This is a genomic window from Pseudomonas sp. PIC25, assembly GCF_002286785.1.
Classification (GTDB): Bacteria; Pseudomonadota; Gammaproteobacteria; order Pseudomonadales; family Pseudomonadaceae; genus Pseudomonas_M.
Window position 1 is genome coordinate 54,651 of sequence record NZ_MUJY01000051.1, and the last position, 55,390, is coordinate 110,040.

Consider the following 55,390-nt stretch of genomic DNA (forward strand, 5'->3'; position numbering starts at 1 on the left):
ATCTCGGTATTGGACCAGGAGGCGCCGCTGGCTTCGGCGACATCGACGTCGCTGAGGTGCAGGTTCACTTGCCAGCCGACTTCGTCCATCACCGTCTGCCAGGTGTGGCCGACGCCGCTGGCGAGCGGCCGCTCCGAGCCGCTCACGGTGTCGATCTCGACCGTGCAGCGGCGGTAGTAGGTGGACAGCCAGCCCATGGTCAGGCGGCCGACGACCGTGTTGGACGCATTCCTGACATCGCCTTCGGCGTAGTCGGCAGGGGACGGGTAGCCCGCCGGACCGCTCATGCGCACCATCTGCGCGGTCAGCGTGGTTTCGTTCACCCAAGTGTTCGGCGCCGTGAAGCGCCACAGCTCGAAGCCGAGGGTGAAGGTATTGCCGAAGTAGAAGTACTCCGGCAGGGCGGTCACCCGCACGTAATAGCGGTAGCGCGAGCGTGCCAGGATCGGGATGCCGTTGGCCGGGTTAGGACCGCCCAGGAGGATGGGCTTCCACGACAGTTCGGGCACTAGCGTCGGCTTGCCCGGTTGGGCGGGCAGGGGCGCGCTGAGGTTGAGCGGCAGGTAGATCACGGGCCGTTGGTAGAGGTCGCCGCTGACGGTACGGCCGCCGCTATGGCTTTCCACCCGCAGGGTACCGTCGTAGGACACCAGCGGCGCACCCGTGGGCTTGTAGTTCAGCAACCAGCAGCCGGCGCGCAGGGAATGGATCGGGGGAAACACGATCGATCCCAGCGACGCGGTCGCGATCGATGGGTCCAGCGCCGCGGTGGGCGCATCGGCGCGGGTCGGCGAGGTCAGCAGATCGGGGAGGGGCGGGAACGTCGTGGTTCGGGAATGGCTGGACATCGTTGAACACTCCTATTCAACAAGAGGGCCTACCTGCCCGTAATGCCAACCACCACGACGCGAGCGAACTGCATGAACCGGTACGGCCCCCCTGGGTTGAGGGATCCCTTTCGGTTGATGTCATGCTCAATGCGCATGGCGTGGAAAAGTATGGAAGCGTCCCGGTGAAAGTCAAAACGCCACGACGGCGAGGCGCCGAACGGTAGGGCAGTGTTCGTGTGCCTTTGCAGAGCCCGACGTCCTCGACGGCTGCCTTTATATGAGGAAGCCCCACCGATGATTGTCGGTGGGGCCTTTTTTCGCCCTCAAGTCTTTCCGGGTGATGCCGATAAGCCATACGAACCCGCCAAGTCCCGCGTCAAACACGGCCTCTGGCGGTAGTTGGAAAAAAATTGAGGGAAGGGCCCTAAAGGAATTTCCGCAAGGGCCGATACAAAGAACGAATGCGAACTCAACGGTTGCCTGAGCATTGCAGGCCAGAGTCGCAAGCCCAGGCAAACGAAGTAAGGTCCTACGGAGGACAACCATCATGGCTTTGACCGTCAACACTAACGTTGCATCGCTGAACACCCAGCGCAACCTGAACACCTCTTCCAAGGCTCTGGATGTGTCCCTGCAGCGCCTGTCCACCGGTTCGCGCATCAACAGCGCCAAGGACGACGCCGCCGGCCTGCAAATCGCCAACCGCCTGACCAGCCAGGTCAACGGCCTGAACATCGCCGTCAAGAACTCCAACGACGGCATCTCCATGGCCCAGACCGCTGAAGGTGCCCTGCAGCAGTCCACCTCCATCCTGCAGCGTATGCGCGATCTGGCCCTGCAATCGGCCAACGGCTCCAACAGCTCCGAAGAACGCAAGGCACTGAACTCCGAAGTGACCGAGCTGAAGAAGGAACTGGACCGTATCGCCAACACCACCTCCTTCGGTGGCAAGAAACTGCTCGACGGTACCTTCGGCACCACCACCTTCCAGGTCGGTAGCGCCGCGAACGAAACCATCAGCGTCAAGATCGACGAGATGAGCACCGAATCGATGGAGGCTACCTTCTCCTCCGGCAGCATCGCCGCGAGCGACGTTGCTGCGGGTGCGGCCAACGCATCGGGTGCCATCGCCATCTCCGTGACCATGGCCAACGGCACTGCCAAGACCTTCAGCGCCACCTTCGCCAGCGGCGCCACCCAGGCCGAGCAGGTCCAGGCCCTGGCCACCGTGATCAACGACGCCAACATCGGCATCGGTGCCTTCGTCAACGACTCCGGCGACATCGATCTGGTGACCGCTCTGGGTTCGGGCAGCTCTGCCGGTGAGATCGAGAGCTTCTCCTTCGGTTCCGGTGCTTCCGTGGCCGATGCCGAGACCGCTGCGACCACCACCGCTGTCAGCCTGGCCGACGTCACCGACGACAACCTGGTTGCCGACGTGGACATCACCGACGTCATCGGTTCGCAGAAGGCGGTGATCATCATCGACCAGGCGATCCAGAAGATCGATGCGCAGCGCGCCGACCTCGGTGCGGTCCAGAACCGCTTCGAGAACACCATCGGCAACCTGCAGAACATCGGTGAGAACGTGTCGGCCGCACGCAGCCGGATTCAGGACACCGACTTCGCTGCCGAAACTGCTAATCTGACCAAGAACCAGATTCTGCAGCAGGCCGGTACCTCGATCCTGGCCCAGGCCAACCAGCTGCCGCAAGCAGTGCTCAGCCTGCTGGGCTAATCGGCAAAACGGCGCCAACCGATGGGAGGAAGGGGGTAACCCTTCCTCCCATTGCCTCGTTGTGAGGGGAAAAAGATGGACATCAGCTCGATAAACGATTGGTCTGTGCCGCGCAGCACCCAGCCCACCGTCTCCAGCAGCGCTCGGGAAGCGGCCTCCAAGCCAGCCGAGCCGACCGCCGCCGCCAGCGCCGAGGCCTCCGAGGCCGAGCGCTCCAGCAACGTCGCCGCCGGTGTGAGCCGCGACCAACTGGAAGAAGCGGTGAGCAGCATCCAGGAGTTCGTGCAGTCGGTCCGACGCGATATCAATTTCTCCCTCGACGATGGCAGCGGCCGTATCGTCGTCAAGGTCACCGACGCCGCATCCGGCGACGTGATCCGACAGATTCCTTCCGAAGAGGCGCTCAAGCTCGCGGAAAGCCTTTCGGAAATGCGCAGCCTGTTGTTCAAGACCCAGGTCTGAATCGGCACGCTTCTTGATTGGTTTGGCCTATTGCGACGGGTAACCGTCGACTCTTTGACGAGGCACAGGATATGGCTGGCATCACGGGTTTGGGTTCTGGAATCGATATCGACTCCATCGTTTCTGCGCTGACGGCGGCCGAGAAGGCGCCGAAGGAAGCGCAGCTCAAGCGTCTCGAATCTCAGACGACCGCCAAGATCTCCGCCCTGGGGACGCTCAAGAGTGCGGTCAGCGACTTCCAGAGCGCCATCAAGGGGCTGAACGATCTCAGCCTGTTCGATACCCGCAAGGCAACCTCTTCCGATACCGCGCGACTCACCGCGACGGTCGGCAAGACCGCCCTTGCCGGTAAATACAGCATCGAAGTCACCCAACTGGCGTCGGCGAGCAAGATCGCATCCGGCGCAGTGAGCGGCGACTCCACCTCTACGTTCGCCGCTGGCGGTACCCTGACCATCGGCCGCGGCAGCTCCAGTTTCGACGTGAACATCGCCGATGGCGCCAGCCTCAAGGACGTTCGCGACGCGATCAACACGCAGCTCAAGGACCAGGGCATCAGCGCCAACATCGTCACCGATCCGGTGGCCAACACCTCCCGGCTGGTGCTGTCGTCGAACAAGACCGGTGCCGGCAACGACCTGACCATGAGCGTTGCCGACGCGGGTAGCGATCTCCAGTCCCTGGTCACCAACATGCCGGCGGCGTTGAGCACCGCAGCCAACGCCAAGTTCAAGATCGACGGCCTGGAGATCGAAAGCGAGAAGAACTCCGTCAGCGGTGTCATCGAGGGCGTGACCCTCGATCTGCTGCAAGCGGAGACCGGCAAGACCGTCACCCTGACCGTCGGCGAAAATACTTCGGCGGTGAAGGAAAACCTGAAGAAATTCGTCGACGCCTACAACAAGCTGATGTCCACCACCAAGACGCTGACCAGCGTGGTGTCGGTGGGCGAAGGCAAGGAGCCGGTCACCGGCAACCTGGTCGGCGACGCCACGGTGCGCAGCCTGGTCAGCGGCGTGCGCAGCGAGTTGACCAATCCCATGGGGAGCGGCGACCTGCGTGTGCTGGCCGATCTCGGCATCACCACGCAGAAGGACGGCACGCTGAAGATCGACGACACCAAGCTCGGCGAAGTGCTGGACAGCAACTATGACGCGGTCGGCAGCTTCCTTACCGGCGACAATGGCCTGATGGCCCGTCTGAACAAAAAGGTCGATGGTTATACCAAGACCGGCGGCGTGCTGGAGCAGCGGGTCAGTGGGCTGCAGCAGACGCTGAATAGCGTCGACGACCAGAAGGCTGACCTGGAGCTCCGCATCGCCAAGATTCAGGAGCGCCTCTACACGCAATACAACGCGATGGATTCCCTGGTCGGCCAGTTGAAGCGGACCAGCGACTGGATGTCCGGTGCGTTCTCCAATCTCCCCGGCGTCGTCAAGAAGAGCAGCTGACCATGAGTTCTATCGATACCTACAAGCAGGTCAAGACCAGCCTCGAAGTGTCTCCTTACCAGGCGGTGCAGATGCTCCTGGCCGGCGCCTTGGAGCGCATCTCCCTGGCACGCCTCGCTCAGGCGCAAGGCAATCGCGAGACGCGCGGCGTGGCGGTCGGTTCCACCATCAGCATCCTCGGCGTGCTCCAGGCGAGCCTGGACAAGCAGCTCGGCGGCCAGATCGCCGAGAACCTCGACGCACTGTACGACTACATGACCCGGCGCCTGGCCGGCGTCGCCCTTGAGGACACGCCACGCAGTCTCGACGAGGTGGAAGCGCTGTTGTTGGAAATCAAGGAGGCATGGGATGCCATCGGCGAGCATGAAGAGGTCAAGGCGACGAATTTGCCTTCGGGGGCATAAAGTTTTTCCGCCGTTCACCGATACCTTAGGTATCAACTGAACAGGTGGATCGACCCATGAATGCAATGGCAGCCCTCAGGCAATACCAGACGGTGAATACCCAGGTCCAGGTGTTGGATGCCAGCCCGCATCGCCTCATCCAGATGCTCTTCGAAGGCGGCCTTGCCCGCCTGGCGCAAGCCAAGGGGGCTCTGGAGCGCGGGCAGACCTCGCTCAAGGGCGAACTGCTCGGCAAGGCCATCGCCATCATCGGCGGCCTGCGGGAAGGTCTGGATCACCAGAAGGGCGGCGAGATCGCGGCCAATCTGGACAGCCTTTACGAATACATGGTCTCCCGACTGGTCGAGGCCAACGTGAACAACGACGTGGCGCTGGTCGACGAAGTGGCGGGCCTGCTGCGGGAAGTCAAGACGGGCTGGGACGGCATTGCGCCCTGAGTACCGGATCGACGACGAGGAGAACACCATGAATCCAGCTTTTCAGCGCCTCGAAACAACCGGTTCGGCTCTGCGCGACGCGCTGTCGCGGCAGGACTGGACAGCCATCGGCGAACTCGATCAGCAGTGCCGCCTGGCCGTGGAAGAGGCGATGGACGCCGAAACCAGCGACGAGAATCTGTTGCGCAGCCGCATGCAGGAGTTGCTGTCGCTCTACCGTGAACTGATCGCCGTATGCAGTCGCGAGCAGCAGCGTCTGGCCGGCGAGCTGATCCAGCTCAACCAGTCGGCCCAGCGCGCCAAGGTCTACCAACTCTTCGGTTGACCCTCCCCCAGAGCCCATCGGCTCCCTCTTCGTGTCTCATGCCTCATGAATTGCACCCCAGCCAGGGGGTGCAATCCGGCAGAAAAACCATTAATTTCACGCCATAAAATTGACACGCTTCAAATTTTTGACTTAAATTAGTGGCTAAATGATGGCGCTTTCGTGCTTTTGACGCGAGTGTAGTCACCCCTCTGCCTCCTCCGGAAAAAGAACCTGACAGATGTGGCGTGAAACCCGAATCCTGCTGGTCGACGATAACAACGAGCGCCGCCGCGATCTGGCGGTCATCCTGAACTTCCTGGGCGAGGAGCATCTGGCCTGCGGCAGCGCCGACTGGCGGGCTGCGGTCGAATCGCTGGATGCCAGCCGCGACGTGCTGAGCGTCCTGCTCGGTTCTGTCGAGTCGAAGGGAGGTGCGCTGGAGCTGATCAAACAACTGGGCAGCTGGGACGAATACCTGCCACTGGTGCTGATCGGCGAATCGGCGTCGCCGGAGTGGCCGGAAGACGTGCGCCGTCGCGTACTCGCCAGCCTGGAAATGCCACCCAGCTACAACAAGCTGCTCGATTCCCTGCACCGGGCCCAGGTTTACCGCGAGATGTACGACCAAGCCCGCGAACGCGGCCGTCAACGCGAACCGAACCTGTTCCGCAGCCTGGTGGGTACCAGCCGCGCTATCCAACACGTGCGGCAGATGATGCAGCAGGTCGCCGATACCGAGGCCAGCGTGCTGATCCTCGGTGAGTCCGGGACCGGCAAGGAAGTGGTGGCGCGCAACCTGCATTACCACTCCAAGCGCCGCGAGGCGCCCTTCGTGCCGGTGAACTGCGGTGCGATTCCGGCCGAGTTGCTGGAAAGCGAACTGTTCGGCCACGAGAAGGGCGCCTTTACCGGTGCTATCACCAGTCGCGCCGGGCGTTTCGAACTGGCCAACGGCGGTACGCTGTTCCTCGACGAGATCGGCGATATGCCGTTGCCGATGCAGGTGAAGCTGCTGCGCGTGCTGCAGGAGCGGACCTTCGAACGGGTCGGCAGCAACAAGACGCAGACGGTGGACGTGCGCATCATCGCGGCCACCCACAAGAACCTGGAGAAGATGATCGAGCAGGGGACCTTCCGCGAAGACCTCTACTACCGTCTCAATGTCTTCCCCATCGAGATGGCGCCGTTGCGCGAGCGGGTGGAGGATATCCCCCTGCTGATGAACGAGCTGATCTCGCGCATGGAGCATGAGAAGCGTGGCTCCATCCGCTTCAACTCGGCCGCCATCATGTCGCTCTGCCGTCACGACTGGCCGGGCAACGTGCGTGAGCTGGCGAACCTGGTGGAGCGCATGGCGATCATGCATCCCTACGGGGTGATCGGCGTGTCCGAGCTGCCGAAGAAATTCCGTCACGTGGATGACGAGGACGAACAATTGGCGGCCAGCCTCCGTGAGGAGCTGGAAGAGCGTGCGGCGATCAACGCCGGCCTGCCGGGCATGTCGTCGCCGGCGATGCTGCCGCCCGAGGGACTGGACCTCAAGGATTACCTCGGCAACCTGGAACAGGGGCTGATCCAGCAGGCCTTGGACGATGCCGGCGGCATCGTCGCCCGTGCCGCCGAACGCTTGCGCATCCGTCGCACCACCCTGGTGGAAAAGATGCGCAAGTACGGCATGAGCCGTCGCGACGACGATGATCAGCCGGAGGATTGACGCGTATTTCCGGCGCGTATGTGTAAGTCTTTGAAAATAAAGCGCTAATTTTTAGGCACGGGTATTGCTAAGTCTCTTTCGACCTGACCGTCCACTGACGGTCCGACGTGCGAGAGAGACTCATGAACCCAGCCGCCCGCCCGCAAAACCCCGCCGCAACGGAACAGGCCATCGCCCTTGAGGATGCTGGCCGTGCCGGCTTGGAACAGACCCTGGCGCTGTTCAATCAGATGTCTTCCCAGCTCAACGAGTCCTACGGTTTGCTGGAGGCGCGCGTCAATGAATTGAAGGGGCAACTGGCATTGGTCAGTGCCCAGCGCATGCAGGAACTGGCGGAAAAAGAACGCCTGGCCATGCGTCTGCAAAGTCTGCTCGATCTGCTGCCCGGCGGGGTCATCGTGATCGACGGCCAGGGCGTGGTCCGCGAGGCCAACCCGGTGGCGCGCAATCTGCTCGGCCAGCCCCTGGTGGGCCTGCTCTGGCGCCACGTCATCGCCCGCTGCTTCGCTCCACGCAAGGACGATGGCCATGAGATTTCCCTGAAGGACGGGCGCCGTCTGTCCATCGCCACCCGCTCGCTGCAGGGCGAGCCGGGGCAATTGGTGCTGCTCACCGACCTGACGGAAACCCGTCGTCTGCAGGACCAACTGGCCCGCCACGAGCGCCTGTCCTCCCTGGGACGCATGGTGGCATCCCTGGCTCATCAGATTCGCACACCGCTGACCGCTGCCCTGCTGTATGCCAGCCACTTGGCCGAGCAGGTGTTGCCGACCGAACAGCAGCAGCGTTTCGCCGGACGCCTGAAGGAGCGTCTGCACGAGCTGGAGCATCAGGTGCGCGACATGCTGATCTTCGCCCGCGGCGACCTGCCGCTGCCGGATCGCCTGGCGCCTACCGAGCTGTTCGCGGCGCTGCGTTCCGCCGCGGAGTCTCACGTGCAGGGCATGCAGGTTCGCTGGCAATGCGACGCCCGCGAGGGCGAGCTGCTGTGCAACCGCGACACCCTGGTCGGCACCGTGGTCAATCTGATCGAAAACGCTATCCAGGCCGGTGGCAGCGACACCGGTTTGAAGGTCCACCTCTACGCCCGGGGCGACACCCTGCGCCTGTGCGTCAGCGACAACGGTCCCGGCATCGACGCCGCAACCCTGGCGCGCCTGGGCGAACCCTTCTTCACCACCAAGACCACCGGCACCGGCCTCGGCCTGGCGGTGGTCAAGGCCGTGGCCCGTGCCCACCAGGGCGAGCTGCGCCTGCTTTCGCGCGTCGGTCGCGGGACCTGCGCCATCCTTCAGTTGCCGCTGATTCCGGCGGCCCAACCGGTCAATCGGGAGTGATCTTGCCCATGACAGCCAAAGTCCTGCTGGTCGAAGACGACCGTGCCCTGCGCGAAGCGCTGGGCGATACCCTGTCGCTCGGCGGACACGCGTTCCGCGCCGTCGAAAGCGCCGAAGAGGCGCTGGCGGTGCTGGCCCAAGAGCCGTTCGGCCTGGTGGTCAGCGACGTGAACATGCCGGGCATGGATGGCCATCAGTTGCTGGCGCTGATCCGCAACCGCTATCCGCAGTTGCCTGTGCTGCTGATGACCGCCTTCGGCGCCGTCGAGCGCGCGGTGGAAGCGATGCGCCAGGGGGCGGCGGATTACCTGGTCAAGCCGTTCGAGCCGAAGACCCTGCTCGAACTGGTCGCTCGCCATGCCTTGGGGCGCCTCGGTGCGTCCGAGAGCGAAGGGCCGGTGGCCGTCGAACCGGCCAGTCAACATTTGCTGCAACTGGCCGCGCGGGTGGCGCGCAGCGACTCCACCGTGCTGATCTCGGGCGAGTCCGGCACCGGTAAGGAAGTGCTGGCACGCTACATCCACCAGCAGTCCCCGCGTGCCGGCAAACCGTTCATCGCGATCAACTGCGCGGCGATCCCGGACAACATGCTGGAGGCCACGCTGTTCGGTCACGAAAAGGGCGCCTTCACCGGTGCTATCGCCGCCCAGCCGGGCAAGTTCGAGCTGGCCGACGGCGGCACCATCCTGCTCGACGAAATCTCCGAAATGCCTCTGGGTCTGCAAGCCAAGCTGCTGCGGGTACTGCAGGAGCGCGAGGTGGAGCGGGTCGGTGCGCGTAGGCCGATCACCTTGGACATTCGCGTGTTGGCCACCACCAACCGCGACCTAGCCGGCGAAGTGGCGGCCGGACGTTTCCGCGAAGACCTCTACTATCGCCTGTCGGTATTCCCGCTGGCCTGGCGCGCCTTACGCGAGCGGCCCGCCGACATTCTGCCGCTGGCCGAGCGCCTGCTGGCCAAGCACGTCAAAAAAATGAACCAGGGCCCGGTGAGCCTGTCCGCCGAAGCGCGGGCCTGCCTAGTCAGTCATGCCTGGCCGGGTAACGTGCGCGAATTGGACAACGCCATCCAGCGCGCCCTGATCCTCCAGCAGGGCGGGGTGATCCAACCCGAGGACCTCTGCCTGACCGCCCCGATCGGCCTTGCCCCGCTGGCTGCCGTGCCGACGGTGGCGCCAATGCCGGTCGCCGCCGTGGCGATGCCGCCGCTGGTGGAGGCCCCGGCCGCTGAGGTGGCCGGTCCGCTCGGTGAAGACCTGCGCCGCCGCGAGTTCCAGATGATCATCGATACCCTGCGCTCCGAGCGCGGCCGCCGCAAGGAAGCCGCCGAACGCCTTGGCATCAGCCCACGTACCCTGCGTTACAAGCTCGCCCAGATGCGCGACGCCGGCATGGACGTCGAAGCCTACCTTTTCGCCAGCTAAAGCTGGCAGCTCTCAGCGGCAAGCAGCAAGCGGCAAGAAGGCTGCAAAAGAAAGCGAGAGCCCACCGGATTCCCGGGCGGGCTCTCGCTTGTAGCTGACCGCTTGCAGCTTGCCGCTCCAACATTGGCACCCTAGTTGCAATCACCCTGTGCAAAGGCTGCGTAGCGTCAAAAAACCGCAGCCGACGGAGGGTACGAAATGAGCCAGGGTGTCGAATTCAATCGCCTGATGTTGGAAATGCGCTCCATGCAGATGGAGGCCATGGCCCGTGCGAAGCCGGTGACGGCGACGCCGGAGCCGGGTGCGCCGAGCTTTTCGGACATGCTCGGTCAGGCGGTGAATAAGGTGAATGACACCCAGCAGGCCGCCAATCAGATGGCGACCGCCTTCGAAATGGGGCAGAGCGGGGTCGACCTCGCCGACGTGATGATCGCCTCGCAGAAGGCCAGCGTTTCCTTCCAGGCCATGACCCAGGTGCGTAACAAGCTGGTTCAGGCGTATCAAGACATCATGCAGATGCCGGTTTAAGGCGAGGTTGAGCAATGGCTGAAGCAGTCGCGAATAACGTGATCGTCAAGGGCGGAGCCGAAGAGCCGAAGAAGCCGTTGTTCGGCCTGGCTTTTCTGGAAAACCTGTCCGATATGTCGATGCTGCGGCAGATTGGCCTGCTGGTCGGCCTGGCCGCTAGCGTGGCGATCGGTTTCGCCGTGGTGCTCTGGTCGCAGCAGCCGGACTACCGTCCGCTGTACGGCAGCCTGAACGGGATGGATGCCAACCAGGTGGTGGAAATCCTCACCGCGTCCGACATCCCCTACAAGATCGAACCCAACTCCGGCGCCCTGCTGGTCAAGTCCGACGACCTCGCCCGTGCCCGCCTGAAGCTGGCCGGCGCCGGTGTGGCGCCCAGCGATAACACCGTCGGCTTCGAGATTCTCGACAAGGAGCAGGGGCTCGGCACCAGCCAGTTCATGGAAGCCACCCGCTACCGTCGCGGCCTGGAAGGCGAACTGGCGCGCACCGTTTCCAGCCTGAACAACGTCAAGGCGGCCCGCGTGCACCTGGCCATTCCGAAAAGCTCGGTGTTCGTCCGCGACGAGCGCAAGCCCAGCGCATCGGTACTGGTTGAGCTGTATCCGGGGCGTACCCTGGAGGCGAGCCAGGTGATGGCGATCATCAACCTGGTCGCCACCAGCGTGCCGGAATTGGATAAATCGCAGATCACCGTGGTCGACCAGAAAGGCAACCTGCTGTCCGACCAGCAGGAAATGTCCGAGCTGACCGTGGCCGGCAAGCAGTTCGACTACAGCCGCCGCATGGAAAGCTTGTTCACCCAGCGCGTGCACAACATTCTGCAACCGGTGCTGGGCATGGGTCGCTACAAGGCCGAGGTGTCCGCCGACGTCGATTTCAGTGCGGTGGAGTCCACCTCGGAGATGTTCAACCCGGACCAGCCGGCGCTGCGCAGCGAGCAGTCGGTCAACGAACAGCGCCAGAGCAGCCTGCCGCCGCAGGGCGTGCCGGGTGCGCTGAGCAACCAGCCGCCGGGCCCGGCCAGTGCCCCGGAGCAGGCCACCCAGGCGGCGGCCCCGGCCGGCCCGGTAGCCCCTGGCCAGCCGTTGCTGGACGCCAATGGCCAGCAGATCATGGACCCGGCGACCGGCCAGCCGATGCTGGCGCCCTATCCGGCGGACAAGCGCGAGCAGGCCACCCGTAACTACGAGCTGGACCGCTCCATCAGCTACACCAAGCAGCAGCAGGGCCGCCTGCGCCGTCTGTCGGTGGCCGTGGTGGTGGACGACCAGGTGAAGATCGACCCGGCCAGCGGCGAGCTTACCCGCGCGCCGTGGTCCGCCGACGATCTGGCGCGCTTCACCCGCCTGGTGCAGGACGCGGTGGGCTACGACGCCACCCGTGGCGACAGCGTCAGCGTGATTAACGCGCCGTTCGCGGCGGAAAGCGGCGAGGAGATCATCGAAGTCCCGTTCTACTCGCAGCCTTGGTTCTGGGATATCGTCAAACAGGTGCTCGGAGTCCTGTTCATTCTGGTGCTGGTCTTCGGCGTGCTGCGCCCGGTGCTGAACAACATCACCGGCGGCGGCAAGGGCAAAGACCTCGCTACCCGCGACGGCGACGTCGAACTGGGTGAGATGGGTGGCCTGGAAGGCGAATTGTCGGAAGACCGGGTCAGCCTGGGGGGGCCGCAAAGCATCCTGCTGCCCAGTCCCACGGAGGGGTATGATGCTCAACTGAACGCCATCAAGAGTCTGGTGGCCGAAGATCCGGGCCGTGTGGCCCAGGTCGTGAAAGAGTGGATCAATGCCGATGAGTGAGAATCGCCTCCCCGCCAAGCTGACCAAAGTCGACAAGGCCGCCATCCTCCTGCTGTCCCTCGGTGAGACCGACGCCGCGCAAGTGCTGCGTCATCTCGGCCCGAAGGAGGTGCAGAAGGTCGGCGTGGCCATGGCGCAGATGCGCAACATCCAGCGTGCGCAGATCGAACAGGTGATGGGCGAGTTCGTCGAGATCGTCGGCGACCAGACCAGCCTGGGCATGGGTTCGGACAGCTACATCCGCAAGATGCTGACCCAGGCGCTCGGCGAAGACAAAGCCGGCAACCTGATCGACCGTATCCTGCTCGGTGGCAGCACCAGCGGCCTGGACAGCCTGAAATGGATGGAGCCGCGCGCCGTGGCCGATGTGATCCGCTACGAGCACCCGCAGATCCAGGCCATCGTGGTCGCCTATCTGGACCCGGACCAGGCTGGCGAAGTGCTCAGCCACTTCGACCACAAGGTGCGCCTGGACATCATCCTGCGCGTGTCTTCGCTGAACACCGTGCAGCCGGCCGCGCTGAAGGAGCTCAACCAGATTCTCGAGAAGCAATTCTCCGGCAGCGCCAACACCACTCGCGCCAACCTGGGCGGCGTGAAGCGCGCGGCGGACATCATGAACTACCTCGACAGCTCGGTCGAAGGCCAGCTGATGGACTCGATCCGCGAAGTGGACGAAGACCTGTCGAGCCAGATCGAAGACCTGATGTTCGTCTTCGACAACCTGGCGGACGTCGACGACCGCGGTATCCAGGCGCTGCTGCGCGAAGTGTCCTCGGACGTGCTGGTGCTGGCCCTGAAAGGCGCCGACGAGGCGATCAAGGAGAAGGTGTTCAAGAACATGTCCAAGCGTGCTGCCGAGCTGCTGCGCGACGACCTCGAAGCCAAGGGGCCGGTCCGTGTCAGCGACGTGGAAGCGGCGCAGAAGGAAATTCTCACCATCGCCCGTCGCATGGCCGAGGCCGGGGAAATCGTGCTCGGCGGCAAGGGCGGCGAAGAGATGATCTAAATGGCGAAAGAAGCCCCCAGCGAACTGATCCGCGCCAAGGACGTCAACGCTTTCGACCGCTGGTCGTTGCCGAGCTTCGACCCGCAGGGCGAGGCGGTGGCCGAAGAGGAGCCCGCCGCCCTGCTGGAATCGCCCATCGAAGAAGCGACGGCGGAGCGGGCAGCGGAAGACGTACCGCCGGAGGCCGTCAAACCGCTGACGTTGGATGAGCTGGAAGCGATTCGCCAGGATGCCTACAACGAAGGCTTCGCCACCGGCGAGAAGGACGGTTTCCGTTCGGGCCAATTGAAGGCCAAGCAGGAAAGCGACGCGGCGCTGGCGACGCGGCTGGCGGCCCTGGAAAAGCTGATGGAGCAGTTGTTCGAGCCCATCGCCGACCAGGACACTCAGGTGGAAAAGGCGCTGGTCACCCTGGTCAATCACATCACCCGTCAGGTCATCCAGCGCGAACTGGCCACCGATTCGAGCCAGATCCGCCAGGTCCTGCGCGAAGCGCTCAAGCTGCTGCCGATGGGCGCCAGCAACGTGCGCATCCACATCAACCCGCAGGATTTCGAGATGGTCAAGGCGCTGCGCGAGCGTCACGAAGAGAGCTGGCGCATCCTCGAAGACGACTCGCTGCTGCCGGGCGGCTGCCGGGTCGAGAGCGAGCACAGCCTGATCGACGCCAGCGTCGAGACTCGCATGGCCCAGGCGCTCAAGCAGCTCTTCGAGCAGCAGCGGGAAAACGCCACCAACCCACCGGAAGCCGATCTGCATCTGGACCTGAACCATGCGCCTTGATCGCATCAGCTTCGCCAGGCGACTGGCGAGCTACAGCGACGCCATCCAGCTTCCCAGTCAGCCGGTGGTCGAAGGCCGCCTGCTGCGCATGGTCGGCCTGACCCTGGAAGCGGAAGGGCTGCGCGCCAGCATCGGCAGCCGCTGCCTGGTGATCAACGACGACAGTTACCACCCGGTGCAGGTCGAGGCCGAGGTAATGGGTTTTTCCAGCGGCAAGATCTACCTGATGCCGGTCGGCAGCCTGGCCGGTATCGCTCCCGGTGCGCGGGTGGTTCCGCTGCCGGACACCGGCCGCCTGCCGATGGGCATGAGCATGCTCGGCCGGGTGCTGGATGGCGCCGGCCGGGCCCTGGACGGCAAGGGCGGGATGAAAGCGGAAGACTGGGTGCCGATGGACGGCCCGGCGATCAACCCGCTCAAGCGCCATCCCATCAGCGAGCCGCTGGATGTCGGCATCCGCTGCATCAATGGCCTGCTCACCGTGGGGCGCGGGCAGCGTCTCGGCCTGTTCGCCGGCACCGGCGTGGGCAAGAGCGTGTTGCTGGGCATGATGACCCGCTTCACCGAGGCGGACATCATCGTGGTCGGCCTGATCGGCGAGCGCGGTCGCGAGGTGAAGGAATTCATCGAAGACATCCTTGGCGAGGAAGGTCTCAAGCGCTCGGTGGTGGTGGCATCGCCAGCCGACGACGCGCCGCTGATGCGCCTGCGCGCGGCCATGTACTGCACACGTATCGCCGAATATTTCCGCGACAAAGGCAAGAACGTCCTGCTGCTGATGGATTCCCTCACCCGTTTCGCCCAAGCCCAGCGCGAGATCGCCCTGGCCATTGGCGAGCCGCCGGCGACCAAGGGCTACCCGCCGTCGGTGTTCGCCAAGCTGCCGAAGCTGGTGGAGCGGGCCGGCAACGCGGAGAAGGGCGGTGGTTCCATCACCGCGTTCTACACCGTGCTCTCCGAAGGCGACGACCAGCAGGACCCAATCGCCGACTCCGCGCGCGGCGTGCTCGACGGCCACTTCGTGCTGTCGCGCCGGCTGGCGGAGGAGGGGCACTACCCGGCCATCGACATCGAGGCGTCCATCAGCCGGGTCATGCCCCAGGTAGTCAGCCCCGAGCACCTGCGCGAGGCCCAGCGCTTCAAGCAGCTCTGGTCGCGCTACCAGCAGAGCCGCGACCTGATCAGCGTCGGTGCCTACGTGCCGGGTGGCGATCCGGAAACCGACCTGGCCATCGCCCGCCAGCCGCAGATGGTCCAGTTCCTCCGCCAGGGGCTGCGCGAAAGCGAAAGCCTGCCGCAGAGCGCCAATCAGTTGGCGGCGATCTTCAACCCGGGCGCGGCGGGGCGCTAAGCCGTGACGAAAAGCCGCGCCGCGCGCCTGGCGCCGGTGGTCGAGATGGCCGAAAAGGCCGAGCGCGAAGCCGCCCGTCAGCTCGGGCACTGCCAGGGCCTGCTGAGCCAGGCGGAGGTGAAGCTGGGTGAGCTGGAGCGTTATCGCGGCGACTACCAGCAGCAATGGATCACCGAGGGCCGCCAGGGTGTCTCCGGGCAGTGGCTGATGAACTACCAGCGCTTCCTTTCCCAACTGGAAACCGCCATCGGCCAGCAAAGCCGCAGCGTGGACTGGCACCGGGCCAACCTGGAAAAGGCCCGCGAGCAATGGCAACAGCGCTACGCCCGCCTGGAGGGGCTGCGCAAGCTGGTGCAGCGCTACATGGACGAGGCGCGCCTGGCCGAAGACAAGCGCGAGCAGCGGCTGCTCGACGAACTGGCCCAGCGCCTGCCGAACGGCGAGCGGCACTGATCGCTGGCGATGCCCGGGTGAATTCCCGCAGGGGCAAATTCATTCGTCCAATGGCCCCACCGTAACCCGGATGCTGGCCTTTTGTAGGAGCGAGCTTGCTCGCGAATGGGGGCACACAAAGGCTTCGCCAGCTGGCTCCTACGAATCAATGCAGGAGGGACGTCGAGCCCGTAGACGAAGCCTCCGGCAATCCCGTGTGGGGTCGGTCGATTTGCCCAATGCCTGAGGCGGTGCTACATCTTCCAGCACGCGCAAACGCTTTCGGATCAAGGAGTGCCAGATGGCCATTACCTCGCAGCCCTCGGCTGACGGGCAAGAACTGACCATTCAAGTCCAGGGACGCTTCGACTTCGGTGCACATCAGGAATTTCGCAATGCCTACGAACGGGTGAACGTCACGCCCAGGCGCTATGTGGTGGACCTCAAGGACGCCACCTACCTGGACAGCTCGGCCCTCGGCATGCTGCTCCTGTTGCGCGACCATGCCGGTGGGGACGACGCGCAGATTCGTCTGGTCAACTGCAACCCCGACGTTCGCAAGATCCTCGCCATTTCCAACTTCGAACAATTGTTCCAGATTGCCTGAGCCGAGGCCGGCCATGCCCCAGCGTCTGTCCATCCTGATCGCAGAGGACAGCGCTGCCGATCGCATGCTGCTGTCCACCATCGTCAGCCGCCAGGGGCACCGGGTGCTGACGGCGGCGAACGGCATGGAAGCGGTGGCCCTGTTCCAGCAGGAGCATCCGCGCATGGTCCTGATGGATGCGCTGATGCCGGTCATGGACGGCTTCGAGGCGGCGCGGCGGATCAAACAGCTCGCCGGCGACGAGCTGGTGCCGATCATTTTCCTCACCTCCCTCAGCGAAAACGACGCCCTGGTCCGCTGCCTGGAGGCGGGCGGAGACGATTTCCTCTCCAAGCCCTACAACGGGGTGATCCTCGATGCCAAGATCAAGGCCATGGATCGCCTGCGCCGCTTGCAGGACACCGTGCTCAAGCAGCGCGACCTGATTGCCCGGCACAACGAGCATCTGATGACCGAGCAGCGGGTGGCCAAGGCGGTGTTCGACAAGGTGGCGCACTCCGGTTGCCTCAGTGCGCCAAATATCCGTTACCTGCAGTCGCCATTCGCCCTGTTCAACGGCGACCTGCTGCTGGCGGCGTTCAAGCCGTCCGGCGGCATGCATATCCTGCTCGGCGATTTCACCGGCCACGGGTTGCCGGCGGCAATCGGCGCCATGCCGCTGGCCGAGGTGTTCTATGGCATGACCGCCAAGGGCTATTCGCTGGTGGACATCCTGCGTGAGATGAACGCCAAGCTGAAACGCATCCTGCCGGTCGGCGTGTTCTGCTGCGCCACACTGCTCAACCTCAGCTTCCAGCGTCGGGTCGTGGAGGTTTGGAACGGCGGCTTGCCCGATGGCTACATCCGCCGTGCCGGCAGCCAGGAGCGTACCGCCCTGGTCTCCCGTCACCTGCCGCTGGGCGTGCTGGACCCGGAAGCCTTCGACGACAAGTACGAAATCTATCCGCTGGAGCTGGGGGACCGGATCTTCCTGCTGTCGGACGGCGTACTGGAAACGCGTAACCGCGCCGATGAGTTGTTCGGCGAGGCGCGGCTGCAGGCCGTGTTCGATGCCAATCGCGAACCGGGACGGCTGTTCGACGAGATTCAGCAGGCGCTGACTGCCTTCCGCGGAGAGGCGCAGGACGACATCAGCCTGGTCGAGGTCAGCCTGGTCGAGGACAGTACTCTTGTCCGTCCGCCACTGGCCTTCGCCAACAGCGCCCAGGGCAGTCCGCTGGACTGGTCGGCCAGTTTCGAGTTCCGTGCCGAGACCCTCAAGCACTTCAACCCCTTGCCGTTCCTGCTGCAACTGCTGCTGGAGGTCCGCGGGCTGCGCCTGCAGGCCGGCGCGCTCTACACCGTCCTGGCCGAGTTGTACTCCAACGCTCTCGAGCATGGCGTGCTTGGCCTGGATTCGTCGCTCAAGCGCGATGCCGAGGGTTTCGCGCAGTACTACCGCGAGCGCACGAAGCGGCTGGCCGGGTTGCAGGACGGCTATGTGCGCTTCCACTTGGATCTGATCCAGGAGATCGGCGGCGGCCGCCTGATCGTGCGGGTCGAGGATAGCGGCGAGGGGTTCGACGTCAGCCGCGTGCTCAACCAGCAGCAGGTCGCCGGCTGCTTGTCGGGGCGCGGTCTGGCACTGGTTCGCCGGTTGGCCGAGCGGTGTACCTGGCTTTCCGACGGGCGGGGCGTGAGCGTGGAGTTTTCCTGGGCGGCTCAGGCATAATCGCGCCCTCGGGTTCAGGGAGTGACAGGTGTCCGATCTACATATCGACAGCGCGGTTCTGGCTGCCTTGCAAGGTGTCATGGAAGACGAGTACCCCGTGCTGCTCGAGACTTTCCTGACCGATTCCGAAGAACGCCTGCGCCTCATCCAGCAGGCCCAGCTGGCCGCCGACGCGCAAGGCGTGCGTCTCGCCGCACACAGTTTCAAGGGCAGTTGCAGCAATATGGGTGCGCCGCTCTTGGCCGCCTTGTGCAAGGACCTGGAAGAAACCGCGCGGCGCGAGCAACTCGACGAGACGCCGGCCCTGATCGAACAGATCGAGCGCGAGTTCGCCATCGTCCGCATCCTCTTTCGGGCCGAGCGCCAGCGCTACCTGACGCGCTGATTCCTCCTCCTTCGTTCGAAGTTGGCCCAGGCCTTGCTATTTCCCTGGCACGACCAACCCCGAACGGAGACTGTTCCATGTCCGTCGCCCCCGATCTGTTGCTCAAGGCCGCGCCCGAGGTGAAGCCCAAGGCGGCGCCTGCGAAAGCGCCGGAGCCCCGCAAGAATGAGGCTTCCAGCTTTGCCCAGGTGTACGCCAAGGAGCGCCAGGCCAAGTCCGCCGAACGCAGCGAGAAGCCGGAAAAGCCGGAAAGACCGGCTGCGGCCAAGCCCGCCGACGCCGGCGAAGCGGAGAAAACCGACGAGGCCTCTGCCGCCGAGTCGACAGTGGTTGCCGATAGCGGCAATTCCTTGCCGACCGATCCCGCGCAGGAAGACCCGACCCTCGACCCCATGCTGTTGATGGCAATGGCCGGCCAGGTGCCGCCCGAAGAGGGCGAACTGACCGTCGGCCTGGACAGCGAAGGCGAGGAGGGCGACGAGACCGGCGAAGACCTGACACTGATGCTGCCCGCGCTGAACAGCGCCGCTCCGGCGAGTATGACCCCGGCCAGTCACGATCCGCAGCTCGATGCGCTGAACAGCGCGAAGGGTGTGAATCTGGCCCTGGACATGCACGGCAAGGGACAGGCCGCCAAGCCGGACAGCACGCCGACGCTTGCCCTCGATTCCGCGGGCAAGGGTGAGCCGAACCTTGCCGACGCCATGGCCGCCTTCGCCGAGCAGCAGGCGCAGGGTGGCGAGGGCGAAGGCGAGGGGGATGCCGCGCTGCTGTTGCCCGAGCCGACGCTCGAGCGGACGGAGAGCCCGGCCGAGGCGCGTGCCGACAGCTTTGCCAGCAAGCTCAGCGCCCTGAGCCAGGCGATTTCCCAGCAGACCGGCCAGGCGCAACGCGTACCGCTGGTGCCGGGGCAACCGGTGGCCATGCAGCAGGGCGGCTGGAGCGAGGCCGTGGTGGACCGGGTGATGTGGCTGTCCAGCCAGAACCTCAAGTCCGCCGAGATCCAGCTCGATCCGGCCGAACTGGGCCGCATGGAAGTACGCATCGAGATGAACCGGGACCAGACCCAGGTCACCTTCGCCAGCCCCAACGCCGGCGTTCGCGAGGCGCTGGAAAGTCAGGTGCATCGCTTGCGCGAGCTGTTCTCCCAGCAGGGCATGAACCAGCTCGATGTGAATGTCTCCGATCAGTCGCTGGCGCGTGGCTGGCAGGGGCAGGGCGACGGTGGCCAGGGCCGTGGCGGCAGCCGCAGCCATGGCAACGCGCTGGGAGACCTCGATGACGAGCGTCCGCTGGCGGTCGGCGAGATGCGCAGCAATATCGCCAGTCAGGGACGGGGCCTGGTGGACTATTACGCCTGACCCGCCGCTCGCGCGACGCGATCCGCTAGACTGAAGCATGACTTCGCCCGACCGGCACCAGGCGGTCGGGCGAAGTCGTTATGGGTGACATCAGCTTGCCACCCTGGTATATCCGCTGCGCGCCGGTTGCCGCTTCGTCCGGCGCTGGCATAACACTTGCCTCATACCCCTCGAAAGCGGATCGGATTCGAAAACGTGACGGATTTTTGGCATGGCTAAGAAAGAAGCCCCGCAAACCCCGCCGCCCGCCGGCGACGCACCGGCTGGCAAAGGCAAGCTCAAGCTCATCATCATCGTGGTCGTGGCCTTGCTACTGGCCGTGGGAGCATCCGTGGGCGGGACCTGGTTCTTTCTCAGCCGCGGCGACAAACCGAAGGAAGAAGCCCATGCCGCTGCCGAAAGCGCCGCGCCCGTCAAGCAGCCGGCGATCTACGAGCAACTGGCCCCGGCTTTCGTGGTCAATTTCAACCATAAGGGTCGCCAGCGCTACATGCAGGTGAGCGTGGCCCTGATGGCGCGCGACCAGGCGGCGCTCGATGCGCTCAAGGTCCACATGCCGGTGCTGCGCAATCGCCTGGTGATGCTGTTTTCCAGCCAGGACTTCGAGGCGATGTTGACCCCGGTCGGCAAGGAAATGCTCCGCCAGCAGGCCACGGCGAGCGTCCAGGAGCTGGCGGAGAAAGAGACGGGTAAACTGACCGTCGAGCAAGTGCTGTTCACCAACTTCGTTCTCCAGTAGGAACCGCGATGGCCGTACAAGACCTGCTGTCCCAGGATGAAATCGACGCCCTGCTGCACGGCGTCGACGATGGCCTGGTCGAGACCGAGAGCGCTGCCGAACCGGGCAGCGTCAAGAGCTATGACCTGACCAGCCAGGATCGGATCGTGCGTGGACGCATGCCGACCCTGGAGATGATCAACGAGCGTTTCGCCCGCTATACCCGCATCAGCATGTTCAACCTGCTGCGCCGCTCGGCCGACGTGGCGGTGGGCGGGGTGCAGGTGATGAAGTTCGGCGAGTACGTGCATTCCCTCTACGTACCGACCAGCCTGAACCTGGTGAAGATGAAGCCGCTGCGTGGCACCGCGCTATTCATCCTCGACGCCAAGCTGGTATTCAAGCTGGTGGACAACTTCTTCGGCGGCGACGGCCGCCACGCCAAGATCGAGGGGCGCGAATTCACCCCCACCGAGCTACGGGTGGTGCGCATGGTGCTCGACCAGGCCTTCGTCGACCTCAAGGAAGCCTGGCACGCGGTGCTCGACGTCAACTTCGAGTACATCAACTCCGAGGTGAACCCCGCGCTGGCGAACATCGTCAGCCCCAGCGAAGTGGTGGTGGTTTCCACCTTCCACATCGAGCTGGATGGCGGCGGCGGCGACCTGCACATCACCATGCCCTATTCGATGATCGAGCCGATCCGCGAGATGCTCGATGCCGGTTTCCAGTCCGACGTCGACGATCAGGACGAGCGCTGGATCAAGGCCCTGCGCGAAGACATCCTCGACGTCAGCGTACCGCTGGGCGCCACGGTGGTTCGCCGCCAGTTGCGCCTGCGCGACATCCTGCACATGCAGCCGGGCGACGTGATCCCGGTGGAAATGCCGGAAAACATCATCATGCGCGCCAATGGCGTACCGGCTTTCAAGGTCAAACTGGGTGCGCACAAGGGCAACCTGGCGTTGCAGATTCTCGATCCGGTCGAGCGGCAGCGCTGAGCCCACCCTTCATCCACTTTTCCGAGCCAGCCGAGGACAACGATGGCAGACGACAACGAACACACTTCCCCGGAAGAACAGGCGCTCGCCGACGAGTGGGCGGCAGCGCTGGCCGAGGCCGGCGACGCCAGCCAGGACGACATCGACGCCATGCTGTCGCAGGGCGGCGTCAGCGCGCCGGTGCCTTCGCCGCGTGCGCCGATGGAGGAATTCGGCAGCGCACCCAAGGCGAATGGCCCGGTGAGCCTCGAAGGGCCGAACCTGGACGTGATCCTGGACATCCCGGTCTCGATCTCCATGGAGGTCGGCAACACCGACATCACCATCCGCAACCTGCTGCAACTGAACCAGGGCTCGGTGATCGAGCTGGACCGCCTGGCCGGCGAGCCGCTGGACGTGCTAGTCAACGGCACCCTCATCGCCCATGGCGAGGTGGTGGTGGTCAACGAGAAGTTCGGTATCCGGCTGACCGACGTCATCAGCCCCAGCGAACGCATCAAGAAGCTGCGCTGATCATGTTCAGACTCCTTTTCCTGTTCCTCGTACTGCCGTTGGGCGCACTGGCCGCCGAGCCGGCGGCGCAGGCCGCGGCTCCGGTCGCCGCCAATGGCGGCGTCGGTGGGCAACTGGCACAACTGCTGCTCGGCCTGTTGCTAGTGGTCGGCCTGATCTTCCTGCTCGGCTGGCTGCTGCGCCGGGTACAGCGGATCGGCCCGCGCGGCGGCCAGGTCATCAAGCTGCTGGCCAGCCAGCCGCTGGGCGCGCGTGAGCGTCTGCTGCTGGTCCAGGTGGGCAGCGAGCAGATTCTCCTGGGCCTGACGCCCGGGCGCATCAGCACCCTGCATGTCTTGAGCGAGCCGGTGCACCTGCCGGACGCGGAGCCGGCCACGCCGGAGTTCGCCCAGCGCCTGATGGAACTGCTGGGCAAGGATCAGAAGGACAAGACCTGATGCTGCGCATCCTCCTGGCCCTACTCTTTGTGGTAGCGGCCCCGCTGGCCTTCGGCCAGGAAGGCGGGCCGCTGTTCGGCCAGGGCGACAACCCGCTCTCGGTGCCGGCTATCACCCTGTCGACCAACCCGGAAGGGCAGCAGGAATACTCGGTCAGCCTGCAAATCCTGCTGATCATGACGGCGCTGAGCTTTATCCCGGCGTTCGTCATGCTGATGACCAGCTTCACCCGTATCATCATCGTCTTTTCCATCCTGCGTCAGGCCCTGGGGCTACAGCAGACGCCGTCCAACCAGATCCTGATCGGCCTGGCCCTGTTCCTCACCCTGTTCGTCATGGCGCCGGTGTTCGAGCGGATCAACCGCGAGGCCCTGCAGCCGTACCTGAACCAGCAATTGCCGGCCCAGCAGGCGATCGCCCGGGCCGAGGTACCGCTGAAGGAATTCATGCTGGCGCAGACCCGTTCCTCCGACCTGGAGTTGTTCGTGCGCCTGTCTAAGCGCACCGACATCATCAGTGCCGACCAGGCGCCTCTGACCATCCTGGTCCCGGCGTTCGTCACCTCGGAGCTGAAAACCGCGTTCCAGATCGGCTTCATGATCTTCATCCCGTTCCTGATCATCGACCTGGTGGTGTCCAGCGTGCTGATGGCGATGGGTATGATGATGCTGTCGCCGCTGATCATTTCCCTGCCGTTCAAGATCATGCTGTTCGTCCTGGTGGACGGCTGGGCGCTGATTATCGGTACCCTGGCCGGCAGCTTCGGCACCCTTTAGGACACGAAGCGGGAGGTGTAGGCGTATGACCCCGGAAGTGGCGATAGACCTGTTTCGCGAGGCGCTCTGGCTGACTGCCCTGATCGTCGGCGTGCTGGTGGTGCCGAGCCTGCTGGTGGGCCTGCTGGTAGCGATGTTCCAGGCGGCGACGCAGATCAACGAGCAGACCCTGAGCTTCCTGCCGCGCCTGCTGGTGATCATGCTCACCCTGATCTGGGCCGGTCCCTGGCTGACCCGTCAGTTGATCGAGTACACCCAGACCCTGATCCAGAACATTCCCCAGTTGATCGGTTGACCGGCATGCGCGCGTTCCTGCCAATCGATACCCGCCTGCCCATCCCGTCGGGGCGGTCATGTTCGAACTGAGCGCGGAGCAGATTGGCGGTTGGGTCAGCGCGTTCCTGCTGCCACTGTTTCGCATTGGCGCGTTGCTGATGACCATGCCGGTGGTGGGGACGCAACTGGTGCCCATGCGTATCCGCCTGTACCTGACCCTGGCCATCTGCGTGGTGCTGGTCCCGAACCTGCCGCCCATGCCCGAGGTGGATGCGCTCAGCCTGCGCGCGCTGCTGTTGATCGGCCATGAAATCCTCGTCGGTGCCATGTTCGGCTTCGTCCTGCAACTGTTCTTCCACGCCTTCATTGTCGCCGGGCAGATCCTGGCGATGCAGATGGGCCTGGGCTTCGCCTCCATGGTCGACCCCACCAACGGCATCTCGGTACCGGTGATCGGCCAGTTCTTCACCATGCTGGTAACCCTGCTGTTCCTCGCCATGAACGGCCATCTGGTGGTGTTCGAGGTATTGTCGGAAAGCTTCGTGACGCTGCCGCCGGGGGGCGGATTGCTGACCGACCAGCACTGGCTGATCGCCGGCAAGCTCGGCTGGGTGATCGGTGCCGGGTTGCTGCTGGTGCTGCCGGGCATCACCGCGCTGCTGGTGGTCAACCTGGCGTTCGGTGTGATGACCCGCGCTGCGCCGCAGCTGAACATCTTCTCCATCGGTTTTCCCATGACCCTGGTGCTCGGCATGGTCATCGTTTGGATCGGCATGGCCGATATCCTGGCGCAGTACCAGACCCTCGCCAGCGAAGCCCTGCAACTGCTGCGCGACGTGGCGCAGGCGAGGTGAACCATGGCTGAGAGCGACAGCGGCCAGGACCGCAGCGAAGAACCCACAGCGAAACGCCTGCGCGAGTCCCGGGAAAAAGGCCAGATCGCCCGTTCGCGGGAACTCAACACGCTGGCCGTCCTGCTCGGGGGGACGGGCGGTCTGCTCGCCACGGGCGGCAGCCTGGCCGATACCCTGATGCGGGTGATGAGCGCCAATTTCTCGTTGTCCCGTGACATTCTCATGGACGAGCGCAGCATGGCACTCTGGTTCCTCGCCTCGGGGGAGGCCGCCCTGCACGCACTGCTGCCGCTATTCATGACGTTGCTGATCGCGGCGATCGCCGGGCCGATCGCGCTGGGCGGCTGGCTGTTCTCCACCAAGGCCCTGGCACCGAAGTTCAGCCGGATGAATCCTTGGGAAGGGATCAAACGCATGTTTTCCGTCCGCGCCCTGGTCGAGCTGCTCAAGGCCCTGGCCAAGTTCGCGGTGGTTCTGATCGTGGCGCTGCTGGTGCTGTCGGCGGACCGCGACGATCTCCTGGCGATCGCCCACGAGCCGCTGGAACCGGCGATCCTGCACAGCGTCCAGGTGGTGGGCTGGAGCGCACTGTGGATGGCCTGCGGCTTGATTTTGATCGCTGCGGTGGATGTGCCGTTCCAGCTCTGGGACAACAAGCAGAAGCTGATGATGACCAAGCAGGAAGTCCGCGACGAGTACAAGGACGCAGAGGGCAAGCCCGAGGTCAAGGCGAAGATCCGCCAGTTGCAGCGCCAGGCCGCCGAGCGTCGCATGATGCAAGCGGTGCCGGAGGCAGACGTAGTGATCACCAACCCCACGCACTTCGCTGTCGCGTTGAAATACGACCCGGCCAAGGGGAACGCGCCGGTGCTGCTGGCCAAGGGCGGCGACTTCCTCGCCCTGAAAATTCGCGAAATCGCCCAGGAACACAAGGTGACGGTACTGGAATCGCCGGCCTTGGCGCGGGCGGTGTACTACTCCACCGAGCTGGACCAGGAAATCCCCGCGGGACTCTACCTGGCCGTGGCCCAGGTGCTGGCCTACGTCTACCAGATCAAGCAATACCGCGCCGGCAAGGGCAAACGCCCCGGCCCGCTGCCGGACTTGCCGATTCCGCCGGATTTACGGCGGGATGAGTGAGGTGGCGGGCCTGTGTGACGTACTTGCCGACGTTCCGCCCCCTCACCCTATGCCGGGCGCCCTCAACCCTCTCCCCAAAGGGGCGAGGGGCAGTCTGTGCGGGCTCCGAAGGTTCGGAAGTTGCTCTTCAGTCCCTCTCCCTCTGGGGAAAGGGTTAGGGTGAGGGGACGGAGGTCCGGGCTACACAGCAACTATCGGCCAGAATAAAACTGTAGTGGTCTAATCTGGCTTGCAGCTTTCCGCCGCTACTTGATGACTCCGCAGGCCACTCGAGCCCCACCGCCACCCAGGGGCATCGGGTGGTCGGCGTGGTTGTCGCCGCCAGCGTGCAGCATCAGGGCATGGCCCTTGATTTCGTCGAGGTTCTTCAGGCGCGGGGCGAGGACCGGCTGTTCGGCCTTGCCGTCGTTGGTAACGTAGAGCGCCGGCAGATCGCCCAAGTGGCCGTCGCCCCAGGGTTCGCCGTGCTTGCCGGTGTTGTTCGGGTCCCAGTGGCCGCCGGCGGCTTCCGCGGCGGACGGCTTGCCTTCCTTCGGCGCGGCGTCGCAGCTGGGGTTGGTGTGGATATGAAAGCCATGAATGCCGGGTTGCAGGCCTTGCAGGGACGGGCGGAATACCAGGCCATAGGGGGTCTGCTCGACGCTGACCGTACCGACCTTGTCGCCAACGCCATCGGCGCTCACCTGATTGACGGTGATGGACAGGGTCTCGGCATGCAGGCTCATGGCGGAGCAGGCGGCGAGCGCTGCGATCATCCATTGTTTCATGAGGTTTGAACTCCTTCGTCTGGGAAAGGGCGGGTCATGCGCGCCCGGTAAGTAAAGACTGCCGTTCTCGCGCGGGGTTCTCGGCCTCCACTGGGAACTGGGCTTCATACCTTCGGTCAGCCATGAAATAGCCCTCGGTTCAAAAACTTAAGCAAAGTGGAAAGCTTCTTGCACAAGGGGTGACGTGACGCATTCAGTGTCAAAAGTTTGAACGGGCAGGTGGGAGAAACGGGTGGATCGCACGCAACTGTTGACCAACATGCGCAGCAACCTCACAGGGCTGGGGCGCGGCAACCTGGGAGTGCCGATCCTGTTGCTGGTCATCCTCGGCATGATGACCCTGCCGGTGCCGCCGTTCCTGCTGGACGTGCTGTTCACCTTCAACATCGCCCTGTCCATCGTGGTTCTGCTGGTCTGCGTGTACGCCATGCGCCCGCTGGACTTCGCCGTGTTCCCCACCATCCTGCTGGTCGCCACCCTGCTGCGCCTGGCGCTGAACGTCGCCTCCACCCGCGTCGTACTGCTCCACGGCCATGACGGCGGCGATGCCGCGGGCAAGGTGATCCAGGCCTTCGGCGAAGTGGTGATCGGCGGTAACTACGTGGTCGGCGTGGTGGTGTTCGCCATCCTGATGATCATTAACTTCGTGGTGGTCACCAAGGGCGCCGGACGTATCTCCGAGGTGAGCGCGCGTTTCACCCTGGACGCCATGCCGGGCAAGCAGATGGCCATCGACGCCGACCTCAACGCCGGCCTGATCGATCAGGTCGAGGCCAAGAAGCGTCGGTCCGAAGTGGCCCAGGAAGCCGATTTCTACGGTTCCATGGACGGTGCCAGCAAATTCGTCCGCGGCGACGCCGTCGCCGGCCTGCTGATTCTCTTCATCAACCTGCTCGGCGGTATTGCCATCGGCATGGCCCAGCATTCCATGGGCTTCGCCGATGCCGGCCAGGTCTATGCTCTGCTGACCATCGGTGACGGCCTGGTGGCGCAGATTCCCTCGCTGTTGCTGTCCACCGCCGCCGCCATCATGGTGACCCGTGTTTCCACCTCGGAAGACATGGGCCAGCAGGTCAACCGGCAGATGTTCGCCTCGCCCAAGGCGCTGGCGGTGTCCGCCGCGATCCTGATTGCCATGGGCCTGGTACCCGGCATGCCGCACGTGTCCTTCATCGGCCTCGGCCTGATGGCTGCCGGCGGCGCCTACTGGATCTGGCATCGCCAGAAGCAGGTGAAGGAGGAAGCGGCCAAGGAAGTCCAGCGCCAGCAGGAGCTGCTGCCGGCGCAGAAGGCCCAGGAGGTCAAGGAACTGGGCTGGGATGACGTGACCCCGGTGGACATGGTCGGCCTGGAGGTCGGTTACCGCCTGATTCCCCTGGTGGACCGCAACCAGGGCGGCCAATTGCTGGCGCGGATCAAGGGCGTTCGCAAGAAGCTCTCCCAGGAGATGGGCTTCCTGATGCCGTCGGTGCACATCCGCGACAATCTCGACCTGCTACCCAACGCCTACCGCCTGACCCTGATGGGCGTCAGCGTGGCCGAGGCGGAGGTCTATCCGGACCGCGAGCTGGCGATCAACCCCGGCCAGGTGTTCGGCACCCTCAGCGGCGTGGCCGCCAAGGACCCGGCGTTCGGCCTGGACGCCGTGTGGATCGACCCGAACCAGCGCGACCAGGCGCAATCGCTCGGCTACACCGTGGTCGATGCCAGCACCGTGGTAGCCACCCACCTCAACCAGATCCTGCACAAGCATGCCCACGAGCTGCTCGGCCACGAGGAAGTCCAGCAACTGATGCAACTGCTGGCCAAGAGTTCGCCGAAGCTGGCCGAGGAGCTGGTGCCGGGGATGGTCTCGCTGTCCACGCTGCTCAAGGTGCTGCAGACGCTGCTGCAGGAACAGGTGCCGGTGCGCGACATGCGCAGCATCGCCGAAGCCCTCGCGAACGTGGCGCCGAAGAGTCAAGATCCCGCCGCCATGGTGGCGGCGGTACGGGTCGCGCTGTCCCGCTCGATCGTGCAAAGCATTGTGGGACTAGAGCCGCAGCTGCCTGTGATCACCCTCGAGCCCAGGTTGGAACAGATATTGCTCAATAGTCTGCAGAAGGCCGGTCAGGGCTCCGAGGATGGCATCCTCCTCGAACCCGGCATGGCCGAGAAGCTGCAGCGTTCTCTGGTGGAAGCCGCGCAGCGCCAGGAAATGCTCGGCAAGCCAGCGATCCTGCTGGTGGCCGGTCCGATCCGGGCGATGCTCTCGCGGTTCGCTCGAATGGCAGTGCCCAACATGCATGTGTTGGCCTACCAGGAAATCCCGGATAACAAGCAGGTCACTATCGTCGCCACCGTGGGTCAGAACGGTTGAGGTCCCAAACCATGCAAGTCAAACGCTTTTTCGCCGCCGATATGCGCCAAGCCATGAAGCTGGTTCGCGATGAACTCGGTGCGGACGCGGCCATCATCGGCAATCGCCGGGTTGCTGGCGGCGTCGAGCTGACCGCTGCGCTGGACTACCAACTGCCGCCCGAGCCGGCCCGCCAGCCGAATCCGGCGCTGGAGGCCGAGCTGCGCAAGACCCAGGCGAAGATCGCTTCGGCGCATGCCGAACTGACCACCCGCGCGCAGAGCGATGCCGGCAAGGACCGTCAATTGCTCGGCGTCCAGCCGGAGGCTAAGGCCGACCCGTTGGCTGCCGCGCTGCGCCAGAAACCCGTCGCACCGGCGCCGGCGGCCGCTCCGGCCGACAACCGCGCCCTGGAAGCCATGCGCTCCGAGCTGAACGGCCTGCGCGAACTGATCGAAGTGCAGCTCGGCTCCATCGCCTGGGGGCAGTTGCAGAACCGCCGTCCGCAACAGGCCAGCCTGTGGCGCCGCCTGCAGCGCATGGGCCTGCCGGCCGAGCTGTCCCGCGTCCTGCTGGAGAAAGTGTCCTCGGTACAGGAGCCGCGCCAGGCCTGGCGCATGTTGCTGGCGCACCTGTCGCATGCGATTAAGACCCCGCAGGTCGAGCCGCTGGAAGAGGGCGGCGTGATCGCCCTGGTCGGTCCGGCCGGCATGGGCAAGACCACCACCCTGGCCAAGATGGCGGCGCGCTATGTGCTGAAGTACGGCGCGCAGAATATCGCCCTGGTCAGCATGGACAGCTACCGCATCGGCGCCCAGGAGCAACTGAAGACCCTCGGCCGCATCCTCAATGTGTCGGTGACCATGGTCGATCCCGGCCAGTCGTTGACCCAAGCCCTGGCGCCGCTGGCACGCAAGCGCGTGGTGCTGATCGATACTGCTGGTCTGCCGGCCAGCGACCCGGCCCTGCGCATGCAACTGGAAAGCCTGGCCGGACGCGGTGTCAAAGCCCGTAACTATCTGGTGCTGGCGGCAACCAGCCAGAGCCAGGTGCTGAAGTCGGCCTACCATAGCTATAAGCGCTGTGGTCTGGCGGGCTGCATTCTGACCAAGCTGGACGAGGCGGGCAGCCTCGGCGAAGTTTTGGGGCTGGCTATAGGCCAGTATCTCCCGGTAGCCTATCTGGCGGACGGGCCGCGTATCCCGGATGATCTGCACGTGCCGCGCAGTCATCAGCTGGTCAGCCGCGCCGTCAGCCTGCAAGCACCGGAAGACCCGAGCGAAGAGGCCATGGCCGACATGTTCGCCGGCCTCTATCAGAATCCGGCGCGCCGTGCCGGGTAGGAATCGTCCAGGATCGCCGCTGGAACCGCGGCGGTCCGGCACAAGGATCGGCCATGAACCGCTCAGGACGAGCCGAGCGGAGCCATTCGTGGCCCCGGAAGCAAGGGCCTGTCGCGACACGGGCCGCGTCGGAAAGCCGTCAGGAGACGGGTGACAGCGTCACGCAGCGACGCGTGCAACAGAGCAGCCAGCGCAACGCCACGGGCAGCGCGCAGTGGATCGTAGACAGGCTCCAAGACAAGGTATGTGAAGAACATGGGTAGTATGCATCCCGTACAGGTGATCGCGGTGACCGGCGGCAAGGGCGGCGTCGGCAAGACCAATGTGTCGGTGAATCTGTCCCTGGCCCTGGCCGACCTCGGTCGCCGGGTGATGCTGCTGGACGCCGACCTCGGGCTGGCCAACGTCGACGTGCTGCTTGGCCTCACCGCCAAGCGCACCCTGGCTGACGTCATCAATGGCGAATGCGACTTGCGCGACGTGCTGATCCAGGGGCCCGGCGGCATCCGCATCGTGCCCGCGTCGTCCGGCACCCAGGCCATGGTCCAGCTCTCGCCCATGCAGCATGCCGGCTTGATCCAGGCATTCAGCGACATCAGCGACAACCTCGACGTGCTGGTCATCGACACCGCAGCCGGCATCGGCGACGGCGTGGTGAGCTTCGTGCGCGCGGCGCAGGAGGTGATCGTGGTGGTCTGCGACGAGCCGACCTCCATCACCGACGCCTACGCGCTGATCAAACTGCTCAACCGCGATTACGGCATGAGCCGTTTCCGGGTGCTCGCCAATATGGCCCACAGCCCCCAGGAAGGCCGCAATCTCTTTGCTAAGCTCACCAAGGTGACTGACCGGTTCCTCGATGTAGCCCTGCAGTATGTGGGAGCGGTGCCTTACGACGAGTGCGTTCGCAAGGCCGTGCAGAAACAGCGAGCGGTCTATGAGGCATTCCCCCGCTCGAAGTGCGCACTGGCGTTCAAGGCGATAGCCCAGAAGGTCGACACCTGGCCGCTGCCGGCCAACCCGCGCGGCCATCTGGAGTTCTTCGTCGAACGCTTGGTGCAGCCAGCTGCAGACTCAACCGTATGACACCAGCCAGTGGACTTCGTATGTACAACAAGGCACAGGCGAAGGACTCGCAACATCAGTTGATCGAACGCTATGCGCCTCTGGTCAAGCGGATCGCCTACCACCTCCTGGCCCGCCTGCCGGCCAGCGTGCAGGTGGAGGACCTGATGCAGGCCGGGATGATCGGCCTGCTCGAGGCGGCGAAGAAATACGACTCCGGCAAGGGCGCGAGTTTCGAGACCTACGCCGGTATCCGCATCCGTGGCGCGATGCTCGACGAGGTACGCAAGGGCGACTGGGCACCGCGCTCGGTGCACCGCAATAGCCGCATGGTCAGCGACGCGATCCGGAAAATCGAAGCGAGAACCGGGCGCGACGCTAAAGATCACGAGGTTGCGGCCGAACTCCAATTGAGTCTCGAAGATTACTACGGCATCCTGAGCGACACTTTGGGCAGCCGTCTGTTCAGCTTCGACGATCTGTTGGAGGAAGGGGAGCACGGCGAGCTGCGCGAAGACAGCGACAGTACCCATCCCGAGCCCTCACGCGATCTGGAAGACGAACGTTTCCAGGCGGCGCTGGCCGACGCCATCGCCCACCTGCCGGAGCGCGAGCGTCTGGTATTGGCGTTGTATTACGACGAAGAATTGAATCTCAAGGAAATCGGCGAGGTGCTGGGGGTCAGCGAATCGCGGGTCAGCCAGCTGCACAGCCAGTGCGCCGCACGCCTGCGCGCGCGACTGGGCGAATGGCGGGCGCGCTGAACGGCGCCGATTTCACGATTGCACGCGGGGCCGGGTGCCGGGCCCGTTCAGGACTGTGGAGGTCGACTTGGACAAGAACATGAAAATCCTCATCGTGGATGACTTTTCGACGATGAGACGGATCATCAAGAACCTCCTGCGCGATCTGGGGTTCACCAACACCGCCGAGGCGGACGACGGCACCACCGCGCTGCCGATGCTGCAGAGCGGCAACTTCGACTTCCTGGTCACCGACTGGAACATGCCCGGCATGACCGGCATCGACCTGCTGCGCGCGGTGCGCGCCGACGAGCGCCTGAAGCACCTGCCGGTGCTGATGGTCACCGCCGAGGCCAAGCGCGATCAGATCATCGAGGCCGCGCAAGCCGGCGTAAACGGGTATGTGGTCAAGCCGTTCACGGCCCAGGTGCTGAAAGAGAAGATCGAAAAGATCTTCGAGCGTGTTAACGGCTGACGACAGCCGCGAGGGCCCTATGGATCACAAAGACTCCACACCGGGTGACTTCGAGTCGACCCTGAAAAATCATGCACGCGAATTGGTCGATAACCTGGAGCAGGGGCAGTTCGGCAAGGCTGTCCAGATCATCCAGGAACTGAGCCAGGCGCGCGACCACGGGCTCTATCAGGAAGTCGGCAAACTCACCCGCGAATTGCACAATGCCATCGTCAACTTCCAGATCGACCCCCGCGTACCGCACGCCACGGAGGTCTCGCAGATCGCCGATGCCACCGAGCGCCTCTCCTACGTGGTGCAGATGACCGAGCGCGCGGCCAACCGCACCATGGACCTGGTGGAAGAGTGCGCGCCGCTGGTCAATGACCTCAACGACGAAGCCAGGAGCCTCAGTGCCGATTGGGGGCGCTTCATGCGCCGGGAAATCGGCGCCGACGGATTCCGCGAGCTGGCCAAGCGCATCGAACTGTTCCTCGCCCGTAGCGAGCGCGACAGCGACAAGCTGTCCGGCCATCTCAACGACATCCTGCTGGCGCAGGACTACCAGGACCTCACCGGCCAAGTCATCAAGCGCGTCACCCAACTGGTCACCGAGGTGGAAAGCAACCTCGTCAAACTGGTGCTGATGGCCAGCCAGGTCGACCGTTTCGCCGGTATCCAGCACGATCACGAAACGCTGCGCGCCGAGCAGGCAAAACAAAAAGAACCTTCCAGGGGTGAAGGTCCGCAGATTCATGCCGATAAGCGTGATGACGTCGTATCCGGTCAGGACGATGTCGACGATCTGCTATCCAGCTTGGGATTCTAAGGACGCATCGCAGCGTCCACGCGGGTCGTCATCCACTGTGAACACGCCCTAGGGGAACACAACATGAGCTTCGACGCCGATGAAGAAATCCTCCAGGACTTCCTGGTAGAGGCCGGCGAGATTCTCGAGCAATTGTCCGAGCAGTTGGTTGAGCTGGAAAGCCGCCCCGACGACATGGCGCTGCTCAATGCCATTTTCCGTGGCTTCCATACGGTCAAGGGCGGCGCGGGCTTCCTCCAGCTGAACGAGCTGGTGGAGTGCTGCCACATTGCCGAGAACGTATTCGACATCTTGCGCAAGGGTGAGCGCCGCGTCGATGCGGAGCTGATGGACGTCGTCCTGCAAGCGCTGGATGCTGTCAACGAGATGTTCAGCCAGGTGCGCGACCGCACCGAACCGACGCCTGCATCGCCCGAGCTGCTGGCGGCCCTGGCCCGACTGGCCGAACCGGCCGGCGACGAGCCGGCCGCCGAAGCGCCCGCCGCGGCAGCCGAGCCCGAGCCGGAAGCATCCTCCGCCGATATCACCGACAGCGAATTCGAGCAATTGCTCGACGCCCTGGGCGAGCCGCAGGCCGAAGCCGCGCCCGCTGCCGCGGCGAGCGATGAAATCACCGACGACGAATTCGAGGCGCTGCTCGACCAGTTGCATGGCAAGGGCCAGTTCAATGCCGAGCCGCCCAAGGCGGAGGCCCCGGCGCCTGCCGCACCGGCGGCAGGCGGTGACGAGATCACCGACGACGAGTTCGAAGCGCTGCTCGACCAGCTTCACGGCAAGGGCAAGTTCGTTCCGCCGGCTGTTGAAGCCGAGCTGGAAAAACCGGCCGTCGCACCGTCTTCCAACGCCGCGCCGGCCGCAGGCGGCGACGAGATCAGCGACGACGAATTCGAAGCGCTGCTCGACCAGCTTCACGGTAAGGGCAAGTTCGTTCCGCCGGCCGCCGAGGCCGCGCCGGAGAAACCGGCTGCCGCAGCTAAGCCCGCTGCCCAGCCGGCTGCCGCGCCGAAACCGGCTGCCGCCAGCAAACCCGCGCCGGCCAAGCCGGCCGCCAAGCCCGCCGAGGCGGCCAAACCGGCGTCCGCCGCGCCGGCGCCTGCCGCTGGCGAGAAGGCCGCGGCCAGCGAAGCGGAAACCACGGTGCGGGTCGATACCGCGCGCCTGGACGAGATCATGAACATGGTCGGCGAGCTGGTGCTGGTGCGTAACCGCCTGGTGCGCCTGGGCCTGAACAGCGGCGACGAGGCCATGGCCAAGGCCGTGTCCAACCTCGACGTGGTCACCGCCGACCTGCAGACCGCGGTGATGAAGACCCGCATGCAGCCGATCAAGAAGGTCTTCGGCCGCTTCCCGCGCCTGGTTCGCGACCTGGCGCGCAACCTGAAGAAAGAAATCAACCTGGAGCTGGTGGGCGAAGAGACCGATCTCGACAAGAACCTGGTCGAGGCCCTGGCCGATCCCCTGGTGCACCTGGTGCGCAACGCCGTCGACCACGGCATCGAGTCGCCGGAAGAGCGCGAGGCCGCCGGCAAGCCGCGTACTGGCCGGGTCGTCTTGTCCGCCGAGCAGGAAGGCGATCACATCCTGCTGATGATCAGCGACGACGGCAAAGGGATGGACGCCAACATCCTGCGCGCCAAGGCCGTGGAAAAAGGCCTGCTGGACAAGGACGCGGCCGATCGCCTGACCGAGCTGGAGTGCTACAACCTGATCTTCGCCCCGGGCTTCTCGACCAAGACCGAGATTTCCGACGTATCCGGCCGCGGTGTCGGCATGGACGTGGTGAAGACCAAGATTTCCCAGCTCAACGGCACGGTGAACGTGTTCTCGCAGAAGGGGCAGGGCTCGCGGATCGTCATCAAGGTGCCGCTGACCCTGGCGATCATGCCGACCCTGATGGTGATGCTGGGCAACCAGGCGTTCGCCTTCCCGCTGGTCAACGTCAACGAAATCTTCCACCTCGACCTGTCGCGCACCAATGTGGTGGACGGCCAGGAAGTGGTGATCGTGCGCGACAAGGCGCTGCCGCTGTTCTACCTCAAGCGCTGGCTGGTGCGCGACGCCGCCCATGAAGAGCAGCGCGAGGGGCACGTGGTGATCCTCTCGGTAGGTACCCAGCGCATCGGCTTTGTCGTCGATCAACTGGTCGGCCAGGAAGAAGTGGTAATCAAGCCGCTGGGCAAGATGCTCCAGGGCACCCCTGGCATGTCCGGCGCCACCATTACCGGCGACGGCCGCATTGCCCTGATTCTCGACGTGCCGAGCATGCTCAAGCGCTACGCTCGCCGTATCTGATTGACTTGGTGGTCTGGTTCTGTCCAGCGCCTGTGAGGAGTGTTTATGCCAGTCAAGGTTCTGGTGGTGGACGATTCCGGCTTCTTCCGTCGCCGCGTCTCGGAAATCCTTTCCGCCGACCCGAATATCCAGGTGGTCGGCACGGCTACCAACGGCCGCGAGGCGATCGATCAGGCGCTGGCGCTGAAGCCGGACGTCATCACCATGGACTATGAGATGCCGATGATGGACGGCATCACTGCGGTTCGGCACATCATGCAGCGCTGCCCGACGCCGGTCCTGATGTTCTCCTCGCTGACCCACGAAGGTGCCCGCGTCACCCTGGATGCCCTGGACGCCGGCGCGGTGGACTACCTGCCGAAGAACTTCGAGGACATCTCGCGCAACCCGGAGAAGGTCAAGCAACTGCTCTGCGAGAAGGTCCACACCATCGCGCGCAGCAACCGCCGCTACAGCAGCTTCAGCCCGAGCCCGGCCGCCGCCAGCCCGACCAGCAGCGCTCCGGCGCGCCCGGCACCCGCCGCGCCGGCCCCGGCAGCGCCGACGGGAGGCTCGCCCGCCCCAAAGCGTAAGGCCTACAAGCTGGTGGCCATCGGTACCTCCACCGGCGGGCCGGTCGCCCTGCAGCGCGTGCTGACCCAGCTTCCGGGCAACTTCCCGGCACCCATCGTGCTGATCCAGCATATGCCGGCAGCTTTCACCAAGGCCTTCGCCGAGCGCCTGGACAAGCTCTGCCGGATCAGCGTCAAGGAGGCCGAGGACGGCGACATGCTGCGTCCTGGCCTGGCCCTGCTGGCGCCCGGCGGCAAGCAGATGATGGTCGACCCGCGCGGGGTGGTGAAAATCCTCCCCGGCGATGAGCGCCTCAACTACAAGCCCTGCGTCGACATCACCTTCGGTTCGGCGGCCAAGTCGTTCAACGACAAGGTTCTTGCCGTGGTGCTCACCGGGATGGGGGCCGACGGCCGCGAAGGCGCGCGCATGCTCAAGCAGAGCGGCAGCCAGGTATGGGCCCAGGACGAGGCGAGCTGCGTGATCTACGGCATGCCCATGGCCGTGGCCAAGGCCAACCTGGCCGACGCCATCTACGGCCTGGACGACATCGGCCGGCACCTGACCGAGGCCTGCCTGTGATGAGGGATAGCCGCTGATGGATATCCTCAGCCTCATCGGGGTCATCCTCGCCTTCGTCGCCATCATCGGCGGCAACTACCTGGAAGGCGGGCACGCCGCGGCCCTGCTCAACGGGCCGGCGGCGCTGATCGTGGTAGGCGGGACCCTGGGCGCGGCATTCCTGCAGACGCCCGTGAGCGTGTTCAAGCGGGCGTTGACGGTGCTGCGCTGGATCGTCTTCCCGCCGCGGATCGATCTGGCTGGCGGCATCGACCGGGTGGTTGGCTGGAGCATGACGGCGCGCAAGGAAGGGCTGCTCGGCCTGGAGCCGATCGCCGACGCCGAACCCGACCCCTACGCACGCAAGGGCCTGCAACTGCTGGTGGACGGCGCGGAGCCCGAGGCCATCCGCAGCATTCTCGAAGTCGATCTCTACACCCAGGAGGGCCGCGACATCCAGGCCGCCAAGGTGTTCGAGAGCATGGGCGGCTACGCCCCGACCATCGGTATCATCGGTGCGGTCATGGGCCTGATCCACGTGATGGGCAACCTGGCCGACCCCAGCCAGCTCGGCAACGGCATCGCCGTGGCCTTCGTCGCCACCATCTACGGCGTGGGCTTCGCCAACCTGCTGCTGCTGCCGGCCGGCAACAAGCTCAAGGCCGTGGCCCAGCGTCAGTCGCGCTACCGCGAAATGCTCCTGGAAGGCATCCTGTCGATCGCCGAAGGCGAGAACCCGCGCTCCATCGAACTGAAGCTGCAGGGCTTCATGGACTGAGGCTCGCACGAGCCTGGGGAGTGAAGCATGCCGCGCCGGCGCAACCACGAGGAGCACGAGAACCACGAACGTTGGCTGGTCTCCTATGCCGACTTCATCACCCTGCTGTTCGCCTTCTTCGTGGTGATGTATTCGATTTCCTCGATCAACGAGGGCAAGTACAAGATTCTTTCGGAGACCCTGGTCGGCGTGTTCAACCAGCCGGACCGCTCGATCAAGCCGATTCCGGTGGGCGAAGAGCGGCCGCGCACTACCGAGCCGGCACGCTCAGAGGTGGAAGAGAACGACCGTAGCGACATCGCCGTCGACGACCCCGGCGCCGATCCGTTGCAGGACATCGCCCAGAGCATGCGCGAGGCATTCGGCGACCTGATCCAGTCGGACCAGTTGACGGTGCGTGGCAACGAGCTGTGGGTGGAAATCGAGATGAACTCGGCGCTGCTGTTCCCCAGTGGCGATGCGATCCCGCACGATGCGGCCTTCGCCATCATCGAGAAGGTCGCCAAGATTCTGGCGCCCTACCAGAACCCGGTACACGTGGAAGGCTTCACGGATAACCAGCCGATTCGCACGCGCGAATATCCGACCAACTGGGAGCTGTCGGCGGCACGGGCAGCGAGTATCGTGCGGATGATGGCGAACGAAGGGGTCAACCCCGGACGAATGGCGGCGGTCGGCTATGGCGAATTCCAGCCGGTGGCGGACAACGCCACGCCGGAGGGGCGGGCGCGCAACCGGCGCGTGGTCCTGGTGATTTCGCGCAACCTGGACGTGCGCCGCAGCGTGAGCGGCGTGGGCAGCGCCAATGCCCGGCCGGACGATGCGCTGCGGCGGGCTGGCACGCAACCTGCACCGGCGCCAGCAGCGCAGGCACCCGAAGGCGGTGCCGTCAATTCCCCGTCGTCGGCCCCCTGAGGGGCGGGCGCACAGTTTCGGCGACAACGTCGGCCGGAAGGACGAGAAGCATGAGAGTCTGGGCAGTAGCCAATCAAAAAGGTGGCGTCGGCAAAACCACCACTTCCATCGCACTGGCGGGCCTGCTGGCCGACGCCGGCAAGCGCGTGGTGGTCGTCGACCTCGATCCGCACGGGTCCATGACCAGCTATTTCGGGCATGATCCCGACACCCTGGAGCACAGCGTCTTCGACCTGTTCCAGCATCAGGGCAACGTGCCCCAGGGCCTGCCGCGGGAACTGCTGCTGCCCACCAGCCATGAGCGCATCGCCCTGCTGCCGTCGAGCACCGCGCTGGCGACTCTGGAGCGCCAGTCGCCCGGACAGGCGGGCCTGGGCCTGGTGATTTCGAAGAGCCTGGCGCAGCTCTGGCAGGATTTCGACCACGCCATCATCGACAGCCCGCCGCTGCTCGGCGTGTTGATGGTCAACGCCCTGGCTGCCAGCCAGCAACTGGTGATCCCGGTGCAGACCGAGTTCCTCGCCGTGAAGGGACTGGAGCGGATGGTCAGTACCCTGGCGATGATCAACCGCTCGCGCAAGCAGGCGTTGCCCTACACCATCGTGCCGACCCTGTTCGACCGCCGCACCCAGGCGTCCCTGGGGACCTTGCGGGTGCTGCGCGACACCTACCCCGAGCACCTCTGGCCGGCCTACATTCCGATCGATACGCGCCTGCGCGATGCCAGCCGGGCCGGAGTCACGCCATCGCAGCACGACGACAAGAGCCGGGGCGTGCTGGCCTACCGCGCCTTGCTCAAGCACCTGCTCGGCCAGCAGACATCGGCACAGGTGGCCTGAGATGCTGGCCTATGCTGACAAGTGTCACTCAAGTCTGAGCCCTGTCCGGCCGATAGGCTGTTCAGGTCATATTCGCGGATTCGCCCCATGAGCCGTTCTGTCGCTACCGTTACCCGCCCCCAGCAGGCCTTGCAGTCCTATCTGGATGCCTTGCTGCAGGAGGCTTCCGTCGAACTGGCGGAAAGCGTCGACCTCGACGAGTTCGAGGCGGCCGTGCTCGAAGAGCAGGTGCGTGACGCCCGGCTGGTGCCTGCCGCCGCGCCTGTCGCTCCCGTCGCCCAGGCCGAGCCGGTGGCCCGGCCGGTGCTGGCCGAAGTGCGTCCGGCGGTGCTGCCTACCGTGCGCATGCCGGAGCCCGTCGTGGAGGCGCCGGTACCCACGCCGGCCGTGGTCGAGCCGCTGGCCGATGTCCATGTGCCGCCGAAGAGCGAACCGGCACCGTTGCGCCTCGACGAGCGTCCGGCCTGGGCCGACGAGCCGTTCGAATGCCTGCTGTTCGACGTCGCCGGGCTGACCCTCGCGGTGCCGCTGGTCTGCCTGGGATCGATCTATCCGCTGGCGGGCCAGGAGCTGACGCCGTTGTTCGGACAGCCGGACTGGTTCCTCGGCATACTGCCGTGCCAGGCGGGCAACCTGAAGGTGCTGGATACCGCACGCTGGGTGATGCCCGACCGCTACCGCGACGATTTCCGCGAAGGACTGCAATATGTGATTTCCGTGCAGGGCTACGAGTGGGGATTGGCTGTGCATCAGGTGAGCCGTTCGATCCGCCTCGACCCGAGCGAGATCAAATGGCGTACCCAGCGCAGCCAGCGGCCCTGGCTCGCCGGTACGGTGATCGAACACATGTGCGCGTTGCTCGATGTATCCGCGCTGGCGGAGCTGATCGCCAGTGGCGCGGTCAAGCGCATGAACGGCGGCAAGCCGCATTGACTTTCCAGGGGCACCGCCTGCGCGGTGCCCGAACACCGGACATGCCGCGGCGAGCGGCTCAAACGAGGTTGGCGATATGAAGAAAACGTCCGCACAAGGTTCCGAAGATCCGATTCTGCAATGGGTGACCTTCCGCCTGGACAACGAAACCTATGGCATCAACGTGATGCAGGTCCAGGAAGTGCTGCGCTACACCGAAATCGCGCCGGTGCCGGGTGCGCCGAGCTACGTGCTGGGGATCATCAACCTGCGCGGTAACGTGGTCACCGTGATCGATACCCGCCAGCGCTTCGGCCTGGCTCCGGCGCCGGTCACCGACAACACCCGCATCGTCATCATCGAGGCCGACAAGCAGGTGGTGGGCATCCTCGTCGACAGCGTCGCCGAAGTGGTTTACCTGCGTCAGTCGGAGATCGAAACCGCGCCGAACGTCGGCAACGAGGAATCGGCCAAGTTCATCCAGGGCGTCTGCAACAAGAACGGCGAGTTGCTGATCCTGGTCGAGCTGGACAAGATGATGAGCGAAGAGGAATGGTCCGAACTGGAGAGTATCTGAGTTGATCGAGATCGCGCTGGGGGCCCTGATCACCCTCTGCCTGCTGCTGACCGGCACCTGCCTGTGGCTGCTGACGAACCAGCGCGAGCATGCGCGCTGGCAGGTGGAGCGTGACGCCCGCGATGCCCTGCGCGACCAGCGCATCAAGGAACTGAGCAAGCGCCTGGATGCCTACCTCACCGGCAGCGTGCGCATGGGGGAAGAGCTGCAGGAGCTGCGCCGCATCGTCGCGCCGCTGCCGGACAAGCTGAACCAGATGGAACAGCGCGATCCTTCCAGCCTGTCCTTTACCCAGGCCGCTCGCCTGGTGGGGATGGGCGCCAGTGTCGAAGACTTGACCCAATCCTGTGGGCTGACCCAGGCGGAAGCCGAGCTGGTCAGTAAGCTGCATCAGGCGCAACGCCGCAAAAGCTGAGCCCGTTTGTCCCCGCGCCGGAACCCCCGGCCGTATACCCCCTCCAAGACTTTACTGCGGGATTCCGGCGCGTCCGCGTGCCTGCCCGCTGGTTTCCGTTGATTTCCGGGCCCTCCGTCCGGGAGGAGGGCTGTCATGCTGAGGACACTGCTGGTGTTGCTGGTCGCCTTGCCGCTCTACGGCCAGGCGCAAGAGGCCCCGCTGGAAGTGCAAGGCGCGGTCACGGTGAACGTGGAGCAGGCCAAGCGGCTTTATGACCTGGGAGCGGTCTTCATCGACGTGCGCCCGTCGCGGGAGTGGAGCTGGGGCCATGTGCATGGCGCGGTCCATCTGGATCTGGCCGAACGCTTTTCCGGTCTGGCGATGCCGCATTGGCCACGCGGGATACCGCTGGTGATCTACTGCGACAGCGAAGTCTGCCCCCGCGGCGCCCTGGCTGCCGCCCTGGCGGTGGAGTGGGGCTACGAGCAGGTGTTCTACTTCCGCGAGGGGTACTTCGCCTGGCAGCTCTACGACCTGCCGCAAGGCAAGGGGTTGGCCGGGGAAGTGGTGGCGTTCAGGCCGTAGGCGGAGTTCGCGATCTACTTCGCGGTATCCGGACCTTCCAGCAGAAGCGTGGACGGGGTGACATCCCGATCCTCGCCAAACCCCGCCGGCGCCTTGCCCTTGAGGTACCAGGCGAAGGCGATGATCTCGGCGATACAGCGGTAGAGCGCTTCGGGAATGGCCTCGCCCAGTTCCAGGCGAGCCAGCAGGCGCACCAGATCGGCGTTCTCGTAGATCGGCACTTCATGCTCGCGGGCGATGGCGAGGATGGCTTCGGCCAGTTCGTCGTCGCCCTTGGCGCTGAGCGTCGGGGCGTTCTGCCCGTCGTAGTTGAGGGCGATGGCCTGGCGGGGAGCTTGGCGTTTTTTCATGCGGTTTCGTCCACCCAGCGCTGTTCCAGTTGGGTGCGCGGTCCCTGGGGTGGGACGCCCTGGCGGCAGGCCAGCTCGCCGACCGTCAGCCCGGCCGCCACCAGCCGTTCGCGCAGGGTCTCCAATTCTTCGCCGATCAATTGCGCGGTGCCGACACGCTCCGCCCAGAGCTGGCTGGACAGGCTGCCACGCAGCAGTTGCGCCTGGACCTGCAACGGGCCGAGCGGGGCCAGGTCGAAGGCCAGCTCCACCTTCCACAGGGTTTCTTTTTGTTCCTTCTTCTCCGCCTTGGGTGAGTCCTCGCGTTGCAGCTTCACCTGCAGCGGCACCAGCTCCTGCTGGTTGCGCATTGGCAGCTCCAGTTGCCAAGTGGTCACCAGGGTGCCGTCCGGCATGGTCTGGGTCTGCGCCAGGCTGGACAATTGGTGTGTCTGTAGCCGGGAGATGGCAGCGGCTGCCAAGCGCAGCAGGGTTTCCAGGTCCGCTTCGCCTTCCATGGATTGCAGCAGTTTGGAGGGCAGCGGAAAACTCAGTGCCTGCTGGCGTGCATTGGGTTGGCCAAGCGCGCCCAGGGCATTGCGGACGAAGGCGGGTAGCGCCTGGGCCAGGGCACCGCTGGCATTGCTCACGGCCAGCGGCGAGCTGGCCGGCAGGTTCGGCAGCATCTGCGCCACCAGACGCAGCAGGTTGGCCTTGAGGTCCTGGGGCAGATTGCCCGTCTGGCCGTGCAGCAGCTTGGTCTCGAGGAACAGGCCGCTGTTCTCCATGGATTGGGCCAGTCCCTTGGGGTCGGTGAGTTGCCGGGCCTCGGGAAAGGCGGCAAGCAGCTTGTCGATACCGGCCTGCAATCCTTCGGGAAGTCCGGCCTTGCCGCTCATCCCCTGCAATCCCTTGAACAGCCCCTCCAGCGAACCCTGGCGATTCTGCTGGGCTGCCAGTTGCTGGCCCAGTTCCAGTTGGTCCAGGCGCCCGCTCAGCGGCAGGAAGTTCAGCGCCTGGCTGCCTTGCACCTGGGCGGTGAGCAGGCTGCCGACCGGCAGCGCCAGCGGCGTCTCCAGCGATAGCTTGCTGCCGGCCAGGGAGGTGTTGAGCAGGTTGACCACCACCCGGTAAACCGCCTGCTCGGCCTTGGCCTGGGCGATCTGCTGGCTGGCTACCACCTTGCCTTGCAGCAGGGTACCGACCGGCAGTTGCTCCAGGTCCAGCTGGGTGAGCGGTTTGTCGCCGCCGCCCTGCAGGGCGAGCAGCAGACGGGTATCGGAAAGGGCGGTGACGGCCAGGGCGGTGCCCTGGGCCAGCGGGCGGGGGCTACTGGCCTCCAGGGTGGTCTGGCGGCCGTTGTCCAGGGTCAGGCGGAGCAGTAGCTGGAAGCTCTGCGCCGACTCCTTCAGCGCCACCACCTCGGCCTTGGCGGTTTCCCCGGCGGCCAGCAGTCCTTCCAGCGGCTGCAACAGCTTCACCGCCATGTCGGCGGCACTGGCAGCCGCCCGCACGCTGGGCGTTGCGGAGGGGAGGGGGCGGGCGCCGCTGATCTCGTTCATCTGAGCCGTTTACAACCTGTCGAAAATGGCCGCTTCGGGCGTGAAGCATGCCATGTATAATGCCGCCCCGTCCGGGCCGGCCGTGCATTGCGCTTGCGTCAGTATAGCGGCCGGCCCTCCGCCTTCTTGAACGCCCGATGGGTAACCATGCCGTGACCAGCCCTCTTCTCGAAGCCGTGGCGCTCGCCTGCGAGCGGGACTGGCGCATGCTCTTCGAGCGACTGGAGTTTCGCCTTTCCGCGGGTGAGATGTTGCAGGTCTCCGGCCCCAATGGCAGCGGCAAGACCAGCCTGCTGCGCCTGCTTTCCGGCCTGATGCAGCCAACCGCCGGCGAAGTGCGCCTGAACGGCCGCCCCCTAGGCGACCAACGCGGCGAGCTGGCGCGCAACCTGCTGTGGATCGGCCATGCCGCGGGCATCAAGGGCCTGCTCACCGCCGAGGAAAACCTCACCTGGCTCTGCGCGCTGCACCAGCCGGCCGGTCGCGAGGCGATCTGGCAGGCGCTGGAGGCCGTTGGCCTGCGCGGTTTCGAGGACGTCCCCTGCCATACCCTGTCCGCCGGCCAGCAGCGCCGCGTCGCCCTGGCCCGGCTGTATCTCGATCCGCCGCCGCTGTGGATTCTCGACGAACCCTTCACCGCCCTCGACAAGCAGGGCGTGGCGCAATTGGAAAGCCACCTGGCCCGGCACTGCGAGCAGGGTGGGCTGGTGGTACTGACCACCCACCACACGCTGACGGAAAAGCCCGCCGGCTATCGCGACCTTGACCTGGGACAGCACCGCGCATGAGTAATGTCTTCACACTCTTGCTCGCCCGCGAGGCTCGGCTGCTCTGTCGCCGTCCGGCGGAGCTGGCCAATCCCCTGGTGTTTTTCGCTATCGTGATCGCATTGTTCCCCCTGGCGGTGGGGCCCGAGACGCAACTGTTGCAGACCCTCTCGCCGGGGCTGGTCTGGGTCGCCGCGCTGCTCGCCGTGCTGCTCTCGCTGGACGGCCTGTTCCGCAGCGATTTCGAGGATGGCTCCCTCGAACAGTGGGTCGTTTCGCCGCACCCCCTGCCGCTTCTGGTGCTGGCCAAGGTTTTGGCACACTGGCTGTTTTCCGGGCTGGCGCTGGTCCTGCTGGCCCCGTTGCTGGCACTGATGCTCGGGCTGCCGGCCCGCTGCCTGCCGGTGCTGCTGCTTTCGCTGCTGCTCGGCACGCCGGTGCTGAGCCTGCTCGGCGCGGTCGGCGCGGCGCTGACCGTCGGTCTCAAGCGCGGCGGCCTGCTGCTGGCGCTGCTGATTCTGCCGCTGTACATCCCGGTGCTGATCCTCGGCAGCGGGGCGCTACAGGCGGCCCTGCAAGGATTGCCGGCGGCCGGCCACCTGTTGTGGCTGGCCAGCCTGACCGCCCTGGCGGTCACCCTGACTCCGTTCGCGATCGCCGCCGGGCTGACCATCAGCGTGGGCGAGTGAGCGGGAGCGAGCCGAAGAGGCCGATGGGCTTCGCCATCCGGGCTCGCGGGCGGCACGAACACCTACAAGACTGTGCGGAGGTTTCACCGTGCCTCAGCCAACGAAGAGTTAGTCGATGAACTGGACGTGGTTTCATAAGCTGGGTTCGCCCAAATGGTTCTACGAGATCAGCGGCCGCTGGCTGCCCTGGTTCGCCGTGGCGGCAGTGCTGCTGATCGGTGTCGGGCTGGTCTGGGGCCTGGCCTTCGCGCCGCCGGACTACCAGCAGGGCAACAGCTTCCGCATCATCTACATCCACGTTCCGGCGGCGTTCCTCGCCCAGTCCTGCTACGTCATGCTGGCGGTGGCCGGGTTGGTCGGGCTGGTCTGGAAGATGAAGCTGGCCGACGTCGCCCTGCAGCAGGCCGCGCCCATCGGTGCCTGGATGACCTTCATCGCGCTGCTTACCGGCGCCATCTGGGGCAAGCCGACCTGGGGCACCTGGTGGGTCTGGGATGCCCGATTGACGTCGATGCTCATCCTCCTGTTCCTGTACTTCGGTGTGATTGCGCTCGGCCAGGCGATCAGCAATCGTGACAGTGCGGCGAAAGCCTGCGCGGTGCTGTCGATCGTCGGTGTGGTGAACATCCCGATCATCAAGTACTCGGTGGACTGGTGGAATTCCCTGCACCAGCCGGCCACCTTCAAGATCACCGAAAAGCCGGCGATGCCGGCGGAAATGTGGGTGCCGCTGTTGATCATGGTGCTCGGCTTTTACTGCTTCTTCGCCGCCGTGCTGCTGATGCGCATGCGCCTGGAAGTGCTCAAGCGGGAGTCGCGCAGCAGTTGGGTGAAAGCCGAGGTGCGCGCCCAGGTGGAGAAGCTGTCATGAGTTTCGACTCGTTCGCCGATTTCATCGCCATGGGCTCCCATGGTCCCTACGTCTGGTCCGCCTACGGCATCAGCCTGGCGGTGCTGGTCATCAACGTCGCTGTGCCGCTGCTGGCACGCCGGCGTTATCTGCTGGACGAGGCGCGTCGTTTGCGCCGGGAGGAATCGAAGTGAATCCGCAGCGTAAGAAGCGTCTGTTCATCGTGCTGGCCATCCTGGCCGGTGTCGGCATCGCCGTGGCCCTGGCGTTGAGTGCGCTGCAGCAGAACATCAACCTGTTCTACACGCCGAGCCAGATCGCCGGCGGCGAGGCGCCGAAGGATACCCGCATCCGCGCCGGCGGTCTGGTGAAGGAAGGCTCGGTGAAGCGTTCGTCGGACTCGCTGGAGGTGGATTTCGTGGTCACCGACGGCGCCGCCGACGTGACCATCCGCTACCAGGGCATTCTCCCCGACCTGTTCCGCGAGGGGCAGGGCATCGTCGCCCTTGGCCGGATCAACCAGGACGGCCTGCTGGTGGCCGACGAAGTGCTGGCCAAGCACGACGAGAACTACATGCCGCCCGAGGTCACCCAGGCCTTGGAGAAGAGCGGCATGATGAAACACTACGAAGGCGGCAAGCAGCAGGGGTATGCGCAATGATTCCCGAACTGGGCCACCTGGCGATGATCCTCGCCCTGTGCCTCGCCCTGGTACAGGCGACCCTGCCGCTGATCGGCGCCTGGCGCGGCGACCGCCAGTGGATGAGCCTGGCTCAGCCGGCGGCCTGGGGACAGTTCTCCTTCCTGCTGTTCGCCTTTCTCTGTCTGACCTATGCCTTCCTGACCGACGACTTCTCGGTCGCCTACGTCGCCAGCAACTCCAACAGCGCGTTGCCCTGGTACTACAAATTCAGCGCCGTGTGGGGCGCCCATGAAGGCTCGCTGCTGCTCTGGGCGCTGATTCTGGGCGGCTGGACCTTCGCCGTGTCGGTATTCTCCCGGCAGTTGCCGGAGGTGATGCTGGCACGCGTGCTGGCGATCATGGGCATGATCAGCGTTGGCTTCCTGCTGTTCCTGATCATCACTTCCAACCCCTTCGACCGTCTGCTGCCGCAATCGCCGGCGGACGGCCGCGACCTCAATCCGCTGCTGCAGGACTTCGGCCTGATCGTCCATCCGCCGATGCTCTACATGGGCTACGTGGGTTTCTCGGTCGCCTTCGCCTTCGCCATCGCCGCGTTGCTTGGCGGCCGACTCGATGCCGCCTGGGCGCGTTGGTCGCGCCCCTGGACCATCGTCGCCTGGGCGTTCCTCGGCATCGGCATCGTGCTCGGCTCCTGGTGGGCCTACTACGAGCTGGGCTGGGGCGGCTGGTGGTTCTGGGACCCGGTGGAAAACGCTTCCTTCATGCCCTGGCTGGTGGGCACTGCGCTGATTCACTCCCTGGCGGTCACCGAAAAGCGCGGCGTGTTCAAGAGCTGGACCGTCCTGCTGGCCATCGCCGCGTTCTCCCTTAGCCTGCTGGGTACCTTCCTGGTCCGTTCCGGCGTGCTCACCTCGGTGCATGCCTTTGCCTCCGACCCGGAGCGCGGCGTGTTCATCCTCGCCTTCCTGCTGGTGGTGGTCGGCGGCTCGCTGACCCTGTTCGCGATCCGCGCGCCGGTGGTGAAGAGCCAGGTCGGCTTCGCCCTCTGGTCGCGCGAGACCCTGCTGCTGGCCAACAACCTGGTGCTGGTAGTGGTGGCCTCGATGATCCTGCTCGGCACCCTCTACCCGCTGGTGCTGGACGCCACCACCGGCGCCAAGCTGTCGGTCGGTCCGCCGTATTTCAACGCGTTGTTCCTGCCGCTGATGAGCCTGCTCATGCTGGCCCTGGCGGTTGGCGTGCTGGTGCGCTGGAAGGACACCCCGCTGCAATGGCTGCTGCGCATGCTCGCCCCGGTGCTGTTGCTCAGCGTGGCGGTCGGTGTGCTTGGCAGCCTGCTCTCCGGCGATTTCCACTGGGCCGTGCTGGCCGCCTGGCTGCTGGCGGCCTGGGTGGTGCTCGCCGGCGTCCGCGACCTGCTCGACAAGACCCGCCACAAGGGCCTGCTGAACGGCATGCGCAGCCTGTCGCGCAGCTACTGGGGCATGCAACTGGCCCACGCCGGTATCGCCGTCTGCGCGCTGGGCGTCGTACTGTCCAGCCAGGGCAGCGCCGAACGCGACCTGCGCATGGCGCCGGGGGACTCGGTCGAACTGGCCGGCTATCGCTTCGTATTCGAAGGTGCACGGCATGCCGAAGGGCCGAACTTCACCTCCGACCGCGGCACCATCCGCGTGCTGGATGACGGCGAGGAAATCGCCACGCTGCATCCCGAGAAGCGTCTCTATCGCGTGCAGAATTCGGTGATGACCGAGGCCGGGATCGACGCCGGCTTCACCCGCGACCTTTACGTCGCCCTCGGCGAGCCGCTGGATAACGGCGCCTGGGCGGTGCGTGTGCACGTCAAACCCTTCGTCCGCTGGATCTGGCTGGGCGGACTGTTGATGGCCCTGGGCGGCATCCTCGCCGCTGCCGACCGTCGCTACCGGGTCAAGGTGAAGACCCGTGTGCGCGAAGCCCTGGGCCTGGCTGGACAAGGAGCCTGAGTGTGAAACGAGCGATCCTCCTGCTGCCGCTGGCGATCTTTCTGATCGTCGCGGTGTTTCTCTACCGGGGCCTGTTCCTCGATCCGTCCGAGCTGCCTTCGGCGCTGATCGGCAAGCCGTTCCCGGCCTTCTCGCTGCCCACCGTGGCTGGCGACGCCACCCTGACCGAGGCCGACCTCAAGGGCAGGCCGGCGCTGGTCAACGTCTGGGCGACCTGGTGCGTGTCCTGCCGCGTCGAGCACCCGGTGCTGAACGAGCTGGCGAAGCGGGGCGTGGTCATCCATGGCGTCAACTACAAGGACGTCAATGCCGATGCGCAGAAATGGCTGGCCGAATTCCACAACCCCTACCAACTGAACATCGAGGATGCCAAGGGCACCCTGGGCCTCGACCTGGGTGTCTACGGCGCGCCGGAAACCTTCCTGATCGACAAGGACGGCATCATCCGCCACAAGTTCGTCGGCGTGATCGACGAGCGCGCCTGGCGCGAGCAACTGGCGCCGCTCTATCAGGAACTGGTGGACGAGGCCGCCCGATGACCCGCCGTCTGCTCGCTGCCCTGTGCCTGGGCCTGGCTCTGAGCGGTGCCGCTCATGCGGCCATCGACACCTACGAATTCGGCAGCGAGGCCGAGCGCGAGCGCTTTCGCGTGCTGACCGAAGAGCTGCGCTGCCCGAAGTGCCAGAACCAGAACATCGCCGATTCCAACGCGCCCATCGCCACCGACCTGCGTCGCGAAATCCATCGCATGCTGGAAGAGGGCAAGAGCGATGACGAGATCGTCGACTACCTGGTGGACCGCTACGGCGATTTCGTCCGCTACAAACCGCCGGTGAATGCCCGCACCTTCTTCCTCTGGTTCGGTCCGGCGCTGCTGCTGGTCGGCGGGCTGGGCATCCTCGGGGTGATCGTGGCGCGTCGGCGCAAGGTGGAGAACGCGCCGCGCGAGGCGTTGCTCTCCGCCGAAGAAAACGCGCGCCTCGCCGCGCTTCTGGAACGTGAATCGCAGGACAAGAAAGACCAATGACTGATTTCTGGCTTGCCGCCGGCCTGCTGCTGCTGGTCGCCTTGGGCTTTCTCCTGCTGCCAGTGGTACGTGGCCGGCGTGCCCAGGCCGAGGAAGATCGCACCGCCCTCAACGTTGCGCTGTACCAGGAACGCCTGGACGAACTGGAGGCCCAGTTCGCTGCCTGCACCCTGAGCGCCGAACAGAAGGAAGCCGGCCGCGCCGAGGCCGCCCGTGAGTTGCTGGCCGACACCGAAGGCACCGAACCGACCGGTCGTGCCCGCCTGGGCAAGGCCGTGCCGCTGGTTGCCGCGCTGCTGGTGCCGCTGCTGGGCTATGGGCTGTACCTGCACTGGGGCGCCAGCGACAAGCTGGAGCTGGCCCGCGAATTCGCCCAGCAGCCGAAGACCATCGAGGAAATGACCGCGCGCCTGGAGCAGGCGGTGAAGGCCCAGCCGGATTCGGCGGAGGGCTGGTTCTTCCTCGGCCGGACCTACATGGCGCAGAACCGTCCCGCCGAGGCCGCCCAGGCCTTCGAGCGCGCGGTGAACATCGCCGGGCGCCAGCCCGAACTGCTCGGCCAGTGGGCCCAGGCCCTGTACTTCGCTGGCGATAAGCAGTGGACCGGGCAGATGCAGGCGCTCACCGACGAAGCGCTGAAGGGCGACCCGGAAGAGCTGACCAGCCTCGGCCTGCTGGGCATCGCCGCCTTCGAGGGTGGCCGCTTCAAGGAGGCCATTGGCTATTGGGAGCGCCTGGTCGCCTCGCTGCCGCCGGAAGACCCGTCGCGCGCTGCGATCCAGAGCGGCATCACCCGTGCCCGCCAGCAGATGGGCGAGGCAGGGGGCAGTGCCGAGGCGGAAGCACCCGCGCCGGCTGCCGTGGCGAGTGTCGAGCTCAAGGTGAAAGTCGACCTGGACCCGGCGCTCAAGGCCAAGGTGCAGCCGGACGACAGCGTATTCGTCTTCGCCCGCGCCGTATCCGGTCCGCCGATGCCCCTGGCGGTGAAGCGCCTGACCGTGGCCGAGCTGCCCGCCGAGGTCGCCTTGGGCGACGCCGACGCCATGATGCCGCAGCTCAAACTTTCCAACTTCCCCGAAGTGCAACTGGTGGCACGGGTTTCCCGGGCCGGCAATGCCACGGCGGGCGAGTGGATTGGCCGCAGCGAGGCGGTGAAGACGTCGGAGGCCGCGCCGCAGTCGGTGGTCATCGACCGGCCGGATCAGCGTTGATCGGCTAGATTACAAGGGCATCCAGCCGGAAAAACCGAGGCGAAGATGAGCGTATCCAACCCGTCACCCTCCGCTACACGCCCTTTGGGGCGCCGCGTGCGGTTGCTCGGCGTGCTCGGGCCGATCCTGTTGAGCAGCGCCTGTGCCGTCCATGTCGGCCAGCCGTCCCGCCAACCGCCGCAACCCCAGCCGCCGGTACAGCAGCCTCCCATGCAGCAGGCCCCCATCGTGCGCCCGCCGCCGGTCCAGGCACCGCCGCCCTCGAGGGCGCCGAAGCCGCAAATCAGCAAGACCCACCCACGCTATGCGCCGCCGCCGCACGTCGCTTCCCATTGGGACAACCGCCTGGGTGTCTACGTGGTGGAGGGGCGCGATCTCTACTACCGCGAGCGTCTGTTTTATCGCAAGGAGAGGGGCAATTGGGTCTGCTCCGGCCGCCCCGATGGCCCTTGGGAGCCGGTTGACCTACCCAGCGTGCCGCCAGGCCTGCGCAATCGCTGAGGTCGCTTCGCGGGGCTTTCGCGAATGATTCGCCCCTGCGCACGTAGCCCGGATAAGCCTTGGCGCAATCCGGGAATGGCGGTTCCAAGTATGGCCTGGGTCAGCTTTTGTAGGAGCGAGCTCTGCTCGCGAATGGGCCACGCAGAAGCTTCGCCAGCAGAGCTGGCTCCTACGAAAAGCGGGCCTATCGGCCTTGGGCGAATGAATTCGTCCCTACGCACGTAGCCCGGATAAGCCTTGGCGCAATCCGAGGGGGCGGCCCCGGATTGCGCTGACGCTTATCCGGGCTACGATCCTCTCACCTCTCACCTCTCACCTCTCACCTCTCACCTCTCACCTCTCACCTCTCACCTCTCACCTCTCACGCCTGTAGGTGAGCAGAACGATACCGAGTACCACCACGGCGCCGCCCACCAACTGGATGGGGCTGAGCATCTGTCCCAGTACCAGCCAGCCGAGCAACAGGGTGGCGACCGGTTCGATGTTCATCACCGGGGCGTTTTTTGGCATGTTCAGCCGCGGCACGCTGACGAACAGCACGGAGAATCCCACGCCGTACAGCAGCGCCAGGGTGGCCAGCGCCAGCCAGCCGGAGGTATGCGCGGGTGCTTGCAGGCCGCCCGGCAACGCGCCGCCGGCGCCGGCCAATGAAGTGACGCTGAACACCACCAACATGCTCAGCAGGCTGCGCAGCGAGCCGCGCACCGCGGCCAGCTTGTGGTCGGTTATCCACAGCGCAGCGGCGAAGACGCTGGCGGCGCAGAAGGCCAGGCCCACGCCGAGCCACCAGTGCGGTCCGGCCGCCTCGCTGGACTCCAGGCGGGATGGGACGTCCAGGGCGAGGAACAGGCCGATCAGGATCAGCCCCATCAGGCTGGCGGTGCGCCGTGTCGGCGCCGGGCCGCCGAGCAGCCAGGTGAGCAGCGCCAGCAATATCGGGAAGACGTTGGCCACCAGCAGCGCCAGTGCCACCGGGATGCGCGCCACCGCCGAGTACAGGCAGAGGCTCTGCACAGCAATCAGCAGGCCGAGCAGCAGTTGCCAGTGTCCGCTGCCGGCGGGCAGGCGGAAGCCCTGGCGCTGCCAGAGGACGATGGCGAACAGGGCCAGGGTGGTGGCCCCGGAGCGGCAAAGGATGGCCAGCAGCACGCCAGTACCGTCGTCGAAGGCGACGCGGGCGGCGACGTGGTTGCCGGCGAAGGCGCAGGCGAGGCTGGCAAGGATCAGAACGGCAAGGGGGCGGGGAAACGGCGGGGCAAAACTCGACATCATGTCCTTCACTTAGAAGCCGATGCCCGCGCAAGGCAGCATCGGCTTCGGAAAAAGGCGCTCATGGCGCCGGTACGGCAGGTTACAACAGGACGCTGGGCAGCCAGAGGGAGATCGCCGGGATGTAGGTGACCGCCATCAGCACGAGGAACAGCGCCACGTAGAACGGCAACAGGGCTTTCACCGTGGTCTCGATGCTGACTTTGCCGATCGCCGCGCCGACGAACAGCACCGCGCCCACCGGCGGGGTGATCAGGCCGATGCCCAGGTTGACCAGCATGATCATGCCGAAGTGCACCGGATCGATGCCCAGGCCGGTGATCACCGGCAGCAGGATCGGCGTGAGGATCAGGATCAACGGCGCCATATCCATCAAGGTGCCCAGGGCTAGCAGCATGAAGTTGATGCACATGAGGATCACGTAGCGGTTGTCCGACAGGGTCAGGAACAGCGTGGTGATCTTCGACGGGATCTGCATCAGCGTCATGATGTAGCCGAAGCTGCCGGCGAAGGCGATGAGGATCATCACGATAGACAGGGTGCGCACGGTACGGTGCATCAGCTTGGGCAGCTCGCGCCACTTGTAGTCGCGGTAGATGAACATGGTGACGAAGAAGGCCCAGACCACCGCTACGGAGGCTGACTCGGTGGCGGTGAACACGCCGGACAGGATGCCGCCGAGGATGATCACCATGGTCATCAGGCCCCAGAGCGCTTCGACGCAAATCTTCAGCGCCTGACGCAGCGGGATGACGTCGCCCTTGGGGTAGCTGCGCTTTTTCGCGAAGAACAGGCACATGCCCATCATCACCGCGCTGAGCAGCAGGCCCGGGCCGATGCCGGCGATGAACAGCGAGGCGATGGACACGGTGCCGCCGGCGGCGAGGGAGTAGAGCACCGAGTTGTGGCTGGGCGGGGTGAGCAGGGCTTGCACCGAGCCGCTGACCGTGACCGCGGTGGAGAACTCGCGCGGATAGCCCTTCTTTTCCATTTCCGGGATCAGCACCGAGCCGACCGAGGCGGTGTCCGCCAGGGAGGAGCCGGAGATCGCGCCGAAGAAGGTCGAGGCCATGATGTTGACCAGCGACAAGCCGCCGCGCACGAAGCCTACCAATACTCCGGCGAAGGCCACCAGCCGGCGCGACATGCCGCCTTCGGCCATGATGGCGCCGGCCAGGACGAAGAACGGGATGGCCAGCAGGGAGAATTTGTTGACCCCGCCGGCGACCTGGATCATCACCGCGTGCAGGGGAATGTCGATCCACCAGGCGCCGATCAGCGCCGACAGGCCCAGGGCATAGGCGACGGGCATGCGCAGGAGGATCAGAAGGATGAAGCTGCCCAGGAGAATGAAGGCGTCCATGGACTACAGGGCCTCTTTACTGTCGTCGACCAGCTCGTAATTGACCGCGCGCCGATGGCTCTGGTCGCCGAGGAAAAGTCTTTCGAGGATGAAAATCAGGGTCAGGAAACCGCCGACGGGGATGGGCGCATAGGTGATGCCGACCCGCAGGCTGGGCAGGGCGCTGACGAACTGGTTCCAAGTGGCGATGCACAGCTTCACGCCCCAGATGGTCATGAACAGGGCGATGGCAGCCATCAGCAACTGCACCAAGAGTTCGTTGTAGCGCTGCAGGGCGGGCGGAAGGCGGTCGCTCAGCACGGCGACCGCCATGTGCGCACCGGCGCGATAGCTGGCGGCGGCGCCGACGAAAGTGAACAGCACCATCAGCAGGATCGCCACCGGCTCGGGCCAACTGGCGCCGGAACCGAGCATGTAGCGGGTGAAGATGCCCCAGGGGATGATCAGCGACATGGCCAGTACCGCCAGCCCGGCGACCCAGATGCAGGTCGTGTAGAGGGCGTCGTTGAAGCGCAGCAGGGTGTTTTTCATGGACGTTCACCGAACCGCGACGCTGGGGTGGCCGGCGTCGCGGTGTTCTTCAGGAGGAGACGGTCACTGGACCGCTTCGATGCGCTTGATCAGCTCGGCGAACGGCGCGCCGTACTTTTCGCGAACCGGGGCGGTGGCGTCGTAGAACGGTTTCTTGTCGACCTCGATGAACTCGACGCCGGCCGCCTTGAGCTTCGCTTCGCTGCTGGCGGACTTCTCGTCCCACAGCGTGCGCTCTTCCATCTGGGCTTCCTTGGCGTACTTCTTCACCAGCTCCTGCTGCTCGGGGGTGAGCTTTTCCCAGGTGGTCTTGGAGATCACCAGCGGCTCCGGAAGGATCAGGTGCCCGGTCAGGGAGTAGTACTTGGCGTTCTGGTAGTGGTTGTGTTCGAGCATGGTCGGCGGGTTGTTCTCGGCGCCGTCGATCACGCCGGTCTGCAACGCGCTGAAGATCTCCCCGGTGTTCATCGGCACGCCATTGGCACCCATGGCGTTGAGCGTGTCGACGAACAGCGGGTTGCCCATCACGCGGATTTTCATGCCCTTGAGGTCTTCGATCCTGCGCACTGGCTTCTTGGTGTAGAGGTTGCGCACACCGCCGTCCATCCAGGCCAGGGCGACCATGTTGAATTCGGAGTTGGTGATCTTGTCGAGGATTTCCTGGCCGATCTCGCCGTCGATCACTTTGCGCATGTGCTGGTTGTCGCGAAAGATGAACGGCATGTTGAAGGCGTTGACGTCCGGTACCACTGGGCCGATGGTGCCGAGGCTGACGCGGGTCATCTGCACGGCGCCGATCTGCACCTGCTCGACCACTTCCTTCTCGGAACCGAGCACGCCGCCGGCGAACATCTGGAACTTGAGTTCGCCGTTGGTGGCTTCCTCGATTTTTTTCGCCATGTGCTCCTGGGCGACCACCGTGGGA

Annotated in this window: 60 protein-coding genes (2 of these 60 only partly in view); 52 read left to right on the forward strand and 8 right to left on the reverse strand. The window is 65.1% G+C overall.

Annotated elements, in window-relative coordinates; all coding sequences use genetic code 11:
* A protein-coding gene (locus BZL41_RS05540; RefSeq protein WP_174706133.1) for a hypothetical protein crosses the window boundary here: on the reverse strand, positions 1–848 show its 5' portion. 1,336 nt of this gene lie to the left of the window's left edge; only the first 848 of its 2,184 coding nucleotides appear in the window; it begins with the start codon at positions 846–848; its stop codon lies off the left edge, out of view.
* A 529-nt stretch (positions 849–1,377) separates the two neighbouring features.
* Between BZL41_RS05540 and BZL41_RS05545 the strand changes: the two genes are divergently transcribed.
* The 27 genes from BZL41_RS05545 (at position 1,378) to flhB (ending at position 25,788) form a co-directional block, all read left to right on the forward strand.
* The gene (locus BZL41_RS05545) at positions 1,378–2,568 is read left to right on the forward strand and encodes a flagellin (protein WP_095598370.1); all 1,191 of its coding nucleotides are present in this window, start codon (positions 1,378–1,380) and stop codon (positions 2,566–2,568) included.
* A gap of 75 nt (positions 2,569–2,643) precedes the next feature.
* On the forward strand, positions 2,644–3,030 hold the full coding sequence (locus BZL41_RS05550) for a flagellar protein FlaG (protein WP_095598371.1): 387 nt from the start codon (positions 2,644–2,646) through the stop codon (positions 3,028–3,030).
* A gap of 71 nt (positions 3,031–3,101) precedes the next feature.
* Positions 3,102–4,481, forward strand: coding sequence for a flagellar filament capping protein FliD (gene fliD, locus BZL41_RS05555; RefSeq protein WP_095598372.1), 1,380 nt, complete (start codon positions 3,102–3,104; stop codon positions 4,479–4,481).
* Positions 4,482–4,483: 2 nt separating this feature from the next.
* On the forward strand, positions 4,484–4,885 hold the full coding sequence (gene fliS / locus BZL41_RS05560; RefSeq protein ID WP_095598373.1) for a flagellar export chaperone FliS: 402 nt from the start codon (positions 4,484–4,486) through the stop codon (positions 4,883–4,885).
* Positions 4,886–4,941: 56 nt separating this feature from the next.
* On the forward strand, positions 4,942–5,322 hold the full coding sequence (gene fliS, locus BZL41_RS05565; protein ID WP_095598374.1) for a flagellar export chaperone FliS: 381 nt from the start codon (positions 4,942–4,944) through the stop codon (positions 5,320–5,322).
* A gap of 28 nt (positions 5,323–5,350) precedes the next feature.
* The gene (locus BZL41_RS05570) at positions 5,351–5,647 is read left to right on the forward strand and encodes a flagellar protein FliT (protein ID WP_084336211.1); all 297 of its coding nucleotides are present in this window, start codon (positions 5,351–5,353) and stop codon (positions 5,645–5,647) included.
* 220 nt (positions 5,648–5,867) lie between these two features.
* Entirely contained in the window at positions 5,868–7,343 is a 1,476-nt protein-coding gene (locus tag BZL41_RS05575) for a sigma-54 dependent transcriptional regulator (RefSeq protein WP_095598375.1), read from the forward strand.
* Positions 7,344–7,465: 122 nt separating this feature from the next.
* Entirely contained in the window at positions 7,466–8,680 is a 1,215-nt protein-coding gene (locus BZL41_RS05580) for a PAS domain-containing sensor histidine kinase (protein ID WP_095598376.1), read from the forward strand.
* A gap of 8 nt (positions 8,681–8,688) precedes the next feature.
* Entirely contained in the window at positions 8,689–10,104 is a 1,416-nt protein-coding gene (gene fleR / locus BZL41_RS05585; RefSeq protein WP_095598377.1) for a sigma-54-dependent response regulator transcription factor FleR, read from the forward strand.
* 198 nt (positions 10,105–10,302) lie between these two features.
* Positions 10,303–10,632 (forward strand): flagellar hook-basal body complex protein FliE, encoded by a 330-nt coding sequence (gene fliE, locus BZL41_RS05590; protein WP_095598378.1) that lies wholly within the window; start codon positions 10,303–10,305, stop codon positions 10,630–10,632.
* Between the two features lie 14 nt (positions 10,633–10,646).
* Positions 10,647–12,434 (forward strand): flagellar basal-body MS-ring/collar protein FliF, encoded by a 1,788-nt coding sequence (gene fliF / locus BZL41_RS05595; protein ID WP_095598379.1) that lies wholly within the window; start codon positions 10,647–10,649, stop codon positions 12,432–12,434.
* On the forward strand, positions 12,427–13,443 hold the full coding sequence (gene fliG, locus BZL41_RS05600) for a flagellar motor switch protein FliG (protein ID WP_095598433.1): 1,017 nt from the start codon (positions 12,427–12,429) through the stop codon (positions 13,441–13,443). Before fliF ends, fliG begins: the two co-directional genes overlap by 8 nt.
* On the forward strand, positions 13,444–14,226 hold the full coding sequence (fliH, locus tag BZL41_RS05605) for a flagellar assembly protein FliH (protein ID WP_095598380.1): 783 nt from the start codon (positions 13,444–13,446) through the stop codon (positions 14,224–14,226).
* Positions 14,216–15,577, forward strand: a complete 1,362-nt coding sequence (gene fliI / locus BZL41_RS05610; RefSeq protein WP_095598381.1) for a flagellar protein export ATPase FliI — start codon at positions 14,216–14,218, stop codon at positions 15,575–15,577. Before fliH ends, fliI begins: the two co-directional genes overlap by 11 nt.
* Before the next feature lie 3 nt (positions 15,578–15,580).
* Positions 15,581–16,030: a flagellar export protein FliJ gene (fliJ, locus tag BZL41_RS05615; RefSeq protein WP_095598382.1), complete on the forward strand. Its 450-nt coding sequence runs from the start codon at positions 15,581–15,583 to the stop codon at positions 16,028–16,030.
* A 280-nt stretch (positions 16,031–16,310) separates the two neighbouring features.
* Complete coding sequence (locus BZL41_RS05620) at positions 16,311–16,616, forward strand: STAS domain-containing protein (protein ID WP_095598383.1); 306 nt, start codon at positions 16,311–16,313, stop codon at positions 16,614–16,616.
* Between the two features lie 13 nt (positions 16,617–16,629).
* Positions 16,630–18,327 carry a fused response regulator/phosphatase gene (locus tag BZL41_RS05625; RefSeq protein ID WP_095598384.1) on the forward strand — a complete coding sequence of 566 codons (1,698 nt, stop codon included), beginning with the start codon at positions 16,630–16,632 and terminating at the stop codon, positions 18,325–18,327.
* Positions 18,328–18,355: 28 nt separating this feature from the next.
* The gene (locus BZL41_RS05630) at positions 18,356–18,712 is read left to right on the forward strand and encodes an Hpt domain-containing protein (protein WP_095598385.1); all 357 of its coding nucleotides are present in this window, start codon (positions 18,356–18,358) and stop codon (positions 18,710–18,712) included.
* Between the two features lie 77 nt (positions 18,713–18,789).
* The gene (locus tag BZL41_RS05635; protein WP_095598386.1) at positions 18,790–20,073 is read left to right on the forward strand and encodes a flagellar hook-length control protein FliK; all 1,284 of its coding nucleotides are present in this window, start codon (positions 18,790–18,792) and stop codon (positions 20,071–20,073) included.
* A 211-nt stretch (positions 20,074–20,284) separates the two neighbouring features.
* Positions 20,285–20,812, forward strand: a complete 528-nt coding sequence (gene fliL / locus BZL41_RS05640; RefSeq protein WP_095598387.1) for a flagellar basal body-associated protein FliL — start codon at positions 20,285–20,287, stop codon at positions 20,810–20,812.
* Positions 20,813–20,820: 8 nt separating this feature from the next.
* Positions 20,821–21,792 (forward strand): flagellar motor switch protein FliM, encoded by a 972-nt coding sequence (gene fliM / locus BZL41_RS05645; RefSeq protein WP_095598388.1) that lies wholly within the window; start codon positions 20,821–20,823, stop codon positions 21,790–21,792.
* A gap of 42 nt (positions 21,793–21,834) precedes the next feature.
* Positions 21,835–22,305 carry a flagellar motor switch protein FliN gene (fliN, locus tag BZL41_RS05650; RefSeq protein ID WP_084336196.1) on the forward strand — a complete coding sequence of 157 codons (471 nt, stop codon included), beginning with the start codon at positions 21,835–21,837 and terminating at the stop codon, positions 22,303–22,305.
* Positions 22,306–22,307: 2 nt separating this feature from the next.
* Positions 22,308–22,742 carry a flagellar biosynthetic protein FliO gene (gene fliO / locus BZL41_RS05655; protein WP_095598389.1) on the forward strand — a complete coding sequence of 145 codons (435 nt, stop codon included), beginning with the start codon at positions 22,308–22,310 and terminating at the stop codon, positions 22,740–22,742.
* Positions 22,742–23,518 carry a flagellar type III secretion system pore protein FliP gene (gene fliP / locus BZL41_RS05660; protein WP_095598390.1) on the forward strand — a complete coding sequence of 259 codons (777 nt, stop codon included), beginning with the start codon at positions 22,742–22,744 and terminating at the stop codon, positions 23,516–23,518. Before fliO ends, fliP begins: the two co-directional genes overlap by 1 nt.
* Before the next feature lie 25 nt (positions 23,519–23,543).
* Positions 23,544–23,813 (forward strand): flagellar biosynthesis protein FliQ, encoded by a 270-nt coding sequence (fliQ, locus tag BZL41_RS05665; RefSeq protein WP_084336193.1) that lies wholly within the window; start codon positions 23,544–23,546, stop codon positions 23,811–23,813.
* Between the two features lie 58 nt (positions 23,814–23,871).
* Complete coding sequence (fliR, locus tag BZL41_RS05670; protein WP_095598391.1) at positions 23,872–24,648, forward strand: flagellar biosynthetic protein FliR; 777 nt, start codon at positions 23,872–23,874, stop codon at positions 24,646–24,648.
* A gap of 3 nt (positions 24,649–24,651) precedes the next feature.
* Complete coding sequence (gene flhB, locus BZL41_RS05675; RefSeq protein ID WP_095598392.1) at positions 24,652–25,788, forward strand: flagellar biosynthesis protein FlhB; 1,137 nt, start codon at positions 24,652–24,654, stop codon at positions 25,786–25,788.
* Positions 25,789–26,033: 245 nt separating this feature from the next.
* On the opposite strand, the gene sodC is transcribed toward flhB, so the two are convergent.
* Complete coding sequence (gene sodC, locus BZL41_RS05680; RefSeq protein ID WP_095598393.1) at positions 26,034–26,555, reverse strand: superoxide dismutase family protein; 522 nt, start codon at positions 26,553–26,555, stop codon at positions 26,034–26,036.
* A 232-nt stretch (positions 26,556–26,787) separates the two neighbouring features.
* On the opposite strand from sodC, the gene flhA reads away from it, so the two are divergent.
* The 15 genes from flhA to BZL41_RS05760 all read left to right on the forward strand — a co-directional run bounded on the left by flhA (position 26,788) and on the right by BZL41_RS05760 (position 41,735).
* Positions 26,788–28,914, forward strand: a complete 2,127-nt coding sequence (gene flhA, locus BZL41_RS05685; RefSeq protein ID WP_095598394.1) for a flagellar biosynthesis protein FlhA — start codon at positions 26,788–26,790, stop codon at positions 28,912–28,914.
* 11 nt (positions 28,915–28,925) lie between these two features.
* A complete protein-coding gene (gene flhF / locus BZL41_RS05690) occupies positions 28,926–30,236 on the forward strand; it encodes a flagellar biosynthesis protein FlhF (RefSeq protein ID WP_095598395.1) in 1,311 nt (436 codons plus the stop codon).
* A gap of 246 nt (positions 30,237–30,482) precedes the next feature.
* Positions 30,483–31,322: a flagellar synthesis regulator FleN gene (gene fleN, locus BZL41_RS05700; protein WP_174706134.1), complete on the forward strand. Its 840-nt coding sequence runs from the start codon at positions 30,483–30,485 to the stop codon at positions 31,320–31,322.
* Positions 31,319–32,065, forward strand: a complete 747-nt coding sequence (fliA, locus tag BZL41_RS05705) for an RNA polymerase sigma factor FliA (protein WP_095598398.1) — start codon at positions 31,319–31,321, stop codon at positions 32,063–32,065. Before fleN ends, fliA begins: the two co-directional genes overlap by 4 nt.
* A gap of 79 nt (positions 32,066–32,144) precedes the next feature.
* Positions 32,145–32,519: a chemotaxis response regulator CheY gene (locus BZL41_RS05710; protein ID WP_170837201.1), complete on the forward strand. Its 375-nt coding sequence runs from the start codon at positions 32,145–32,147 to the stop codon at positions 32,517–32,519.
* A 19-nt stretch (positions 32,520–32,538) separates the two neighbouring features.
* Positions 32,539–33,327, forward strand: coding sequence for a protein phosphatase CheZ (locus BZL41_RS05715; protein ID WP_095598399.1), 789 nt, complete (start codon positions 32,539–32,541; stop codon positions 33,325–33,327).
* Between the two features lie 63 nt (positions 33,328–33,390).
* On the forward strand, positions 33,391–35,619 hold the full coding sequence (locus BZL41_RS05720; RefSeq protein WP_095598400.1) for a chemotaxis protein CheA: 2,229 nt from the start codon (positions 33,391–33,393) through the stop codon (positions 35,617–35,619).
* Positions 35,620–35,664: 45 nt separating this feature from the next.
* Entirely contained in the window at positions 35,665–36,753 is a 1,089-nt protein-coding gene (locus tag BZL41_RS05725; RefSeq protein WP_095598401.1) for a chemotaxis response regulator protein-glutamate methylesterase, read from the forward strand.
* Between the two features lie 16 nt (positions 36,754–36,769).
* Entirely contained in the window at positions 36,770–37,510 is a 741-nt protein-coding gene (locus BZL41_RS05730) for a flagellar motor protein (RefSeq protein WP_095598402.1), read from the forward strand.
* A 27-nt stretch (positions 37,511–37,537) separates the two neighbouring features.
* Positions 37,538–38,425, forward strand: a complete 888-nt coding sequence (motD, locus tag BZL41_RS05735; RefSeq protein WP_095598403.1) for a flagellar motor protein MotD — start codon at positions 37,538–37,540, stop codon at positions 38,423–38,425.
* 50 nt (positions 38,426–38,475) lie between these two features.
* Positions 38,476–39,264, forward strand: a complete 789-nt coding sequence (locus tag BZL41_RS05740) for a ParA family protein (protein ID WP_095598404.1) — start codon at positions 38,476–38,478, stop codon at positions 39,262–39,264.
* 87 nt (positions 39,265–39,351) lie between these two features.
* On the forward strand, positions 39,352–40,197 hold the full coding sequence (locus BZL41_RS05745; protein ID WP_095598405.1) for a CheW domain-containing protein: 846 nt from the start codon (positions 39,352–39,354) through the stop codon (positions 40,195–40,197).
* Between the two features lie 76 nt (positions 40,198–40,273).
* Positions 40,274–40,753, forward strand: coding sequence for a chemotaxis protein CheW (locus BZL41_RS05750; RefSeq protein WP_084336177.1), 480 nt, complete (start codon positions 40,274–40,276; stop codon positions 40,751–40,753).
* A 1-nt stretch (position 40,754) separates the two neighbouring features.
* Positions 40,755–41,168: a DUF2802 domain-containing protein gene (locus BZL41_RS05755; RefSeq protein WP_084336176.1), complete on the forward strand. Its 414-nt coding sequence runs from the start codon at positions 40,755–40,757 to the stop codon at positions 41,166–41,168.
* A 135-nt stretch (positions 41,169–41,303) separates the two neighbouring features.
* On the forward strand, positions 41,304–41,735 hold the full coding sequence (locus BZL41_RS05760) for a rhodanese-like domain-containing protein (protein ID WP_095598406.1): 432 nt from the start codon (positions 41,304–41,306) through the stop codon (positions 41,733–41,735).
* A 14-nt stretch (positions 41,736–41,749) separates the two neighbouring features.
* Here the strand turns inward: BZL41_RS05760 and BZL41_RS05765 are convergent, their stop codons facing one another.
* Together BZL41_RS05765 and BZL41_RS05770 are read right to left on the reverse strand one after the other, a co-directional pair.
* Positions 41,750–42,085 (reverse strand): EscU/YscU/HrcU family type III secretion system export apparatus switch protein, encoded by a 336-nt coding sequence (locus BZL41_RS05765; protein WP_095598407.1) that lies wholly within the window; start codon positions 42,083–42,085, stop codon positions 41,750–41,752.
* A complete protein-coding gene (locus tag BZL41_RS05770; RefSeq protein ID WP_095598408.1) occupies positions 42,082–43,626 on the reverse strand; it encodes a flagellar hook-length control protein FliK in 1,545 nt (514 codons plus the stop codon). The genes BZL41_RS05765 and BZL41_RS05770 overlap by 4 nt, the downstream gene beginning before the upstream one ends.
* A 137-nt stretch (positions 43,627–43,763) precedes the next feature.
* Between BZL41_RS05770 and ccmA the strand changes: the two genes are divergently transcribed.
* The 10 genes from ccmA to BZL41_RS05820 all read left to right on the forward strand — a co-directional run bounded on the left by ccmA (position 43,764) and on the right by BZL41_RS05820 (position 51,302).
* Positions 43,764–44,414, forward strand: coding sequence for a cytochrome c biogenesis heme-transporting ATPase CcmA (gene ccmA / locus BZL41_RS05775; protein WP_095598409.1), 651 nt, complete (start codon positions 43,764–43,766; stop codon positions 44,412–44,414).
* Positions 44,411–45,082, forward strand: a complete 672-nt coding sequence (gene ccmB / locus BZL41_RS05780) for a heme exporter protein CcmB (protein ID WP_084336172.1) — start codon at positions 44,411–44,413, stop codon at positions 45,080–45,082. Before ccmA ends, ccmB begins: the two co-directional genes overlap by 4 nt.
* A gap of 115 nt (positions 45,083–45,197) precedes the next feature.
* A complete protein-coding gene (locus BZL41_RS05785) occupies positions 45,198–45,953 on the forward strand; it encodes a heme ABC transporter permease (protein ID WP_095598410.1) in 756 nt (251 codons plus the stop codon).
* Positions 45,950–46,126 (forward strand): heme exporter protein CcmD, encoded by a 177-nt coding sequence (gene ccmD / locus BZL41_RS05790; protein WP_095598411.1) that lies wholly within the window; start codon positions 45,950–45,952, stop codon positions 46,124–46,126. Before BZL41_RS05785 ends, ccmD begins: the two co-directional genes overlap by 4 nt.
* Positions 46,123–46,593: a cytochrome c maturation protein CcmE gene (ccmE, locus tag BZL41_RS05795; protein ID WP_084336169.1), complete on the forward strand. Its 471-nt coding sequence runs from the start codon at positions 46,123–46,125 to the stop codon at positions 46,591–46,593. Before ccmD ends, ccmE begins: the two co-directional genes overlap by 4 nt.
* Positions 46,590–48,563, forward strand: coding sequence for a heme lyase CcmF/NrfE family subunit (locus tag BZL41_RS05800; protein WP_095598412.1), 1,974 nt, complete (start codon positions 46,590–46,592; stop codon positions 48,561–48,563). Before ccmE ends, BZL41_RS05800 begins: the two co-directional genes overlap by 4 nt.
* Before the next feature lie 2 nt (positions 48,564–48,565).
* Complete coding sequence (locus BZL41_RS05805; RefSeq protein ID WP_095598413.1) at positions 48,566–49,102, forward strand: DsbE family thiol:disulfide interchange protein; 537 nt, start codon at positions 48,566–48,568, stop codon at positions 49,100–49,102.
* The gene (locus BZL41_RS05810) at positions 49,099–49,590 is read left to right on the forward strand and encodes a cytochrome c-type biogenesis protein (RefSeq protein ID WP_084336166.1); all 492 of its coding nucleotides are present in this window, start codon (positions 49,099–49,101) and stop codon (positions 49,588–49,590) included. The genes BZL41_RS05805 and BZL41_RS05810 overlap by 4 nt, the downstream gene beginning before the upstream one ends.
* Positions 49,587–50,801, forward strand: a complete 1,215-nt coding sequence (ccmI, locus tag BZL41_RS05815) for a c-type cytochrome biogenesis protein CcmI (RefSeq protein ID WP_095598414.1) — start codon at positions 49,587–49,589, stop codon at positions 50,799–50,801. Before BZL41_RS05810 ends, ccmI begins: the two co-directional genes overlap by 4 nt.
* A gap of 45 nt (positions 50,802–50,846) precedes the next feature.
* Positions 50,847–51,302, forward strand: coding sequence for a hypothetical protein (locus BZL41_RS05820; RefSeq protein WP_256578082.1), 456 nt, complete (start codon positions 50,847–50,849; stop codon positions 51,300–51,302).
* A 354-nt stretch (positions 51,303–51,656) separates the two neighbouring features.
* Here BZL41_RS05820 and BZL41_RS05825 read toward each other — a convergent pair whose 3' ends face one another.
* From BZL41_RS05825 to BZL41_RS05840, 4 genes are all read right to left on the reverse strand, one after another.
* The gene (locus BZL41_RS05825; RefSeq protein WP_371916486.1) at positions 51,657–52,571 is read right to left on the reverse strand and encodes an EamA family transporter; all 915 of its coding nucleotides are present in this window, start codon (positions 52,569–52,571) and stop codon (positions 51,657–51,659) included.
* Between the two features lie 82 nt (positions 52,572–52,653).
* The gene (locus BZL41_RS05830; protein ID WP_095598417.1) at positions 52,654–53,934 is read right to left on the reverse strand and encodes a TRAP transporter large permease; all 1,281 of its coding nucleotides are present in this window, start codon (positions 53,932–53,934) and stop codon (positions 52,654–52,656) included.
* 3 nt (positions 53,935–53,937) lie between these two features.
* Complete coding sequence (locus BZL41_RS05835; protein ID WP_095598418.1) at positions 53,938–54,465, reverse strand: TRAP transporter small permease; 528 nt, start codon at positions 54,463–54,465, stop codon at positions 53,938–53,940.
* Positions 54,466–54,528: 63 nt separating this feature from the next.
* Positions 54,529–55,390, reverse strand: the 3' portion of a protein-coding gene (locus tag BZL41_RS05840; protein ID WP_095598419.1) for a TRAP transporter substrate-binding protein. 113 nt of this gene lie beyond the right edge of the window; only the last 862 of its 975 coding nucleotides appear in the window; its start codon lies off the right edge, out of view — the gene reads right to left on this strand; the stop codon is at positions 54,529–54,531.

Bases quoted from the DNA above. Each gene is read 5' to 3' on its own strand.
- BZL41_RS05545 (WP_095598370.1), top strand. From the start codon at position 1,378: ATGGCTTTGACCGTCAACACTAACGTTGCATCGCTGAACACCCAGCGC.
- BZL41_RS05550 (WP_095598371.1), top strand. From the start codon at position 2,644: ATGGACATCAGCTCGATAAACGATTGGTCTGTGCCGCGCAGCACCCAG.
- fliD (WP_095598372.1), top strand. From the start codon at position 3,102: ATGGCTGGCATCACGGGTTTGGGTTCTGGAATCGATATCGACTCCATC.
- fliS (WP_095598373.1), top strand. From the start codon at position 4,484: ATGAGTTCTATCGATACCTACAAGCAGGTCAAGACCAGCCTCGAAGTG.
- fliS (WP_095598374.1), top strand. From the start codon at position 4,942: ATGAATGCAATGGCAGCCCTCAGGCAATACCAGACGGTGAATACCCAG.
- BZL41_RS05570 (WP_084336211.1), top strand. From the start codon at position 5,351: ATGAATCCAGCTTTTCAGCGCCTCGAAACAACCGGTTCGGCTCTGCGC.
- BZL41_RS05575 (WP_095598375.1), top strand. From the start codon at position 5,868: ATGTGGCGTGAAACCCGAATCCTGCTGGTCGACGATAACAACGAGCGC.
- BZL41_RS05580 (WP_095598376.1), top strand. From the start codon at position 7,466: ATGAACCCAGCCGCCCGCCCGCAAAACCCCGCCGCAACGGAACAGGCC.
- fleR (WP_095598377.1), top strand. From the start codon at position 8,689: ATGACAGCCAAAGTCCTGCTGGTCGAAGACGACCGTGCCCTGCGCGAA.
- fliE (WP_095598378.1), top strand. From the start codon at position 10,303: ATGAGCCAGGGTGTCGAATTCAATCGCCTGATGTTGGAAATGCGCTCC.
- fliF (WP_095598379.1), top strand. From the start codon at position 10,647: ATGGCTGAAGCAGTCGCGAATAACGTGATCGTCAAGGGCGGAGCCGAA.
- fliG (WP_095598433.1), top strand. From the start codon at position 12,427: ATGAGTGAGAATCGCCTCCCCGCCAAGCTGACCAAAGTCGACAAGGCC.
- fliH (WP_095598380.1), top strand. From the start codon at position 13,444: ATGGCGAAAGAAGCCCCCAGCGAACTGATCCGCGCCAAGGACGTCAAC.
- fliI (WP_095598381.1), top strand. From the start codon at position 14,216: ATGCGCCTTGATCGCATCAGCTTCGCCAGGCGACTGGCGAGCTACAGC.
- BZL41_RS05620 (WP_095598383.1), top strand. From the start codon at position 16,311: ATGGCCATTACCTCGCAGCCCTCGGCTGACGGGCAAGAACTGACCATT.
- BZL41_RS05625 (WP_095598384.1), top strand. From the start codon at position 16,630: ATGCCCCAGCGTCTGTCCATCCTGATCGCAGAGGACAGCGCTGCCGAT.
- BZL41_RS05635 (WP_095598386.1), top strand. From the start codon at position 18,790: ATGTCCGTCGCCCCCGATCTGTTGCTCAAGGCCGCGCCCGAGGTGAAG.
- fliL (WP_095598387.1), top strand. From the start codon at position 20,285: ATGGCTAAGAAAGAAGCCCCGCAAACCCCGCCGCCCGCCGGCGACGCA.
- fliM (WP_095598388.1), top strand. From the start codon at position 20,821: ATGGCCGTACAAGACCTGCTGTCCCAGGATGAAATCGACGCCCTGCTG.
- fliN (WP_084336196.1), top strand. From the start codon at position 21,835: ATGGCAGACGACAACGAACACACTTCCCCGGAAGAACAGGCGCTCGCC.
- fliO (WP_095598389.1), top strand. From the start codon at position 22,308: ATGTTCAGACTCCTTTTCCTGTTCCTCGTACTGCCGTTGGGCGCACTG.
- fliP (WP_095598390.1), top strand. From the start codon at position 22,742: ATGCTGCGCATCCTCCTGGCCCTACTCTTTGTGGTAGCGGCCCCGCTG.
- fliQ (WP_084336193.1), top strand. From the start codon at position 23,544: ATGACCCCGGAAGTGGCGATAGACCTGTTTCGCGAGGCGCTCTGGCTG.
- fliR (WP_095598391.1), top strand. From the start codon at position 23,872: ATGTTCGAACTGAGCGCGGAGCAGATTGGCGGTTGGGTCAGCGCGTTC.
- flhB (WP_095598392.1), top strand. From the start codon at position 24,652: ATGGCTGAGAGCGACAGCGGCCAGGACCGCAGCGAAGAACCCACAGCG.
- sodC (WP_095598393.1), bottom strand. From the start codon at position 26,555: ATGAAACAATGGATGATCGCAGCGCTCGCCGCCTGCTCCGCCATGAGC.
- flhF (WP_095598395.1), top strand. From the start codon at position 28,926: ATGCAAGTCAAACGCTTTTTCGCCGCCGATATGCGCCAAGCCATGAAG.
- fliA (WP_095598398.1), top strand. From the start codon at position 31,319: ATGACACCAGCCAGTGGACTTCGTATGTACAACAAGGCACAGGCGAAG.
- BZL41_RS05710 (WP_170837201.1), top strand. From the start codon at position 32,145: ATGAAAATCCTCATCGTGGATGACTTTTCGACGATGAGACGGATCATC.
- BZL41_RS05715 (WP_095598399.1), top strand. From the start codon at position 32,539: ATGGATCACAAAGACTCCACACCGGGTGACTTCGAGTCGACCCTGAAA.
- BZL41_RS05720 (WP_095598400.1), top strand. From the start codon at position 33,391: ATGAGCTTCGACGCCGATGAAGAAATCCTCCAGGACTTCCTGGTAGAG.
- BZL41_RS05725 (WP_095598401.1), top strand. From the start codon at position 35,665: ATGCCAGTCAAGGTTCTGGTGGTGGACGATTCCGGCTTCTTCCGTCGC.
- BZL41_RS05730 (WP_095598402.1), top strand. From the start codon at position 36,770: ATGGATATCCTCAGCCTCATCGGGGTCATCCTCGCCTTCGTCGCCATC.
- motD (WP_095598403.1), top strand. From the start codon at position 37,538: ATGCCGCGCCGGCGCAACCACGAGGAGCACGAGAACCACGAACGTTGG.
- BZL41_RS05740 (WP_095598404.1), top strand. From the start codon at position 38,476: ATGAGAGTCTGGGCAGTAGCCAATCAAAAAGGTGGCGTCGGCAAAACC.
- BZL41_RS05745 (WP_095598405.1), top strand. From the start codon at position 39,352: ATGAGCCGTTCTGTCGCTACCGTTACCCGCCCCCAGCAGGCCTTGCAG.
- BZL41_RS05750 (WP_084336177.1), top strand. From the start codon at position 40,274: ATGAAGAAAACGTCCGCACAAGGTTCCGAAGATCCGATTCTGCAATGG.
- BZL41_RS05760 (WP_095598406.1), top strand. From the start codon at position 41,304: ATGCTGAGGACACTGCTGGTGTTGCTGGTCGCCTTGCCGCTCTACGGC.
- BZL41_RS05765 (WP_095598407.1), bottom strand. From the start codon at position 42,085: ATGAAAAAACGCCAAGCTCCCCGCCAGGCCATCGCCCTCAACTACGAC.
- BZL41_RS05770 (WP_095598408.1), bottom strand. From the start codon at position 43,626: ATGAACGAGATCAGCGGCGCCCGCCCCCTCCCCTCCGCAACGCCCAGC.
- ccmA (WP_095598409.1), top strand. From the start codon at position 43,764: ATGGGTAACCATGCCGTGACCAGCCCTCTTCTCGAAGCCGTGGCGCTC.
- ccmB (WP_084336172.1), top strand. From the start codon at position 44,411: ATGAGTAATGTCTTCACACTCTTGCTCGCCCGCGAGGCTCGGCTGCTC.
- BZL41_RS05785 (WP_095598410.1), top strand. From the start codon at position 45,198: ATGAACTGGACGTGGTTTCATAAGCTGGGTTCGCCCAAATGGTTCTAC.
- ccmD (WP_095598411.1), top strand. From the start codon at position 45,950: ATGAGTTTCGACTCGTTCGCCGATTTCATCGCCATGGGCTCCCATGGT.
- BZL41_RS05800 (WP_095598412.1), top strand. From the start codon at position 46,590: ATGATTCCCGAACTGGGCCACCTGGCGATGATCCTCGCCCTGTGCCTC.
- BZL41_RS05810 (WP_084336166.1), top strand. From the start codon at position 49,099: ATGACCCGCCGTCTGCTCGCTGCCCTGTGCCTGGGCCTGGCTCTGAGC.
- ccmI (WP_095598414.1), top strand. From the start codon at position 49,587: ATGACTGATTTCTGGCTTGCCGCCGGCCTGCTGCTGCTGGTCGCCTTG.
- BZL41_RS05820 (WP_256578082.1), top strand. From the start codon at position 50,847: ATGAGCGTATCCAACCCGTCACCCTCCGCTACACGCCCTTTGGGGCGC.
- BZL41_RS05825 (WP_371916486.1), bottom strand. From the start codon at position 52,571: ATGTCGAGTTTTGCCCCGCCGTTTCCCCGCCCCCTTGCCGTTCTGATC.
- BZL41_RS05830 (WP_095598417.1), bottom strand. From the start codon at position 53,934: ATGGACGCCTTCATTCTCCTGGGCAGCTTCATCCTTCTGATCCTCCTG.
- BZL41_RS05835 (WP_095598418.1), bottom strand. From the start codon at position 54,465: ATGAAAAACACCCTGCTGCGCTTCAACGACGCCCTCTACACGACCTGC.